Raw genomic sequence first — 55,842 nt, 5'->3', positions numbered from 1 at the left:
GGTGATGGACCCGCTCGCCCCGCATCAATCGCGAGACGATGGAAATCCATTCCCGTCCATAGGCATAGCGGTCGTCGTGTTCGCCGAAGGCGATGCCCGCCTTCTCGAATTCGACCTTGTTCCAGGCATTGACCAGATTGAGGCCGAAACGGCCGCCGCTGATGTGTTCGATCTGCAGCGCCATCTTGGCCAGGAAAACCGGATGATGGATGTAGGGCTTGATCGCCGCGATCAGGTCGATCCGCCGGGTCAGGGCCGCGAGGGCGGCCGCCCCGGTCCAGGCTTCCAGCTGATCGTTCTCGGGCAGATGCGGATTGACCGTGTGCTGGGCGATCAGCACGGAGTCGAAACCCAGGGCCTCCGCCTCGAGCACCACGGCCTTGTTGTGCTGCCAGGACGCATCGAACGGCTCGGCCGGATCCTGCAACGCCGCGCGCGGCCCGTGAACCGGCGCCCAGACCCCAAAGCGGATTTCACCTGTGGACACGGCACTTTCCCTTCGGCGAAACAAATTTACTGTGAAATCAGGGATAGGCAGGATTTAACACGGAGTCAACGGATTCAGATTAATTAACGCAAATTTTATTAGTTATAAATTTCTAAATACATGTTTTTATAGTTGATTATGGCTGCGCCAAGCCGGCGCCGTAACATCGGATGTTCACGCGGGAGCTACCGGCGGGGCTGGATCGGGTCTGACGTCAGGCGGCGGCGCCGGCGTCGCCGTAGAGGGCGTGGGCGCGGGTCTCGAAGGCGGCGACCATGCGCCGCGCGGCGTCCTCGAACACGCCGCCGATGACCTGCTGATAGACCTTGTTCTTGAATTCGAAGTCCACGAGGAAGTCGATGACGCAGCCCGGGCTGCCGTCCGGCGTCGGCAGGAAGCGCCAGTGGTTCTTCAGATAGGCGAAGGGGCCTTCGGTGAAGGTCACGTCGATATTGTCGGGCGGCATCAGCGAGACGGCGGAGGTGAAACGCTCGCGGAAGGCTTTATAGCCGATCATCAGGTCAGCGATGATCAGCGTGTCGCCCCGCGCCCTGATCCGGGCGCCGACGCACCAGGGCAGGAATTCGGGGTAGCGACCGATATCGGCGACCAGATCGAAGAGTTGCGCCGCGCTATAGGGGAGCGTCTTGACTTCGGTATAACGCGGCATCCATCCGTCTCGGTCACGCCCGCGCGGCGACCCTGGCCTCCCGCGCGGCTTTCAGCTTCAGAAAATCCTCGCCCGCGTGGTGGGAGGAGCGCGTCAGCGGCGAGGCGGAAACCATCAGGAATCCCTTCGCCCGCGCCATGCTGGCGTAATCGGCGAATTCCTCGGGCGTGACGAAGCGGTCCACGGCGGCGTGCTTCGGTGTCGGCTGAAGATACTGGCCGATGGTGATGAAGTCGACATCCGCGGAACGCAGATCGTCCATGACCTGATAGACCTCGGCCTTGGTCTCGCCGAGGCCGACCATGATGCCCGACTTGGTGAACACCGTCGGGTCCAGTTCCTTCACCTGATTGAGCAGGCGGAGCGAATGGAAGTAACGCGCGCCCGGCCGGATGGTCGGATAAAGCCGCGGCACGGTCTCGAGATTGTGGTTGTAGACGTCGGGCTTCGCCTTCACCACCGCCTCGACGGCCCCGTCCTTCCGCATGAAATCGGGGGTCAGGATTTCGATGGTGGTGCGCGGCGCCGTCTCGCGCAGGCGGGTGATCACCTTGACGAACTGGTCGGCGCCGCCATCGGCGAGGTCGTCCCGGTCGACCGAGGTGATGACCACATGCTCGAGGCCCATCTCGCCGACCGCGATGGCGACATTGTCGGGCTCGTCAGGATCGGGATGCGCGGGCATCCCGGTCTTGATGTTGCAGAAGGCGCAGGCCCGGGTGCAGGTATCGCCCAGGATCATCACCGTCGCGTGCTTCTTCTTCCAGCATTCCCCGATATTGGGGCAGGCCGCCTCCTCGCACACCGTGTTGAGGCGGAGGTCGCGCATCAGCCGGCGCGTTTCCGCATATTCCGGGCTGGTCGGGGCCTTGACGCGCAGCCAGTCGGGTTTCGGCGTGCGGATGCGCGCCGTCACCTGATCGCTCACGTCCTTGATGGCCGGAAGATCGTTCATCGTCATGCCCTAGATGTGAATGGCCCGACCGTAAGCGTCAAGCACCGCTTCATGCATCATTTCGGAGAGGGTGGGATGCGGGAATACCGTGTGCATCAGCTCCTCTTCCGTGGTTTCCAGCCCCATGGCGACGACGAAGCCCTGGATCAGTTCCGTGACCTCGGCCCCGACCATGTGGGCGCCCAGCAATTGTCCGGTCTTGGCATCGAATATGGTCTTCACCAGACCCTGATCCTCGCCAAGGGCAATCGCCTTGCCGTTGCCGGTGAAGGGGAAGCGGCCGACCTTGACCTCGTAGCCGGCCTCCTTGGCCTTCTTTTCGGTCAGGCCGACGGAAGCGACCTGCGGGTTGCAATAGGTGCAGCCCGGGATCTGTTCCTTCTTCATCGGGTGCGGATGCTTGCCGGCGATGGCTTCGACGCAAATCACACCCTCGTGCTCCGCCTTATGGGCCAGCATGGGCGGGCCGGCGACGTCGCCGATGGCGTACAGCCCGGGCACATTGGTCCGGCCGAAGCCGTCGATCTTGATGCAGCCCTTCTCGGTCGTAACACCCAGCGCCTCGAGCCCCAGGTCCTCGATATTGCCGACGACGCCGACGGCCGAGATCACCCGATCGACGGTGAGTTCGGACTTGACGCCCTTGGCATCCTCGATGGTCGCGGTGACGCTGTCGGCGGCTTTCTTCAGGCCCAGCACCTTGGCCGAGGTGATGATCTTCATCCCCTGCTTTTCCAGGCGCTTCTTCACATGGGCGGCGATTTCCTCGTCTTCCACGGGCAGGATCTGCGACATCACCTCGACCACGGTGACGTCGACGCCGAGGGTCCGGTAGAAGCTGGCGAATTCAATGCCGATGGCACCCGAGCCGACGACGAGCAGCGACTTCGGCGTGAACTCCGGCACCATCGCTTCAAAGTAAGTCCAGACCAGCTTGCCGTCCGGCTCGAGGCCGGGCAGCGCGCGCGGCCGGGCGCCGGTCGCCAGGATGACGTGCTTGGCCGCATAATCGCCAACCTTGGCGCCATCCTTGGTGACGGTGACCGAGGTCGCGCCGGTCAGTTTGGCGACGCCGTCGATGACGGTGACCTTGTTCTTCTTCATCAGGAAGGCGACGCCGCCGTTCAGGCGCTTGGAGACGCCGCGCGAACGCTCGACGATCTTCTTGATGTCGAAGCTGGCCCCGGTGACCGACAGCCCGTAGTCGCCGGGGTGCTGCATGTAGTGGTAAATCTCCGCCGAGCGCAGCAACGCCTTCGTGGGGATGCAGCCCCAGTTCAGGCAGATGCCGCCCAGGTGCTTCTTCTCGACGACGGCGGTCTTGAAGCCCAGCTGCGCCGCGCGGATCGCCGCGACATAGCCGCCCGGGCCGCCGCCGACGATGATGACATCGAAATTCTCAGCCATCTTCGTCTCCTCACAGCATCATGGTCATCGGGTCTTCGATCAGACCCTTGAAGGCGGCGAGGAATTCGGCGCCCACCGCGCCGTCGACCACCCGGTGGTCGCAGGACAGGGTGACGGTCATGACGGTCGCGACCGCGAGGGCCCCGCCCTTCACCACCGGCCGCTTCTCGCCCGCGCCGATGGCGAGGATGGCGCCATGGGGCGGGTTGATCACGGCGGCGAATTCCTTGATCCCGAACATGCCGAGGTTGGAGATCGAGAAGGTGCCACCCTGATATTCCGCCGGCTTCAGCTTGCGCGACCGCGCCCGCTCGGCGAGGTCCTTGGTCTCGGCGGCGATGGCGGCGAGGCCCTTCGCCTCCGCGTTGAAGACGATGGGGGTGATCAGGCCGCCGTCGATGGCGACCGCCACCGCGACATCGGCGTGCTTGTGGCGCAGGATCGCGTCGTCGGTCCAGGTCGCATTGGCCGCCGGCACTTTCTTCAGCGCGAGGGCCGAGGCCCGCAGGATGAAGTCATTCACCGAAATCTTGGCCGGCGACTTGGCGTTCAGCTGGCTGCGCAGGGCCAGCAGCTCGTCCAGCTCGCAGTCAATGGTCAGGTAGAAATGCGGGATGGTCGACTTCGCCTCGGTCAGGCGCTTCGCCACCGTCTTGCGCATACCGTCGTTCGGGACCGAGGTGAAGGAGCCCTCGGGGAACGGGAAGACGGCGGGCTTCGGCGCCGGGGCCGGCGCCGCGACCGGGGCGGCAGCGGCGACAGCGGCCGGTGCCGGTTTGGGCGCCATGGCGGCGGCTTCGACATCCGCCTTCACGATGCGGCCATGGGGGCCGGAGCCCCTCACGGCGGCAAGGTCGACACCCGAATCCTTGGCGATGCGCTTGGCCAGCGGGCTGGCGAAGACGCGGGCACCGGCGGGTGCCGGGGCCGATGCGGCCGCGGGTGCCGGGGCGGCAGCCGCGACAGGCGCGGCGGCGACAGGCGCAGGTGCGGCGGCGGGCGCGGCCTTCGGCGCGGCGGCGGCCGAGGCATCCTCGCCCTCGCCGGCAACGAGGGCGATCACGGTGTTGACCGCGACATTATCCGTGCCTTCCGGCACCAGGATTTTCGCGACGGTACCTTCGTCGACGGCTTCCACTTCCATGGTCGCCTTGTCGGTCTCGATCTCGGCGATGACGTCGCCGGATTTGATGGTGTCGCCTTCCTTCACCAGCCATTTGGCCAGCTTGCCCTCGGTCATCGTGGGCGAGAGGGCGGGCATCAGGATTTCGATGGCCATGTCTGCTCTCCCTCTCAGACGCGGTAGAGGACGGCTTTCGCCGCCGCCACGATGTCGCCCGCATGGGGCAGCGCCAGTTTCTCGAGGTTCGCGGCATAGGGCATGGGCACATCCTTGCCAGCGACCCGGGCAACCGGGGCGTCGAGCCAGTCGAAGGCGTTTTCCATGATCAGGGCGGCGATTTCCGAGCCGATGCCGCAGGCGGCCCAGCCCTCTTCCACCGTGACGGCGCGGTTGGTCTTCTGGACCGAGCGCACCACGGTCTCGACGTCGATCGGACGGACCGAGCGCAGGTCGATCACCTCGGCGTCGATCCCCTCGCCCGCCAGGATCTCGGCGGCGGCCAGCGCGTGCATGACGCTGATCGAGAAGGCGATCAGGGTGACATCCTTGCCCGGCCGGGCGATGCGCGCCTTGCCGATGGGCAGCACGTAATCGGCCGTCGGCACCTCGAAGCTCTTGCCGTAGAGGATTTCATTCTCGAGGAAGACGATCGGGTTGGGATCGCGGATCGCCGCCTTTAAAAGGCCCTTGGCATCGGCCGCCGAATAGGGCGCGACCACCTTCATGCCCGGGCAATGGGCGTACCACGAGGCATAGCACTGGCTGTGCTGGGCGCCGACGCGGGAGGCGGCGCCATTGGGGCCGCGGAACACGATGGGCGAGGATTGCTGGCCGCCCGACATGTAGAGCGTCTTGGCCGCCGAATTGATGATGTGGTCGATCGCCTGCATGGCGAAGTTGAAGGTCATGAATTCGACGATCGGCTTCAGCCCGGCGAAGGCCGCGCCGACGCCGAGACCGGCGAAGCCATATTCGGTGATCGGCGTGTCGATCACCCGCTCCGGCCCGAATTCATCGAGCAGGCCCTGCGTCACCTTATAGGCGCCCTGGTACTGCGCCACTTCCTCGCCCATCACGAAGACGGAAGCGTCGGTGCGCATTTCCTCGGCCATGGCGTCGCGCAGGGCCTCGCGCACGGTCATGGTCACGGTCGGACCCGCCGGCAGGTCGCTGACCGGCGCGGCGGCCGGCGCGGCATAGACCCGGGGCGCTTCCGCGACCGGCGCAGGGGCCGGTGCGGCGGGCGCGGCGACCGGTGCCGGGGCCGGGCTGGCCGAAGCCCCCTCGCCCGCGATCTGGGCGATCACCGTGTTGACGGCGACATTGTCGGTGCCTTCGGCGATCAGGATCTTCTCGATCTTGCCCTCGTCGACCGCCTCGACTTCCATCGTCGCCTTGTCGGTTTCGATTTCGGCGATCACGTCGCCGGATTTTACCGTGTCGCCCTCTTTCACCAGCCATTTGGCCAGCTTGCCTTCGGTCATGGTCGGCGAAAGCGCGGGCATCAGAATGTCGATTGCCATGATGTTTTTTCCGTCTTGCCCGGCCTTAGAGGAGGATGTCGGTCATGAGTTCGCTCGGATCGGGCTCCGGGCTCGTCTGCGCGAAGTCCGCCGCCTCGGCGACGATCTTCTTCACCTCGGCGTCGATCGCCTTCAGGCCCGCCTCGTCGACGAGACCGGCAGTGAGCAGCTGCTCGCGGGCGTGGTCGATGGGGTCATGTTCCGTCCGCATCTTCTGCACCTCTTCCTTGGTGCGGTATTTCGCGGGGTCGGACATGGAATGGCCGCGGTAACGGTAGGTCTTCATTTCGAGAAGATAGGGACCGTTACCCTCGCGCGCCCATTTCACGGCTTCGCGGCCGGCTTCGCGCACGGCGATCACATCCATGCCGTCGACTTCCCGGCCCGGGATGTTGAAGCTGTCGCCCCGGCGGTGCAGCTTGGTCTGGGCCGAGGCGCGGGCGACGGCGGTGCCCATGGCGTACTGGTTGTTCTCGATCACATAGATGACCGGCAGGCGCCACAGCTCGGCCATGTTGAAGCTCTCGTAGACCTGGCCCTGGTTGGCCGCGCCGTCGCCGAAATAGGCGAGGCAGACATTGTCGGTCTTGCGGTACTTCATGGCGAAGGCGACGCCGGTGCCGAGCGGCACCTGGGCGCCGACGATGCCGTGGCCGCCGTAGAACTGCTTTTCCTTCGAGAACATGTGCATGGAGCCGCCCTTGCCCCGGGAATAGCCCCCGCTGCGCCCGGTCAGCTCGGCCATGACACCCTTGGCGTCCATGCCGGCGGCCAGCATGTGGCCGTGATCGCGATAGCCGGTGATGACGGCGTCGCCTTCCTTCAGCGCCGCCTGCATCCCGACGACGACCGCTTCCTGACCGATATAGAGGTGGCAGAAGCCGCCGATCAGGCCCATGCCATACATCTGGCCCGCCTTCTCCTCGAAGCGGCGGATCAGCAGCATTTCGCGGTAATAGTCGATCAATTCAGGCCCCGGACCCGCCACGATCGGCTCGTCCGCCTGCTTCTTCTGCCCTGCCTTGGCCATGGAATCCTCCGTGAAGTCGTGCCTTACGCAACCGTTGGGCGCGACAATAACCACGTTCACATCCCGGGCAACTTCGCAAATGGTGAAAGAGGGCGTTTTTGAATGATGTGCTGCGACGCAATCGGGACAATCATGCGCAATCGCATGAATTGGTTGCCAACACGCGAGCAAAAATGCCTTCGGGACCATAAAACGGCCTGAGACGTAGAAATTTCGATGCGAAACCGCCCCGCCGACGCAGCGAAAAAGAGGCTCGGGCGACGGTCAGGAAAAGCAGATACCGGAAGCAGTACCGGCGACCCGGCGGCCCTGTTACTGGGCGGGGGTCAGAATGACGACGTCATTCTCATGCGCGAAGCCGAGGATGACGCGGGCGCGTTCCTCGATCATGTCGCGGTCGAGGCTCTCGGGGCGCAGCAGGGTCACCCGCCGCTCCAGCGCCTCGCGCTCGGCGCTGACCTGGGCGAGTTCGGCCTTGGTCTGCTCGATCTCGTGGGTCAGGCGCAGCCAGGAAACGAGGCCATAATCGCCCTGCGCCAGGTGATAGCCGAAATAGGCCGCCACGCAGATGGCGACCGTCGGCACCACGGCCTGGCGGGAATGGCGGCGTATTTCCTGGGCAAGAGACATGGCGGCGATTGAATCACGCGGACCCTGGGCGATCAAGCGATTCCGGGGTCAGGAAAAACGGTTGGACTTCGGAAAGCCGCGTGGCGCAAGCCGTCCGGCGCTGCCCCTCGGTCCGATCCAGTCGGCCAGCGCCGTTTCGGTCCGCGTCCCCGTGCCATAGGGCCAGCTCAGGCCCGCGGCAAGGGCGAAGACGGTCACATCCGACAGGCCGCCATCCTTGTATTTCTGCAGGGTAACGCCCCGGCCGCGCGCCAGCTCCGGCACGTCCGCCAGCGGATAGACCAGCAGCTTGCGGTTCTCGCCGACGACGGCGACGTGATCGCCCTCGATGCGGCGGCAGAAGGCGGCTTCCGCGCCCTCGCCCAGGGTCATGATCTGCTTGCCGGCCTTGGTCTGGGCGACCACATCGTCCTCGGCGACGATGAAACCCTTGCCATCGCTCGCCGCGAGCAGGAGTTTCGAGCCGGGCTTATGGACGAACATGGCGACGATGTCCTGATCGTTGCCGAGGTCGACCATCAGCCGGACCGGCTCGCCATGGCCGCGCCCACCCGGCAGGCGGTCACAGCCGAGGGTGAAGAAACGGCCATTGGTGGCGAAGACGATCAGACGGTCCGTGGTTTCGGCCTTGATCAGGTAACGGCCGTGGTCGCCTTCCTTGAAGCGGACGTCGGCGTCGGTATCGACATGGCCCTTCAGCGCCCGCAGCCAGCCCTTGGCCGAGCAGACGACGGTGATCGGCTCGCGCTCGATGAAGGCAGTCGAGGGCAGGTCGATGACCGCGGGGGCATCGGCGAAACTCGTGCGGCGCTTGCCCAGCGGCGTGGCCGGGCCGAATTCCCTGGCGATTTCGGCGACGCCCTGCGCCACCGCCTTGCGCTGGCGCGCGGGTTCCGCCACCAGCCGCTCCAGCCCGGCGCGTTCCTTGAGGAGGGCCTCGTTTTCCTTGCGGATCTCGAATTCCTCGAGCTTGCGCAGGGAGCGCAGGCGCATGTTCAGGATCGCCTCGGCCTGCACGTCGGTCAGCTCGAACCGCGCCATCAGCGCGGGCTTCGGATGATCTTCCTCGCGGATGATGCGGATCACCTCGTCGAGGTTCAGATAGGCGATCAGATAGCCGCCGAGGATTTCCAGCCGATGCGCGATCTCGGACAGGCGCCGGTTGGCCCGCCGCACCACCACCTCGATCCGGTGATCGACGAAGGCCTGCAGAACTTCGCGCAGGCCCATGACCCGCGGCATTTGCCCCTTGTCGAGAACATTCATGTTCAGCTGGGCGCGGGTTTCAAGGTCGGAGAGCTTGAACAGCCCCTCCATCAGCATTTCGGGCGCGACCGTTCGATTGCGCGGCACAAGGACGATGCGGACGACATCGGTCGATTCGTCGCGCACATCCTCGAGCAGCGGCAGTTTCTTCTGCTCGATCAGCTCGGCGATCTTCTCGATCAGGCGCGACTTCTGCACCTGATAGGGAATCTCGGTCACGATCACGGCCCAGGTGCCCCGGCCGAGGTCTTCCTGATGCCAGCGGGCGCGCAGGCGGAAAGCGCCCTTGCCCGTCGCATAGGCTTCGCGGATCGAGGCAGCGCCTTCGACCAGGATGCCGCCCGTGGGGAAATCGGGGCCGGGCACCAGCGCGACCAGTTCGTCGATGCCCGCATCGGGCTTGTCGATCAGCAGGGTGATGGCGGCGCAGAGTTCGGCGACATTATGAGGCGGGATCGCCGTCGCCATGCCGACCGCGATGCCCTGCGCGCCATTGGCGAGCAGGTTGGGAAAAGCCGCCGGCAGGACCACCGGCTCCTTTTCCTCGCCGTCATAGGTTGGGCGGAAGTCGACCGTGTCGTCGTCGATATCAAGGAGCAGCAGCTCCGCCACCCGGGTCAGCCGGGCCTCGGTATAGCGCATGGCCGCGGCATTATCGCCGTCGACATTGCCGAAATTGCCCTGACCGTCGATCAGCGGGTAGCGGACGGCGAAATCCTGCGCGAGGCGCACGAGCGCGTCATAGATCGACTGGTCGCCATGGGGATGGAACTTGCCCATCACGTCGCCGACCACGCGGGCGGATTTCTTGTAGCCCGACTTGGGGTCCAGCTTCAGCTGGCGCATGGCATAGAGCAGGCGCCGGTGCACCGGTTTCAGGCCGTCGCGCACATCCGGCAGCGAACGCGCCATGATGGTCGACAGGGCATAGGCGAGATAACGCTCGCCAAGGGCGCTCGACAGCGAAACGTCGCGAATCTCGCCCGAATCCAGGGTCACATCGGTCATGATGGCCGGACCCTAGCAGATCGCCGCCCCCGATCCCAAGAGGGAGAGCAGCCGCTGTCGCGCCGAGGGCAGGCTTCGACCTTGAGGCGCGAGGATGTGGCGCTCGATGAAATGGCCGGTCAGGGCGAAACCATCGGCGAGATCCCTCGCCTCCGCCGGGCCGCCCGCCGGGGTCAGGAAGGCCGGCAGACGCAGCAGCCGGTCCTCATAGGGCGCGGCCGCTCCGGCGGTGACCGCCCGCCCGCTGCGCGGCGAGACGAAAGCGAGGCTTTCCGTCACCCCGGTGACGGCGCAGGCCGACAGATCCAGCCCGAAACCGAGGTCCTTCAGGATTTCCAGCTCCAGCCGGACCATCAGCGCGGCCCATGGACCGTCCGCCGCCAGCACCGCCATCAGGACGGCGAAACCCTCGAACAGGGCGGCATGAGGCTCGCGCTCCGGCAGGCAGAGGTCGGTCAGGGCGCAGATCGCCGCCAGCCCGGCCAGCCGCCGGGGCGAATCGAGCACGGCGCCCGCATGGGCCGCGCCGGGCTCGAGCGCATAGGCGCCAAGATGGTCGGCCAGCCGGGCGCGCCAGACCGCCTGCACCTCGTTGCCCGGCTGCAGCATGGGGGCCAGGCGCCGCCCCGCCCCGCCCCGGACGAGGCCGGGATGGCGGCCGTGGTCCCGGGTCAGGAGCGAAACGACGGCGTCCCGCTCGCCCAGCGGGCGCATGGAGAGCACGAAACCCCGGTCACGCCAGTCCATTCACCGCTCCCCACCCCCTACGAAAGGCACGACAAATATATTGCAACCGGGCTTTTGCCCCCGATACCACCGTGGTATCACCATCGGAAATTTGGGGAAACGCCGGGCCGCGAGATGCCCGCCATCCCCGACGAGGAACGTGCCCTGGGTCGCGAAGGTTGGCACATCATGCCCGAGCCGAAGTTGAAACCCTCGATCGAACAGCGCTTCAACCTGTTCGACCGGGAGGAATGGCGGGCACATCGTGCCGATACGCCGATGACCCTGTCCCACGATGATCTCCTGCAATTGCGCGGCGCGGACGAGATGATCTCGCTCGACGAGGTGGCGGATATCTATCTGCCCCTGTCGCGGCTGCTCAATCTCCATGTCTCCCACCGGATGGAGCTGTACCGCTCCACCTTCCGCTTCCTCGGCGCCTCGCTCAGCAAGGTGCCCTATATCATCGGCCTCGCCGGGTCGGTTTCGGTCGGCAAGAGCACGTCGGCGCGCATCCTGCGTTCCCTGCTCGCGCGCTGGCCGTCGCACCCCAATGTCGCGCTGATCTCGACCGACGGTTTCCTGCACCCCAATGCGGTCCTGCAGTCGCGCGGGTTGATGGAACGCAAGGGCTTTCCCGAAAGCTATGACGTCCGCACCCTGCTGAACTTCCTCGCCGACGTCAAAGCCGGCAAGCGCAACGTGAAGGCGCCGGTCTACAGCCATATCGTCTACGACATCGTGCCCGGCGAGTTCCAGAACATCGACCAGCCCGACATCCTGATCGTCGAAGGGCTGAACGTGCTTCAGGTCAACACGACGCCGGGCCTCGAGGACGTGATCTTCGCCTCCGACTTCTTCGATTATTCGATCTATGTCGATGCCGAGACCGAGATGATCCGCGACTGGTACATCGCCCGCTTCCTCAATTTCCGCCAGACCGCCTTCCGCAATCCGGACTCCTATTTTTCGCGCTATGCCGACCTGTCGGACGAGGAAGCCCGGGCGACCGCCCTGTCGATCTGGACCCGGATCAACGAGCGCAATCTCGTCGAGAATGTCCGCCCGGCCCGTTTCCGCGCCGACCTGATCCTGACCAAGGGCCAGGACCACAAGGTCGAATCCGTCGCCCTGCGCAAACTGTAACGCCGCTTCGTCGCCCCGGAAATCCTTACGCCGGGGCGACGAAGCCGTTCAGATGGCGCTGAAGCCGTTGTCGACATAGATGTGGGTGCCGTTGACGAAGCTCGAGTCGTCGCAGGCGAGGAACAGGGCCGCCCGGGCCACTTCCTCGGGCTCGGCGATGCGGCCCTGCTGGGCGGCGATGGCCGCTTCCGAGACGTCGACGCCGAGGGCCTGCAATGCCGCGACCTCGCGCAGCCCGTGGGGCGTGCGGACGAAGCCGGGGCAGACCGCGTTGCAGCGGATGTTCCTGTCGCGGAATTCGACTGCGATCGCCCGGGCGAACATGTGGCAGGCGCCCTTCGTCGTGTCGTAGAGCACTTCCATCGGCGTGCCGAGAATGGCCGAAATCGACGAGGTGCAGACGATGGCGCCGCCGCCCGCCGCGATCATCCCGGGCAGGACCGCTTTCGTCATCAGGAACATCGAGCGGACATTGACCGCGTGCAGCCATTCCCAATCGGCCAGCGTCGTCTCGAGGAAGGGTTTGATGACGATGGAGCCGGCGTGGTTGAACAGCACCGTCACCGGGCCGAAATGCGCCGTCGCCGCCGCGACGGCGGCATTCACCTGAGCCTCGTCCGAGACGTCGGCGGCGAAGACCGCCGCTTCGCCCCCGGCGGCGCGGATGCGCGCGGCGGTTTCCTGCGAGGCTTCTTCGTTGCGGTCGATGATGGCGACTTTCGCCCCTTCCGCCGCGAAGAGCTCGGAGGCCGCGCCCCCCATGCCGGTGGCACCCCCCGAAATGATCGCGACCTTGCCCGCCAGACGTCCCGCCATGCCCGTTACTCCTTACATTGGCCATTCGAGACGGCGATGATGACCCGTTCGGGGCGCCATCGTCCAGAGCCGCGGGGCTGGTCAGGCCGGCGAAAGGCGTTACACTGGTCGCCGCATGTTCGAGACCTTCCTGACCGCCTTCACCACCTTCTTCGCCACCATCGGCCCCGCCGACGTGGTGGTGCTCTTCGCTGCCCTGACGGCACGGCACACGCCCGTCGAGCGGCGGCGCATGGCACTGAAGGGCAGCGTGTTCGCCGGGGCGATCCTGCTCGTCTTCGGCCTCGCGGGGGAGCCCTTGCTCCGCATGTTCGGGATTTCGCTGCCGGCGCTGCGCGTCGCGGGCGGCATTCTCCTCCTGCTCATTTCGCTCGACATGGTGTTCGTGCGGGAATCCGGCGGCAGCACCGCGACCGACGAGGAAAAGGACGAGGCGATGACCCGGCCCGACATTTCTGTCGTGCCACTGGCGACGCCGCTGCTCGCCGGCCCTGGCGCCATCGGCTCGGCCATCCTGCTCGTCTCGTCCAACAGCCATGATGTCGGCCGCGAGTTCATGGTCTTCGCCGGCCTCTTCGCCGTGCTGCTGCTCGGCTATCTCATGATGCTGGCGGCGACCGGCGTGCAGCGGGCGCTGGGCGTCACCGGCGTCCATGTCATCAGCCGCATCTTCGGCGTGCTGCTCGCCGCCCTCGCCGTGCAATTCGTCTTCGACGGCCTGAAGGGCAGCGGGCTGTTCGGCTGATCCCGGCGCCTCAGGCGCCGATCAGGCTCAACTCCTGGATGATCCGGTCGCTCCACCGGGCGACGTCGTTCTCGCGCACCACCCTGTTCATCCCATTCATGCGCCGCCGCGCCTCGTCCACCGACATGTCGAGGGCGCGGTCGAGGGCGCGATCCATCGAGCGGTGGGAATTGGGATTGATCAGCAAGGCATCGTCCAGTTCGACCGCGCAGCCGGCGAATTCCGACAGGACAAGGACGCCGGTACGGCCGAAATTGGCGGCGACATATTCCTTGGCGACCAGGTTCAGGCCATCGCGCAGCGGCGTCGTCAGGCAGACATCGGCGATCCGGTAATGCGCCATCAGCTGATCGAAGGGAATGGCCTGGGAATAGAGCACCACGGGCGTCCATTCCAGGCGGGAGAAGCGGCCGTTGATGCGCCCGACCAGGCCCTCGATCTCGCGCTGGGTCTTCTCGTAGACCGTCATGGTCGAGGCCGCCCGGACCGAGGTCAGCAGCAGCTTTACCTCGCCGATCAGCTCGGGCCGCCGCTCGAGCAGGCGCTCGAAGGCCAGCAGGCTTTCGGCCATGCCCTTGGTGTAATCGGTGCGCCCGACGGCGACCAGCAACCGCCGCCCCCCCATCTCGCGGATCAGGCGGCTTTGCAGGGCTTCGCTCTCCGGCGTCTCCAGCAGGCGCTGGATGGTGTTCGGGTCGGTTCCCACCGGCGTCGTGCCGAGGCGGACGAGACGCCCCCGGTGGCACAGCGAAACGGGCACTTCGGGTTCCGACAGCGCCTTGCCGCAGGGCGACAGACCGTCGGACACGGCTTCGGTCGCGACAATCCCGGCCCCGCACAGGGCCTGCGCGACCTCGGCGAAATTCTTCGTGTAGCGCGGAATATGGAAACCCACCTGATCGCAGGCGAGCAGGCTTGCCATGATCTCCTCGCGCCAGGGCAGGATGTTGAAGATGTCGGCGGCTGGAAACGGCGTGTGGTGAAAGAAGGCGATGCGCAGATCGGGCTTCAGCTGACGCAGGTAATGCGGCACGAGCCAGAGATTGTAATCGTGAATCCACGCAAGGCCATCGTCCGCCAGCACCTCTGCCGTGGCTTCGGCAAAGAGGCGGTTGACCTCGCGAAAGGTCTCCCAGTCGACATTGTCATATTGGAACGCCTGCGGAAACGAATGAAGGATCGGCCACAGCGCCTCCTTCGAGGTGACGTGATAGAAGCTCTCTACCTGCTCGGCGGTCAGGGGAAGGCGCGAGACGGTGAAGCCGCCATTGTCGTCGTCGACATGCACCACACGCTCGAAATCGGCGCCGGCTTCGGGATCGCAGGTCTTCCAGGCGACCCAGGCGCCCCGCCCCGGGTCGATGCGCCGGAACAGGCTTTTCAGCGTCGGCACGATGCCGTTCGGACTGCTGTTGGCACGGAACTCGATGCGGCCGTCGACCTCGATCTCCTCGAAAGGCTGACGATGATAGACGATGGCCATGGCGGATTTACTCATGTCGCCCCTCCTGCCCGGAACTCGAAATGTTTCAGGGCTTCCGCGATACCGGCAGCCCCCTCGCCCCTGCTGCGGTAAACGTTCGGCATGTCGGAGACGGCAAGGGCCAGCGCCGGTTCGGCATTGCCGACGGCAACGCCCTTGAATCCCGTCTCGAACAGGGACAGGTCGTTCATCGTATCGCCCGCGACCAGCACGCGCTTCCGGTCGATGCCCAGATGATCGACCAGCCGGGTCAGCGTCGGCCCCTTGGCGATGCCGCGCGGCAGCACATCGAAGAAACGGCCGGCCGACAGCAGGCCGTCGAGGCCCGCCGCCTCGACCCGTGCGCCGAGGTCGGGCGCCAGCAGCGCCGGTTCGCAATCGTAACTCACGCGGTGGCGGAACCGCGTCGGTTGCAGGCGCAGGCCCGGCTCGTCCCTCAGCATCTCGACCACGCGGGGACCGGCATCCTGCCAGCGCGCGGCAATGTCCTCTTCGAGCGCCGCCATCGGCTCTAAAGTCATGCCGTCATAGACCGAGGTGCCGACGTCGCCGACGATATAGCGCGGCCGCGGCATGGGCGGCCGGCTGACGAGATCGGCGATGAAAGCGATATCGCGACCGGTCACAAAGACCAGCAGCACGTCGTCGCGCTCCGACAGCGACCGATAGAGGCTTTCCCGGGAGGCCGCGTCACCGCCAAGGAAAGTGCCATCGAGATCGGTCGCCAGCACGCAGTCCCAGCCGGTCATGCCGACAGGAGACCGCAGCCGGCGAGACGGATCAGGACAGGGGTGCGCCGCGTCGCGGCCACAGTGTGGAGAGGTGGCGCATCGCGCGCCGAGAGGGAGACATGCCGTCCTGCCCGATGGGCGGTAAGAGCCAGGGCGGTGCCCCGAGCACCGGCGCCGATGAAGGCGATCCGGTCGAATGCCGCAGGTTCTACGGCCGGTGATCCGGCGGAGCCGAATTCCTGCATGGATGTCCTCCATTCCCGGGCGTTCGCTGACGCCCAAACTTCCCCTTGATCCGCTCAGAATTGAGCAAATGTCCAATGCATGAACCGTGCCAAAAAGCTCCAGAAATGTCAATATCCGCGACGGATATTTCAGTAAATCAGCCTAATTTTTCGAGTTGTCGATGATGATATATTGGTAGCCATCTGACGCAGATGAACGCATTATCGCCCTTAGCATCAATGAATAAAAATATTGCATCGGAAAATACTGATCGAGTGATCTTGTATATTCACGCAAAAGCGGCCAGATTATCGGGGGTCTGAAAAATAACGCGCCGCACAATTTCGTCGGCCCGCGCCAAAAAGGCGGCGATGCAGCGTCGTCGGCGCGCATTTCATCTTCGCCTTCAAGAAGGGCGGCGGGTAGCGCAGGTGAATAGCGGGCCTTCAGCAGGCCGTGAAACGCGCACTCAGTTCCGGAATTTCAATCCAGTTTTCGTGCAGCACTCAAGGTCAGCGGTCTGTGGAGGCCGGATTGGCGATGCGGACGGCGTTTTCGGCGGTCAGGGCTTCGGGCCTCAGGTCACCGACCATCAGGCCGGCCATGATCTCGTCGATGGCGGCGCCGCCGAGGATGGCTTCCACCCCGGCACAGATCGGCATCGGAATGCCGAGGCGGCGCGACAGGGCGCCGACCGAGGCGGCGTTGACCGCGCCCTCGACCACCGGGCCATCGTCGGAGCGTTGGGGCGCCCTGCCCTCGCCCAGAGCCTTGCCGAAGGAGAAATTGCGCGACTGTTCGCTGGAACAGGTCAGCACCAGGTCGCCGACCCCGGCCAGACCGCCCAGAGTCTCGGGGCGGGCACCGAGGGCGACGCCGAGCCGGGTCAGTTCGGCGAGGCCCCGGGTGATCAGGGCCGCCCGGGCATTACTGCCGAGGCCGCGGCCGGCGGCGATGCCGCAGGCGATGGCGATGACATTCTTCACCGCGCCGCCGATCTCGACACCGACGACATCGTCCGAGAGATAGGGCCGGAACGTGCTCGAGGCGAAGGTGACGGCGATGCGGGCCGCCAGATGTTCAGGTCCGAAGGCGCCGCCGCCTGCCGTCGCCACGGTGACCGCCGTCGGCAGGTCGAGGGCGACCTCGGCCGCGAAGGTGGGGCCCGAGAGCACGGCGAGCGGATGGCCGGGCAATTCCGCCGCGACCACATCGCTCATCAGGGCGCCGCTGTCGCCTTCCACACCCTTGGCGCAGACGACGACGGGAACACCCGACCCCAGGAGGGGCGCGCAGCGCCGGGCCATGGCCCGCAGATGCTGCGACGGCGTGACCAGCAGCACGAGATCGGCGCCCCCGACGACGGCGCCGAGATCGCCGCTGACGGTCAGCGCCGCCGGCAGGTCGACCGGCACGGTCAGGAAGGGATTGCGCCGGCTCGCCGCCACGGCCGCGACCACATGGTCTTCACGCGCCCAGAGCGACGCGGCGCGCCCGGCCCGCAGGGCGGTCAGCGCCAGCGCCGTACCCCAGGCCCCGGCCCCGACGACGGCGACGCGACCGAAGGGGACAGAGGCCGGCGAAAGAGCCGATGTGGCCATGGCCGCGATCCGGGCTGGACGGATTTAGAACGGGATTTCGTCGTCGAGGTCCGGCCCCGGATTGCGACCGCCGCCACCACCGCCGCCGCCGCCCGAGCGGCCACCGCCGCCGAAGCCACCACCACCCGAACGGCCACCGCCACCGCCACCGTAGCCACCGAAATCGCCACCGCCGCCGCCGCCGAAGTCGTCGCCGCCACCGCCGCCTTCACCGCGGCCATCGAGGATGGTCAATTCGCCGCGGAAGCGCTGCAGCACGATTTCCGTCGAATAGCGTTCCTGGCCCTGCTGGTCGGTCCACTTGCGGGTCTGCAGCGAGCCTTCGATGTAAACCTTGCTGCCCTTGCGCAGATACTGCTGGGCGATGCGCGCCAGATTCTCGTTGAAGATCACCACGCGATGCCACTCGGTGCGCTCCTTGCGCTCGCCGGACATCTTGTCCTTCCAGGTCTCGGAGGTGGCGATCGAGAGATTCACGACCGGATTGCCATCCTGCAGATTGCGGGATTCCGGGTCGCGCCCCAGGTTGCCGACCAGAATGACCTTGTTGACACTGCCCGCCATGGCTTTCCCCTTAAGTGCTTGCGGCGCCGCCGTACTGGAACATAATAAGAACGAATACCGCGACTCAAGTGGCATCTTGCGGACTTTGTTCCCATAATCAAGCTAGGATGGACAGTGTCGCTCCTCCACCCCATATCCTCTCTTCCCGCCGGCGCCGTACCGCGTAGCTGAGGCCCCATGTCGTCCAAGTTCATCTGCGTCCGCGGCGCCCGCGAACACAATCTCAAGAATGTCGACGTCGACATTCCCCGCGACCAGCTGGTGGTGATCACTGGCCTGTCCGGCTCCGGCAAATCCTCCCTCGCCTTCGACACGATCTATGCCGAGGGCCAGCGCCGCTATGTCGAGAGTCTGTCGGCCTATGCCCGGCAGTTCCTCGAGTTGATGCAGAAGCCGGATGTCGACCATATCGAGGGGCTGTCCCCGGCGATCTCGATCGAGCAGAAGACGACGTCGCGCAATCCGCGCTCGACCGTCGGCACGGTCACCGAGATTTACGACTACCTGCGCCTGCTGTTCGCCCGTATCGGCGTGCCCTATTCCCCGGCGACCGGCCTGCCGATCGAAAGCCAGACCGTCAGCCAGATGGTCGACCGCATCCTGGCCCTGCCCGAGGGCACCCGGCTCTACGTCATCGCGCCCTTCGTGCGCGGCCGCAAGGGCGAGTACCGCAAGGAACTGGCCGACCTGCAGAAGCGCGGCTTCCAGCGGGTGAAAATCGACGGCACCCTGTATGAAATCGCCGATGCCCCGACGCTGAACAAGAAGGTGAAGCACGATATCGACGTGGTCGTCGACCGCGTCGTGGTGCGGCCCGACATCGCGTCGCGCCTCGCCGACAGCCTGGAGACCGCACTCGACCTCGCCGACGGCCTCGCCGTGGCGGAAGACGCGGGGAGCGGCGAGCGCACCCTGTTCTCGCAGAAATTCGCCTGCCCGGTGTCGGGCTTCACCATCGACGAGATCGAGCCGCGGCTGTTCTCCTTCAACAATCCGTTCGGCGCCTGCCCGGCCTGCGACGGCCTCGGCAACAAGCTCTATTTCGATCCGGCCCTGATCGTGCCGGACGAGACGGTGAGCCTCGCCAAAGGCGCCATCGCCCCCTGGGCCAAGACGATTTCCGCCTTCTTCACCCAGACCATCGAAAGCCTCGCCGCCGCCTACAAGTTCGATGTGAACAAGCCCTGGCGCGACCTGCCGCAGAAGGTGCGCGACCTCCTCCTCAACGGCTCGGGCAAGGAGGCGATCACCATGACCTATCAGGACGGCACCCGTCGTTTCCAGACGACGAAGCCGTTCGAGGGCGTGATTCCCAACCTGCAGCGGCGCTGGAAGGAAACCGAGAGCGACTGGATGCGCGAGGAGCTCTCGGCCTATCAGTCCGCCTCGGAATGCGAGGTCTGTCACGGTCACCGCCTGAAGCCCGAAGCCCTCGCCGTGAAGATCGGCGGCCTGCACGTCGGCCAGGTGACCGAGAAGTCGATCGCCGAGGCGGCGCAATGGTTCCTCGACCTCTCGGACCGCATCACGCCGAAACAGGCCGAGATCGCCGCCCGCATCCTCAAGGAAATCAACGAGCGGCTGGGCTTCCTCGTCAACGTCGGGCTCGACTATCTCACCCTCGCCCGGGCCTCCGGCACCCTCTCGGGCGGGGAGAGCCAGCGCATCCGCCTCGCCTCGCAGATCGGCTCGGGCCTCACCGGGGTGCTCTATGTCCTCGACGAGCCGTCGATCGGCCTGCACCAGCGCGACAACGACCGCCTGATCGAGACGCTGAAACGCCTGCGCAATCTCGGTAACACGGTGATCGTGGTCGAGCATGACGAGGACGCGATCCGCACCGCCGACCATGTCATCGACATGGGCCCGGCCGCCGGTGTCCATGGCGGCCAGATCATCGCGCAAGGCACGCCGGCCCAGATCATGACCAACCCGGACAGCCTGACCGGGCAATATCTGTCCGGCGCCCGCAGCGTGCCCATCCCTGCCCTGCGCCGGCCCTTCGACAGGAAGCGCGTGCTGTCCGTCGTCGGCGCGCGGGCCAACAATCTTAAGAATGTGACCGCGCACATCCCGCTCGGCACCTTCACCTGCGTCACAGGCGTTTCGGGCGGCGGCAAGTCCACCCTCGTCATCGAGACCCTGTTCAAGGCCCTGAGCCGGCGCCTGAACGGCAGCCGCGAGCTGGCCGGCGCCCATGACGACATCCTCGGCGTCGATCATCTCGACAAGGTGATCGACATCGACCAGTCGCCCATCGGGCGGACGCCCCGCTCCAACCCCGCGACCTATACGGGCGCCTTCACGCCGATCCGCGACTGGTTCGCCGGCCTGCCGGAGGCGGAAGCCCGGGGTTACAAGGCCGGGCGCTTCTCCTTCAACGTGAAGGGCGGGCGCTGCGAGGCGTGCCAGGGCGATGGCATGATCAAGATCGAGATGCACTTCCTGCCCGACGTCTATGTCCAATGCGACGTCTGCAAGGGCAGGCGCTACAACCGCGAAACCCTGGATGTCACCTTCAAGGACAAGTCGATCGCCGATGTCCTCGACATGACGATCGACGAGGCGGCGGATTTCTTCAAGGCGGTGCCGGCGGTCCGTGACAAGATGGAGACCCTGAAGCGTGTCGGCCTTGGTTACATCAAGGTCGGCCAGCAGGCGACGACCCTGTCGGGCGGCGAGGCGCAGCGCGTGAAACTGGCCAAGGAGCTGTCGAAACGCCCGACCGGCCGCACCCTCTACATCCTCGACGAGCCGACCACCGGCCTGCATTTCGAGGATGTGCGCAAGCTGATGGAGGTGCTGCACGCCCTCGTCGAGACCGGCAATACCGTCCTCGTCATCGAGCATAATCTCGAAGTGATCAAGACGGCGGACTGGATCATCGACATGGGGCCGGAAGGCGGCAACGGCGGCGGTGAAGTGGTGGCCGAGGGCACGCCCGAGGATGTCGCGGCCTCGCCGCGCAGCCACACCGGGCGTTATCTCTCCGCCCTGCTCGCCGGCAAGCCGGGGCCGAAGGCTAAGAGCGCGAAGCGGTCTGCAGCGCGGCGTTAGCGCCGGCAAAGGCGCGCTCCTGCTCCAGGCGGAGCAAATCGTCCGCCATCAGGGCGATCACCCGGCAGAAGGCGTGCAGCATGGCGCGGCCCTTGGCCGCGTCGCGCGCGGCGGCCCAGCGCGCCGCGACGTCGGTCATGTGGATCATCAGCTCGACGGTCGCCGACAGTTCAAGTTCCGTGACATGGGGCAGCAGTTCGCGCAGGAAATGGTGCACCATGCCGGCGTTCTCGGTCACCTGCTCGACATTGAGGGCACGCATTCGCCGGTCGGTCAGGATTTCCGTCCAGACATCGCGCATGTCCGGATCGTTGTGGAAGATCTGGTAGTAGTTCTCGACCGCCTGCTGCGCCTGCCGCACGAAATCATCGACCGTGGCTACTTCGCGCAGGGCGAAGGCCAGAACCTCGCGGTTGGCGGCATGATAGAAGCGGACGAGACCGAGGCGCAGGGCATCGTCGTCGGCAAAGGCCTCGCGGGCCTCGTCGAGGCTGACGTCGGAAAGGCGCGCCGCGCTCTCGAGCGTGACCGCGCCCAGCGAATGGCCACGTGCCAGGCCTTCGGCCGCCTGCAACAAGTGATCGGCAAGATCGGGTCTGTGTGCCAAGATGTTCCCGCTTCCCGGTTTGCCCTGACCGCATCATGGCGCATCAGGGTGAACGGTTCGTTAATAAGCGGAAATCGCCATGCTTGACCTGCGCCCCGGTTGCGAATGCTGCGACAAGGACCTCCCCGCCGACAGCCGGGATGCCCTGATATGCTCGTTCGAATGCACGTTTTGTCGCGACTGCGCCGAGACTGTCCTCGGCGGCATCTGCCCCAATTGCTCGGGCGAACTGGTGCGGCGCCCGGTGCGGCCGGCCGCCGCCCTCGCCCGCTCCCCGGCCTCGACGGTCCGTGTCTTCAAGGCCGAGGGCTGCGGCCGGAAGACCGCCTGATCAGATCGCGGCGCGCAGGGCCGCCGGTTCGGGCCAGGGGGTGAAAATCTCCACGCCCGTTTCGGTGACGCCCACCGAATGCTCGAACTGGGCCGAGAGGGAGCGGTCCCGGGTGACCGCGGTCCAGCCGTCGGACAGGATTTTCACGTCGGGCCGGCCGGCGTTCAGCATCGGCTCGATGGTGAAGATCATGCCGGGCTCGAGCACGATGCCCTCGCCCGGCCGGCCGTAGTGCAGGACGTTGGGCGCGTCGTGAAACACCTGCCCGACGCCATGGCCGCAGAAATCCTCGACGATGGAGAAACGCTCGCGCCTTGCGATCCGCTCGATCGCATGGCCGACGTCGCCGAGCGTCGCGCCCGGCTTCACCGCCGCGATCCCGGCGAGCAGGGATTCGAGCGTCGTGTCGACGAGGCGGCGCGCCTTCACCCCCATGTCGCCCGCCGCATACATCCGGCTGGCATCGCCGAACCAGCCGTCCAGCACGGGCGTTACGTCGATGTTCAGGATGTCGCCCTCGACCAGGATCTTGTCGTCGGAGGGGATGCCATGGGTGACGACGTGATTGACCGAGATGCAGCTGGCGTGCTGATAGCCGTGGTAGCCGATGGTGCCCGGAATGCCGCCGTGATCGCGCATATAGGTTTCGCACAGCTTGTCGAGGGCGGCGGTCGATACCCCCGGCTTCACATAGGGCGCGATGAAATCGAGGGTGGCGGCAGCCAGCCGGCCGGCCTTGCGCATCCCTTCGAAGCCTTCCCCGTCATGCAGCGGGATCTTGCGGCCGCCCTCGGTCTGGGCGGAATAGCGGATGGTCATGCGGCCTGTCCCTGCAGGGCGTCCCGGCCATTGTCGAACAGGCCAGAGACGAGATCGTCGACGAATTCGGGGATCGGCCCGCGGCCGATCAGATGGGGGCGCAGGGCGGCGACCGGCGCGTCGAACACGCGAAAGCGCAGCGCCGCCGCTTCGGCCGCGGAGGCATGGCCCCCGGCCAGCGACAGGAAGGCGCGGTCGAGCACATCTTCCTGACGGGCGATTTCTGCCCGCAGATCGTCCGGCACCGGCGCGCCGTCGACCAGCGCCCCGAAATCGTTCAGCAGCAGGAACCGCGCCCGCAGGGGCCGCGCCCGCGACCAGTCGACGAGGGTCATGGCGGCGTCCCGCGCCCGCCCCTCGAACAGGGGCGGCACCAGGGCCGCGGTGAAATCGCCATGCACCTCGGCCCAGGCGGCGGCGAGCACGGCCGCCTTGGACGGAAAGCGGTGATAGAGCGAGCCGGTGGGCGCGCCCACCCGGCGGGCGATGGCCGGAATCGAGGCCGCCGAAGGACCGGCTTCAGCGACGAGGGCGATGGCCGCGCTGACGAAGCAGTCGGCGGAGAATTGAGCTAATCTGACCATGATGGCATTTAGAATAGAGATTCTAGAACGCCCTGTCCAGAGGCTCCGCGCCGGGCCTGTCAGCCCGGCAGTACCCCGCCCGGGGCCAGAAGCGGCGCGGACAGCATGGCCCGCCAGTTTCCCGGCGTGACACGGTCGATATAGGCTGCCTGCATGTCAGGGGTCAGCACTTCGACCAGATAGCGATCCTCCAGCCAGAGCTCCACGACATCGAAGATGCCGCCACGCGTGGCCAGCTGGACGCGCCAGCCGGCCTTGCCGGCGATGGCCTCGATCTCGGTGACGGACCGGGGCGAAGCGATGGCGACATGGTCCCCCACGGCGCCCGCGACAGGCGCCGCGGTCCCGATGGCGACGCCAGCATCGGACGGCACCAGCGTCCGGTCGTGCGGATAGATTTCCAGCGTGGTCGCCCGCCCGTCGCCGGCAAAGACGACATGGGCACCGGGCACCGGCGGAAAGGGCATGGCCTCGCCCTGCCAGATGTCGGCCAGCACGGCGGCGACCTTGGCCGGATCGCGGGCGGGAATGGAGGCGTGGAACAACATGGCGCGGTTCACTTTCCGGAAATGTCGGTGGCGGATGGCGGCGATATCGGCAGATCGCCCCGGGCCGTGGCGTCAAGCAGACAGCGGATGGCCCAGCTGACTGTCTCGCCCGAGGCGCGTCCGTCGAGGCCCCAATGGTCGCGCAGGGTCGCCCAGGCCGTTGCGCTGTAAAGCAACTGGACGATGGCGCGCAGACGATTGGCTGCTTCGGGCGGCAGGCCTTCGGTTCGGGCGGCAAGAATGTCGCGATAGGCATCCTGCCGTTCGGCGTTCACCCGCAGGCGGAATTTTCGCCCGGCTTCGGAAAACACCAGGGCGGCCATCATGCCGGCCCGTTCGTCGAAACGGGCATAGACCTCGGGCGGCAGGCGCAGCAATTCGGCTTCGCTGGTCGGAAAGCCGGCGATGCCCGCCTGCCCGTTCACCCAGCGCCAGAAGGCTTCCAGCAACTCGCCCTTGGTCGGGAAGTGGCGGTAAACCGTCCGCTCCTGCACGCCGGCCTTGGCCGCGATGGCGGCATAGGACAGGGCATCCAGTCCCTCCGCCTCGACGAGGAGGCCGGTGGCTTCGAGGATGGCATCCCGCGTCGCCGCCTGCTGGCGGCGGCGGAGCGGGGAGTCATAGGTTTTCGTCGGCACATTCATGTCAGTATAAATGACATGAATGTGCCGATACTGTCAACAACCCGTCGGCGCCCTCAGGTTCCGGTGGCGAGGTCGCGCAGGTAGAGCGCGACGAGATGCTTGAACTCGCCGATCATGGCCTGACCGATGCTCGCATCCTCGAGGCTGACGGAGCGGACCAACCCTTCCGACATATGGACCATGGTTTCGGCCGCCAGCATCAGCCGCTCGCTGGACAGATGCGGAAACAGCGGCTTAAGCGCGCCGACGATGATCACCGCCGAACGTCGGGCGGCCGCATGGTTCAGCTTCTGCAGGTCGCGGTCGGCGAGCAGGCCGAACCAGACGTCGCGAAAGGCGGGATCGGCCAGCGTGACCTGGATCGACTGGTCGATGGCCAGCCAGAGTTTCTGCCGGGCATCCTCGATCGTCCGGATGTTGCGCAGGGTCGTTTCCATCAGCCGGCAGTTCTTTTCCATGTAGCGCTCGGCCAGCGCCCGCAGGATCGCCCCCCGGTCGGCGAAGAACTGATAGATCGAGCCGATGGGCACTTCGGCCGCGCTGGCGATCTCGCTCATCTTCAGGGCGTCGACGCCCTTTTCACGGATCAATCCCTCGGCCGCCGACAGGATGGTCTCGACCCTTTTTCGCCCGCGCGCCTGCACCGGGCGTCGGCGCGGCGCCCCCGCGTCCGGCAGGGTCTCGGCATCTTTCGTCGCGGATGCCGTCGTGCTTCTCGTTCGTGCCATGATGTGCCTGCCTCGTGCCTGCGCGCTTCTGTCTCATTGAGACGGCCGGGCGCAGGGCCTACTCCCCCTTTTAGCAAGAAGGGCGGGCGACGTGCAGGTTGTTGAGGGCATCGGGGGCAGATTCAGGCGCCAGCGACTGGCGTTCATGGCCCTGTTCGCCCTGCTGCTGCAGGTTTTCGCGCCCTTGTCGCCCATGCCGGCGATGCGAATCACCACGGCCGAGAGCCTGGTGCTGGCGCTGTCGGACCTGTGCCGCCCGGGCGAGGCCCCGTCCGACAAGGGCGACAATGGCTCCGGCCATGGCCTGCCGTGCCAGATCTGCCTGACCCTTGCCGTCACCGGCCATTTCCTCGCGCCGTCGGTCCCGCCCCTCGTCCTGCCCGCCGTGACGGGCGTTGCGGCCTGGCAGACGTCCCCGCTCGAGGCGCGAGTCTTCGCTCATGCCGTCGGTGTCCAGCCGCGCGGACCGCCAAACCTGATCTGACCCCAGCCACCGGCCGCAAGGCCCCTGCCTGTCCAGATCCGGAATTGGAAATCATGACTCACGCCCTGTCCTGCGGCTGCGCCGCGGCGGCGCTGCTTGCCGCGCTGTCTCCCCTGCCCGCCCTCGCCGAAGAGGCGACCGCCCTGCCCACGGTCACCGTGACCGCCTCGCCCGAGCCCTTCGCCACCGGCCTTGGCGCCGAGGATCTCGCCGACACGGCGACCGCCCGTCCCGATGCCGCCAGTCTCCTGCTGAAGTTGCCGGGCATTTCGCTCGCGACCGGCGGCGCCATCTCCAGCCTGCCGGCGATCCACGGCCTCGCCGACGACCGGGTGCGCGTGACGGTCGACGGCATGACCGTGACCTCGGCCTGCCCCAATCACATGAACCCGCCCCTGTCCTATATCGACCCCGGCCGCGTCGGCAGCATCGACGTCTATGCCGGCCTGTCCCCGGTCAGCCTCGGCGGTGACAGTATCGGCGGAAGCATCGTCGTCGAGCCGCTCGCGCCCCGTTTCGCGGCCGAGGCGGAACAGGTGCTGACCGCTGCCCGCCTGACCACCGCCTATCGCAGCAATGGCGACGGATTGTCGGTCTCGGGCGATACCACGGTGGCGACGTCCGATTTCAGCATGGCCTATGCCGGCTCGTGGTCGCGCACCCTCGACTACGAGGGGGGCGGCAACAACCGCACCGTCTATGCGACGGAATCCGAGAATTACGATCACAATCTGACCCTGGCGCTGCGCCGGGGCGGCGATCAGCTCACCCTGCGGGGCGGCCTGCAATACACGCCCTACGAGGCCTTCCCGAACCAGCGCATGGATCTGACCGATAACGAGAGCCAGTACCTGAACGGCCGTTACGAAGGCACCTTCGCCTGGGGCAACGTCGATGCCCGCGCCTACTGGCGCCATGTCGAGCACGAAATGGACATGCTCGAGGACAAGGGCGGCGCCATGCCCATGAACACGCGGGCGACCGACCTTGGCTACAACCTGACCGCCGAAGTGCCGGTGGGTGAGGCCGACACGCTGAAATTCGGCACCGAACTGCATGACCTTACCCTGGACGACTGGTGGCCGCCGGTCGCGGGTTCCATGATGATGGGGCCGGACACCTACGAGAATATCAACGGCGGCAGCCGCACCCGCATCGGTAGTTTCATCGAATGGAATGCCCGCTGGACTTCGGCATGGAGCAGCCAGATCGGCCTGCGCAACGATATCGTCCTGATGGATACGGGCGAGGTCCGGCCCTATGCCTGGACCGGCATGATGCAGGCCGCCGACATCGCCGCCGCCAAGGCCTTCAACGCCCGTGACCGTTCGCGCACCGATGTCAATTTCGACCTGACCGCCGTCGCCTCCTACGAGGCCGGCCCGGGCGCGACCTACAGCTTTGGCTATGCCCGCAAGACCCGCTCCCCCAGTCTGTACGAGCGCTATTCCTGGGGCGAGGGCAACATGGCGGCGGCCATGAACAACTGGTTCGGCGATGCCAATGGCTATATCGGCAATATCGACCTCGACCCCGAGGTCGCCCATACGCTCTCGGCCACCGGCGACTGGCAGGGCGGCGGTGTCTGGCGCCTCAAGGTCACGCCCTATGTCTCTTACGTCGAGGATTTCATCGACGCGGACGATACCGGCCGGCGTTTCGGGCCGGGCAACCAGTTCGTCATCCTGAAGTTCGCCAATCACGATGCCCTGCTCTATGGCGTCGATGTCTCGGGCAGCCTCGCCCTCGCGCGGGGGGCGTCCTTCGGCGACCTCGACCTCTCCGCGGCGGCGGGCTTCGTCCGGGGCGAGAACCGCGACACGGACGACGATCTCTATCGCATCGCCCCGCTCCATGTCCGCCTTGGCCTCGAACACCGGCTGGACGACTGGAGCAACGGCATCGAACTCGTCGCCTCGGCCACCAAGACCGATGTGAACGATGTCCGCCGCGAACAGGAAACCTCGGGCTACGCCCTCGTCAACCTGAAGACCGCCTATCAGTGGCCGGGTGTCCGGCTCGACGCCGGGATCGACAATCTCTTCGACCAGCGCTGGTACGATCCGCTGGCCGGCGTCGATTTCGCCACTTTCAAGCGCGAGGGCGGCACCATCGGCGCGCTCGAAGGCGAAGGCCGTTCCTTCAACATCGGCCTGACCTTCACCTATTGATGCCTGTCCGCTGACACCTTGGGGGCCGTCGTGAAATTGTCTCACGACGGCCCTTGCCTTCCCGCTCAGAAACATGACACTCCGTCACAATCATAACGGGGAGGGACGGAAATGCAGGTCTCCGAATATCTGGCGCAGGACGGCATCGGCCTCGGCCAGCTGGTCAACAAGGGCGAGGTCAAGCCGACCGAATTGCTCGAAATTGCCATCGGCCTCATCGAAAAGCACAACCCGGCCCTGAACGGCGTGGTGCAGAAGGCCTATGACATGGCCCGCAAGGCCGCCGGGGACGGCCTGCCCAAGGGCCCCTTCGCCGGCGTGCCCTTCCTGCTCAAGGACATCAACGCGCTCTGCGTCGGCCTTTCCACCCGTCAGGCCTCGCGCCTGTTCGCCGATGTCGCGGACGATCACGACAGCGAACTGACCACCCGCTACAAGAAGGCGGGCTTCAACATCCTGGCCAAGACCAACGCACCCGAATTCGGCATCCTGCCGACGACGGAATCGCTGTTCTACGGCCCCGCCCGCAACCCCTGGAACACGGATCATTCCACCGGCGGCTCGTCCGGCGGCTCCGCCGCCATGGTCGCTTCGGGCTGCGTCCCCCTCGCCCATGCCAATGACGGCGGCGGCTCGATCCGCATTCCCGCCTCGGCCTGCGGTCTCGTCGGCTTGAAGCCGACGCGGGCGCGCAACCCGCTCGGCCCGGACCTCGGCGATGCCCTCGGCGGCCTTGTCTGCGACCATGTGGTCAGCCGCTCGATGCGTGACACCGCTTATGCGCTCGACGCCACGGCGGGGCCCGATATCGGCGATCCCTATTGGGCGCCGCCGCCGGCCCGGCCCTTCGCCGAGGCGCTGGAAGGCGTGAAGCGGCCCTTGCGCATCGCCGTCGCCAGGACCGACTTCATGGGCAATCCGCTGCACCCGGAATGCGTCGCCGCCATCGACAAGACGGCGAAGACCCTCGAGGGCATGGGCCATCACCTCGACGAGGGGATGCCCGCCGCGCCCGCCGACATGGTCACCCATGCCTTCATGACCCTGTGGACCGCCGGCATGGCCGCGCTTGCCCAGGGCGCCGCGCTGATGGGCGGCAAGATGGCGGGACCGGACACGCTGGAGCCCATGACCCTCGCCCTCGTCGAAGCGGCCAGCAAGACCACGGCCGCCGACTATGTCATCGCCCAGGTCATGCTGCAGCGGATCAGCCGTTTCATCGCCCAGTTCTTCGAGGGTATCGACGTCCTGCTGACCACCACCCTGACCCGGCCGCCGGAGAAGATCGGCTTCTTCGACGTGACCTCGCCCGATTACGTCGGCACCCTGACCAAGGCGGGCGACTATGTGAACACGCCGGTGTTCAACTTCACCGGCCAGCCGGCGATCAGCCTGCCCCTGCACCAGAGCGCGGATGGCCTGCCGGTCGGCGTGCAGATCGTCGGCCGCTTCGGCGCCGAGGACACGCTGATCGGCCTCGGCGCCGATCTCGAACGCGCCTTGCCCTGGGCCGGTCGCAAGCCGCCCATCTGGGGCTGACGGGAGGCCCGGACAAGGCTATAGGAAGGGGCATCATGACCGATAGATTGCCCCTTCCCGTTCACGTCGTCGGCGGCGGCCTCGCCGGCAGCGAAGCCGCCTGGCAGATCGTCAGCCGCGGCGTCCCCGTCATCCTGCACGAGATGCGCCCGGTAAAGCCGACCGACGCCCATGCGACCGACGGCTTCGCCGAGCTTGTCTGCTCCAATTCCTTCCGCTCGGACGATCCGGTCTCGAACGCGGTCGGCCTCCTGCATGAGGAGATGCGCCGCGCCGGCAGCCTGATCCTGCGCGCCGCCGATGCCCACAAGGTGCCGGCGGGCGGCGCCCTCGCCGTCGACCGCGAAGGCTTCTCGGCCGCCGTCACCGCCGCCCTGACCGCCTCCCCCCTCGTCACTGTCCTGCGCGAGGAAGTGCCCGAGCTGCCGCCCGCCGACTGGGGCAACACGATCCTTGCCACCGGGCCGCTGACCTCGCCCGCGCTCGCCGAGGCGATCCGCGCCTTCACCGGCGAAGAATCCCTGTCCTTCTTCGACGCGATCGCCCCCATCGTGCACAAGGATTCGATCGACATGTCGCGCGCCTGGTATCAGTCGCGTTACGACAAGGGCGACGGCGCCGATTACATCAACTGCGCCATGGACCGCGAGCAGTATTACGCCTTCATCGAGGCGCTGCTGGCGGGCGAGAAGACCGATTTCAAGGAATGGGAAAAGAACACGCCCTATTTCGAGGGCTGCCTGCCGATCGAAGTGATGGCGGAACGCGGGCCGGACACCCTGTCCTTCGGTCCGATGAAGCCGGTCGGCCTGACCGATCCGCATAACAACCGGCGCCCCTTCGCCGTCGTTCAGCTGCGCCAGGACAATGCCCTCGGTACGCTCTACAACATGGTCGGTTTCCAGACCAAGCTGAAGCACGGCGAACAGACCCGCATCTTCCGCAGCATTCCCGGTCTCGAGAATGCCTCTTTCGCCCGGCTCGGCGGCTTGCACCGCAACACCTTCATCAACAGCCCGCGCCTGCTCGACGGCAACTTGCGTCTGAAGGCACGGCCGGACCTGCGCTTCGCCGGCCAGGTCACCGGGGTTGAAGGCTATGTCGAAAGCGCGGCCATGGGCCTGATCGCCGGCCGCTTCGCCGCGGCGCAGGCGCTCGGCGAATTGCCCGCCCCGCCCCCGCCGACCACGGCGCTGGGCGCCCTGCTGAACCATGTCACCGGCGGCGCGGACGAAAAGACCTTCCAGCCGATGAACGTCAACTTCGGCCTGTTCCCGCCCATGGAAACCCGGACGAAGAAGGGCGACCGCAAGGCCGCCATGTCCGCCCGGGCGCTGAGCGACCTCGCCGCCTGGCTGGGCGTGGTGCCAGCGGCGGCCTAGCGGCCAGCACACCTCGTCACAAGGCTCCGGCCTGCGCCGGATCGACGACGATAAACATAAGGCGTCATCCCGGCGAAGGCCGGGATGACGCGCCGGACAAGGCTCATTTCAGGATATCGGGCCACAGATCGCGCCAATCCGGATTTTCTGTCTCGATCAGGCGGATTTTCCAGGCGCGACGCCACGATTTAAGGCGCTTCTCACGCTCGATCGCCAGCTGCATGGTCTCGTGGCGCTCAAACCAGACCAGCTTGTCGACGTTTTAGGTACTGGTGAAGCCGGGAGCCGCATGGGTGCGGTGCTCATGGATGCGGCGAACCAGATCATTCGTCGTGCCGACATAAAGCACACCGTCCTTGCGCGTCGCGAGCATATAGACCCTGCCGGCCCATCAGCGCCCCCTCGTCACAAGGCTCCGGCCTGCGCCGGAGCGACGACTTTAAATGAAAGCGTCATCCCGGCGAAGGCCGGGATCTCGCGCCGGAAAAGGCGCCCGGAGGCCATTGTCCGGCCCGCCACCCGCATGGGGGGCTGCCCCAGTCTTTTCATAACCGTGATTATTCGCAGGGTGGCGGGCGTCTAAGGCGCCGTGACAAAGAAAAACAATCAGGGAGGAGAGGTCGAGCCATGACCGCACGAGCCGCCGGACAGCGCGAGGCGACGACGCCTCACGGCATCATCGTCCGCAAGATACCCTTCGCCTTCGACGAAGGGATCGAGCCGATCTGGAACCCGGCACAGCCGGAATGGAGCCATATGGTCAACGGGGCATCCCTGACCATGCCCTATCTCGAGCCTTTCCTGATCCGCACCATGCGCGAGGCCATGGCCCTCGTCGACGATCCGGGCCTGAAGGAAGACGCGCGCGGCTTCATCGGTCAGGAAGGCCAGCACTTCCAGAACCATCGCCGCTACAACGAGATGCTCAAGGCCCGGGGCTATGCCGATCTGGCCGCGGTCGAGGACGAGATGGAGGCCGACTACATACGCTTCCAGAAGAAGTCCCTGCGCTGGCGTCTCGCCTATTCCGCCGGCTTCGAGACCATGACCGTCGGCTTGACCGAATGGCTGATCGGCAACCGGCGCGCCTTCTTCGCCGATGCCGATCCTTCGGTGACCTCGCTCGTCCTGTGGCACATGGTCGAGGAGACCGAGCACAAGACGGCGGCCTTCGATCTTTATCAGGCCGTCTTCGGCGACTATTGGCCCCGCGTCTGGGGCGTGTTCTGCGGCAGCCTTCATGTCATCAAATACAGCCGCAAGGCCTATATCCTGATGCTGGAGAGGGACGGCCGCTGGCGCAATCCGCGCAGCCGGCTGCGAGTCTGGCGCCGGGCGGCGGACATGCTGTGGAATGTCGGCAAGGTGCTCGTCGGCTCCATGCTGCCGGGCCATCACCCCAGCCGCGTCACCGATCCGGACTGGGTCCGGCAATGGGCCGATGCCTATGCCGGCCTGCCCGAGAACCACATTCCGCTGCTCGACACGCGCGACCCGGAAATCCCCGCGCGCTTCGCCTGAACAATGACAAGGAGAAAAGAATTGGCGACGTCACCAGAGCTTTCGAGGCTGCAAAGGGTTCTGATCGGACATGGCGCGCTGCTGCTGTTCACGGCGGGTGTCATCGGCTTCGGCTTTCTGTTCTTCCTGATGGGCAAGATCGCCCTGTGGCCGATCCCCGGCGAGATCGACTACAAGATGCCCGGCACCTATGACGCCTGGCGCATGGCCCATATGGAAGGCATCGCCAACGGCCTCCTGCTGTGGCTGACGGCGGTGGTGCTGCCGCTGCTGCCCTTCGCCTTCAAGGCCCGCAAGCGCATCGCCTATGGCATGATCGTGATCGCCTGGACCATCGTCATTGCCTCGGCCATCGACCCGCTGTTCCCCAACAGCCGGGGCCTGCAGTTCGGCGGCCCGATGACCAACCAGATCGCCTTCTTCCTGTTCTATGTCGGCGTGCTCGGCGCCATGATCGTGCCCGCCCTCATCGCCTATCGCTGCCTGCGGCCCGCGAAAGACGAGGCGGCCGCATTGGAGACGGCGCGCGAGCGCGTGGCGTAAAGCACAAAAAAGCCCGCCCCGGTCGACCGGGGCGGGCTGCTTTCGGATCGGGAGGCTTAGGCCTTCAGGATCGACCGGCCGGCGTAGCGGGCGATGTTGCCCAGCTCTTCCTCGATGCGGATCAGCTGGTTGTATTTCGCCGTGCGGTCCGAACGGGCGAGCGAGCCGGTCTTGATCTGGCCGCAGTTGGTGGCGACGGCGAGGTCGGCGATGGTCGAATCCTCGGTCTCGCCCGAGCGGTGCGACATCACCGCCTTGTAGCCGGCGCGATGCGCCATATCGACCGCTTCCAGCGTCTCGGACAGGGTGCCGATCTGGTTCACCTTGACGAGGATCGCATTGGCGGTGCCCGCCTTGATGCCGTCCGCGAGGCGCTTCGGGTTGGTGACGAAGAGATCGTCGCCGACGAGCTGGACCTTCTTGCCGATGGTCTCGGTCAGCAGATTCCAGCCGGCCCAGTCGTCCTCGGCCATGCCGTCCTCGATCGAGACGATGGGATAGGCTTCGACGAGGCCCTTCCAGTAATCGACCAGGGCGGCCGATTCCAGCACCTTGCCCTCGCCTTCGAGGTGGTATTTGCCGCCCTTGAAGAATTCGGTCGAGGCGGCGTCGAGCGCCAGGGTAACGTCCACGCCCGGCTTGTAACCGGCCTTCTCGATCGCCTTCATGATGAAGTCGAGGGCGGCGACGGTGCCGTTCAGGTTGGGGGCGAAGCCGCCCTCGTCGCCGACGTTGGTCGAGAAACCAGCGGTCTTCAGCTCGGCCTTCAGGCGGTGGAAGATTTCGGCGCCCATACGCACGGCGTCGGCCACGGTCTCGGCGGCCACCGGCTGGATCATGAATTCCTGGATGTCGATCGGATTGTCGGCATGGGCGCCGCCATTGACGATGTTCATCATCGGCACCGGCAGCACGCGGGCGGTCGGGCCGCCGATATAGCGGTACAGCGGCACGCCCTGCTCTTCCGCCGCCGCCTTGGCGATCGCCATGGAAACGCCGAGGATCGCATTGGCGCCGAGGCGGGCCTTGTTCGGGGTGCCGTCCAGCTCGATCATCTGCGCGTCGAGCGACAGCTGGTCTTCCGCGTCCTGACCGGCGAGGGCATCGAAAATCTCGCCGTTCACGGCTTCGACCGCCTGCTGCACGCCCTTGCCCATGTAACGGCTGCCGCCGTCGCGCTTCTCGTTCGCCTCATGGGCGCCCGTCGAGGCGCCCGAGGGCACGGCGGCGCGGCCGAAGGCGCCGGATTCGAGCACCACGTCCACTTCGACGGTCGGGTTGCCGCGGCTGTCCAGAATCTCGCGGGCGTGGATATCGACAATGCCGGTCATCTTGATGGTCCTCGAAATCAGGCTTGCTGTTTTGCGTTATAGGCCTTGGTCAGGCGGTCCAGGTCGACGAGACCGGCCAGGATGCCCTCGATCTTGTCGAGCGGCACCATGTTGGGGCCGTCGGAAGGCGCGCTGTCCGGATTCTCGTGGGTTTCCATGAAGACGCCGGCGACGCCGACCGCGATGGCGGCCCGGGCCAGCGTCGGCACGAAGCGGCGGTCGCCGCCCGAGGTGGTGCCCTGCCCGCCCGGCTGCTGCACCGAATGGGTAGCGTCGAAGATCACCGGGTGCCCGGTCTCGGCCATGATCGGCAGCGAGCGCATGTCGGAGACCAGCGTGTTGTAGCCGAAGGAGGCGCCCCGCTCGCACAGCATCGTGTTCGGATTGCCGGTCGATTCGATCTTGGCGGCGACATTCTTCATGTCCCACGGCGCCAGGAACTGGCCCTTCTTCACGTTGACCGCCTTGCCCGTCTCGCCCGCGGCGATCAGGAGATCGGTCTGCCGGCAGAGGAAGGCCGGGATCTGCAGCACGTCGACCACTTCCGCGACCGGCGCGCATTGGTCGGGCAGATGGACGTCGGTGATCACGGGAAGGCCGAAGCTTTCCTTCACCTCGGCGAAGATCGACAGCGCGGTATCGAGGCCGATGCCACGGTTCGACTTGACCGAAGTGCGGTTGGCCTTGTCGAAGCTCGACTTGTAGATCAGCCCGATGCCGAGGCGACCGGTGATCTCCTTCAGCGCCGCCGCCATCTCGAGGGCGTGCTCGCGCCCTTCCATGGCGCAGGGCCCGGCGATCAGGGTGAAAGGCAGATCGTTGCCGATGGTGAGGTTGCCAACGGCAACATGGCGCGGCGCGGTCATCTGCCTTCTCCTGAGTTGTCAGACCAGACGGGACTGGTCGAGTGCGGCCTTGATGAAGCTGGCGAACAGCGGATGCGGATCGAAGGGCTTCGATTTCAGCTCGGGATGGAACTGCACGCCGACGAACCAGGGATGATCCGGGATCTCGACGATCTCGGGCAACTGGCCATTGGGCGACAGGCCCGAGAACAGCAGTCCGTGCTGTTCGAGCTTCGGCACGTAGTTGATGTTCACTTCGTAGCGGTGACGGTGGCGCTCGCTGATCTGCGTCGTGCCGTAAATCTCCGCCGCGTGCGAGCCGGGCTTCAGCACCGCGTCATAGGCGCCGAGGCGCATGGTGCCGCCGAGGTCGCCCTCCGCCGTGCGGGTTTCCTTCTCGTTGCCGCGCACCCATTCGGTCATCAGGCCGACCACCGCCTCGTCGCAGGGACCGAATTCGGTCGACGAGGCATGGCTGAAGCCGGCGAGATTGCGCGCCGCCTCGATCACCGCGATCTGCATCCCGAAGCAGATGCCGAAATAGGGCACCTTGTGATTGCGGGCGAAATTGGCCGCCGCGATCTTGCCCTCGACCCCGCGATAGCCGAAGCCGCCGGGCACCAGGATACCGTCCACCTCCTCGAGATGGGCGACCGCGTCTTCCTTCTCGAAGGTCTCGGACTCGATCCACTCGAGATTGACCTTCACGTTGTTGGCGATGCCCCCGTGATAGAGGGCTTCGGCCAGCGACTTGTAGGCGTCCTTGAGCCCCGTGTATTTGCCGACGATGGCGATGGTCACCTCGCCCTCGGGCTGGGTCCAGCGGCGGTGAATTTCCTGCCAGCGGGCCAGCGACGGCGCCGGCGCGGTCAGGCCGAAGGCGTCGAGGATGCGGTCGTCGAACTTCTCGGCGTGATAGGAGATTGGCACTTCGTAGATCGAACCGACGTCGAGCGCCTGGATGACGTTCTCGGGCCGGACGTTGCAGAACAGCGCGATCTTCCTGCGCTCGCTCTCCGGCACTTCCCGGTCGCAGCGGCACAGGATGATGTTCGGCTGAATGCCGATCGAGCGCAGCTCCTTCACCGAATGCTGGGTCGGCTTGGTCTTCAGCTCGCCCGCGGACGGGATGTAGGGCACCAGGGTCAGGTGCACATAGACCGCGTGCTGCGGCGGCAGATCGTTGCCGAGCTGACGGATCGCCTCAAGGAACGGCAGGCTCTCGATGTCGCCGACCGTGCCGCCAACCTCGACCAGGACGAAATCCGTGTCGTCCGTGTCGGCGAGGACGAATTCCTTGATCGCGTCGGTGACATGGGGAATCACCTGGACGGTGCCGCCCAGATAATCGCCGCGCCGCTCCTTGGTCAGGATGGTCTGATAGATGCGCCCGGTGGTCACATTGTCGGACCGCCGGGAGGGAACGCCGGTGAAGCGCTCATAATGGCCGAGATCGAGGTCGGTTTCCGCCCCGTCGTCGGTCACATAGACCTCGCCATGCTGATAGGGGCTCATGGTCCCCGGATCGACATTGAGGTAGGGGTCGAGTTTCCTCAAGCGAACGGAAAAACCCCTGGACTGCAGCAGGGCACCGAGTGCCGCCGAGGCCAGACCTTTGCCGAGCGAGGAAACCACGCCGCCGGTGATGAAGATGAACCGCGCCATGGGCGTACAGCATACCAAATGGCGCCGTCGCTACTCAACGACGGCGCGTTGCACCAAGGGTTTCCGTCAGTTAGCCGGGGCCGGGGGAACGGCGTCCGGGGTCGCTGCGGGTGCGGGGGCCGAATCGCCCGCCGCCGGGGCCGGCGCGGCAGGCGCCGCCGGCACGTCGCTGGGCACCAGGGTCGGTGCCTGCTGCTGCTGGATCTGATCGACGATCGAAGAGCCGCTGCTGTGACCCGACGCCATCAGGCTGAGGCCGAGCGAGGTCAGCATGAAGAGGCCAGCCAGGATCGCCGTCGCCCGCGTCAGGAAGTTGGCCGCGCCCCGGGCCGACATGAAGCCGCCGCCGCTGCCGCCGATGCCGAGCGCGCCGCCCTCGGACTTCTGGACGAGAACGACGCCGATCAGGGCGACGGCCAAAATGAGGTGCAGGACAAGCAGATAGGCCATGTCGGTTCCGATAGGATGAAGGTCGGACGGCAAAGCGCCCGTCGTTGAGCCGGTCTCTTACACGTTTGCGACGGTCAATGCCAGTTCCGCGGCGCCGCGCTCCCCTGCGCGGCGCTCATGGCGTGACCGGCGATCAGCGCGCCGCGTCGATGATCGGCAGGAAATCGCCGGCTTTCAGGCTGGCGCCGCCCACCAGCGCGCCATCGACATCCGCCAGTTTCAGGATGACATCGGCATTCGACGGCTTCACCGAGCCGCCGTAGAGCAGGCGGATGCCGCCCGCGACCGCGGCGCCAAGGCGGGCGGCCAGTGCCTTCCGCATGAAACCATGGACCTCGACGATTTCCTCGTTGGTCGGGGTGCGGCCGGTGCCGATGGCCCAGACCGGCTCGTAGGCGACGACCGTGTTGGCGGCGGTCGCCGCATCCGGCACCGAGCCCGAGAGCTGACGGCCGATGACGTCGAGGGTGCGGCCGTCGTCCCGCTCCGCCTCGGTCTCGCCGACGCAGATGATGGCGATCAGCCCGGCGCGCCAGGCCGCCTGCGCCTTGGCATGAACCGTCGCATCGCTTTCGGCGTGATCGGTGCGGCGCTCGCTATGGCCGACGATGACGCAGGTCGCGCCGATATCCTTCAGGCTCTCGGCCGAAATGTCGCCGGTATGGGCGCCGCTCGCCTTGGCATGGCAATCCTGCCCGCCGATCTTCAGGACCGAGCCGGCAACCTGCGCGACCGCGGGCGCGACCAGCGTGGCGGGCGGACAGATCGCGACGTCGATGGCGTCGGCAACCGCGCCCGCCTTGCCGGCGATGGCTTCAAGCTCGGTCAGCGAGGCGATCAGCCCGTTCATCTTCCAGTTGCCGGCAACGAAGGGACGACGGGCCATGGCGATATTCCTGCGCGAGAGTTTCGGGACCGCGTCCCTCTAGCAAAGTGTGGCGGATTGGAAAAGCCGTTACTGGTTGCCCCTGTACCGGCGATACCAGGAAACGAAGGCCGCGACGCCTTCCGCGACCGGGGTCGCGGGCTTGTAGCCGGTCAGGGCGAGCAGCAGATCGGCGGCGGCGAACGTGTCGGTGACGTCGCCCTTCTGCATCGGCAGCATGTTGCGAATGGCCGGTTTGCCCACCGCCGTCTCGATCGCCTCGACGAAATCCATCAGCGGCACCGGCTGGCCGCCACCGACGTTGACGACCCGGAACGGCGCCACCGGACTGAGGGAATCGTCGTCGCTGACCACGGTCCCGTCGGCGGGCGGGATGCAGGGCACGAGGCGGACCATGGCCTCGACCAGATCGCCGACATAAGTGAAGTCGCGCGACATGCGGCCTTCACCGTAAATGTCGATGGGACGGTCGTTCAGAATGCCGTCGACGAATTTGAACAGCGCCATGTCCGGCCGGCCCCAGGGGCCGTAGACGGTGAAGAAGCGCAGGGCCGTCGTCGGGATCTGCCACAGATGGGCATAGGAATGCGCCATCAGCTCCGTCGCCTTCTTGGTCGCGGCGTAGAGCGTCAGCGGATGATCGGTCAGATGGGTCTCGCGGAACGGCATCTCGCGGTTGCCGCCATAGGCGGAACTGGTCGAGGCCATGATGAAATGGCGCGGCTTCAGCTCGCGCGCCGCTTCCATCACGTTGAAGGTGCCGACCAGGTTGCTGTCGACATAGGCCCGCGGGTTCTCGAGGCTGTAGCGCACCCCCGCCTGGGCGGCGAAATGGAAGATCACGTCTGGCGCGGCTTCGCGGGCATAGTCGAGCAGGCGCCCGCCCTCCTCCAGCATCATCGTCTCGAAGCGATAGCGGGGCGATTCGGCGAGGACCGCGTTCCGCGCTTCCTTCAGGCGCAGGTCGTAATAGGGCGTCATGCCGTCGAGGCCGAAGACGTCGTGCCCATCGGCCAGCAGACGCTGGGCCAGATGGAAGCCGATGAAGCCCGCCGTACCCGTGATCAGAAAGCGCATGACCGATTCCCCGCCCGAAGCTGCGACAGGCAGCCGCCAAAACTTGCGACCGTCAAGCCCCGCCCCTATCATGCGCCGCCCGCAGGTCAGGCGGGCCGCCTGAAGGAACACGGTTTATCATGCTCCAGTCCCTACGAAAGGGCGCGTCGACCTGGGTCGTCCGCGTCTTCCTCGGCATTCTCATGGTCAGTTTCGGCATCGGCATCTGGCAGGGCAACAGCCTGTTCCAGAGCGGGCGGGACACGACCGTGGCCGAAGTGGGCGAGACGGAGATCCCCGCCCAGGCGTTCCAGATCGCCTTCGACCGCGAAGTGCGCCAGCTGCAGAGCCAGTTCGGCGGCAGCTTCACCCGGGATCAGGCGCTGGCCTTCAATGTCCAGGGCGCCGTGCTCTCCCAGCTGCTCTCGGACGCGACCGTATCGGAAGCCGCGCGCCAGTTCGACCTGCGCGCGCCGAAAAGCCTGATCGCCCGGGAAATCGCCGCGATCCCGGCGTTCCAGGATATTTCCGGCAAGTTCGACGCCAGCCGATTCGCCCAGGTGCTGTATCAGGCCGGCATGAACGAGGCGATGCTGACCGATCAGGTCGGGCGCGAAATGCTGCGCGCCCAGCTGTTCGGTCCCGCCATTGGCGGATCCCGCACCCCGACAGCGGTCGCCGAGACCCTGTACCGCTATCGCAACGAGCGCCGTTCCATCGACTATTTCGCAGTGACGCCGAAGGCGGCGGGTGAAATCCCGGCGCCCGACGCGGCGGCGGCCGAAGCCTATTATCAGGCCAATCCCGCCCGCTTCACCGCGCCCGAATATCGGGGCGTCACCATCCTGTCGATCGAGCCGGCCGATGTCGCCAAGACGATGGAGCCGACCGAACAGGCGATCGCCGAGGCCTATGAGGAACGCCTCGCCGAATTCGGCACCGAGGAAACCCGCGAAGTCGCCCAGATCGTGCTGCCGACCAAGGAGGAGGCCGATGCCGCCCTCGCCCGGCTAACGAAGGGCGACGTCTTCGCCACCGTCGCCAAGGAGGCTGCCGGCAGCGAGGAAGCTGATACCAAGCTCGGCACCCTGAAGAAGGCCGACCTGCCCGCCCCGCTCGGCGACGCGGTCTTCGCCGCCGCCGACGGCGCCTATGGCGGCCCGGTCGAGACGCCGCTGGGCTGGCATGTCTTCTGGATCGAGAAGGTCAATGCCGGCAAGGTCACCCCCCTCGCCGACGTGCACGACAAGCTGCGCGACGCCCTCGCCCTCGAAGAGGCGATGGGGCAGGTCGCGGGCATCAGCAAATCGCTGCAGGATGCCCTCGCCGGTGGCGCTACCCTCGAGGAAGCGGGCCAGAGCCTGAACCTGCCAGTGATCAAGATCGCCGCCATGGACGCGAAAGGCCTCGATCCGGAAGGCAAGCCAGTGACCTTGCCGGCCGCGGACGGCCTGATGCAGAACCTGTTCCAGGCCGAGACCGGGCGAGACGGCGAGATCATGGACACGGCCGCCGGCGGCTATCTGGTCGCCCGCGTCGACGCGGTGACGCCCGCCGCGCTCAAGGCGCTCGATGCGGTGAAGGCCGAGGTGATTGCCGGCTGGCAGGCCGACGAGCGCAAGAAGCGCCAGCAGGCGCTGGCGGAGAAGCTGGCGGCGGACATCGACAGTGGCAAGCCGGTCGAGGCCCTGGCGGCCAGCGTCGGCACGACGATCGGCACCGTCGGTCCCGGCCTTCGCGCCAACGATCCCATCTTCAACGCCCTGCCGCCCGATCTGGTGAAAAGCCTGTTCGGCAAGGAACAGGGCAAGGCGGCGACCGCAGCGGCCATCAATGGCGAGGACATCGTCGTCGGCGCCGTTCGCGCCATCGAGACGGCGGACCCCGCGGCCGACGCCGATGGCGTGAAGGCCGTCGCCGACAAGCTGAAGCCCGATTTCGCTGGCGATCTTGCCGCCGTCTTCGAATCCGACCTGCGGCGGCGCTATGGCGTCTCCGTCCACGAAACCGTTTTCAACAGCCTGCTCGGCCAGACCACGCCATGACGATCCAGCCCGATTTCGACACCTTCCGCGACGCTTACGAACAGGGCAAGCCGCAGGTCGTCTGGACGACGCTGGTCGCCGACCTGGAAACGCCGGTCTCGGCCATGCTGAAGCTGACGGACGGGGAGCCCTACCGCTTCCTGTTCGAATCGGTCGAGGGCGGCGCCACCCGCGCCCGCTACTCGATCATCGGCCTGAAGCCCGACATCATCTGGCGCGCCCGGGGGAATCAGGCGGAAATCAACCGTATCGCCCGCGCCGACCGCCACAAGTTCCGGCCCTGCCCGGGCGACACGCTGTCGTCGCTGCGTGCCCTGATCGCCGAATCGCGCATCGACCTGCCGCACGAGCTGCCGCCCATGGCGTCCGGCCTCTACGGCTATTTCGGTTACGAGATGGTGCGCCTGGTCGAGACCAAGGTGCCGTCGGCCAATCCCGACAATCTCGGCATTCCCGACGCGCTGTTCATCCGGCCGTCGATCATGGCGATCTTCGATTCGGTGAAGGATGTCGTCACCGTCGTCTCGCCTGCGTGGGTCGAATCCGGGGTCGACGCCCGCGCCGCCTATAATCGCGCGGCCGAGCGTATCGCCGACACGGTTGCCGATTTCGAGCGCGACCTGCCGGTGACCCGTAGCGACGCAGGCGTTCAGCACAAGATCACCCAGCCGCAGTCGAACATGAGCCGGGGCGACTATCACGCGATGGTGGCCAAGGCGAAGGAATATATCGCGGCTGGCGACATCTTCCAGGTGGTGCCCAGCCAGCGTTTCCGCCTGCCCTTCGCGCTGCCGCCCATCGCGCTCTATCGCTCGCTGCGCCGGCTGAATCCGTCGCCCTTCATGTTCTATCTCGACCTTGACGGCTTCTCCATCGTCGGCTCCAGCCCGGAAATCCTCGTCCGCCTGCGCGACGGCCGGGTGACGATCCGCCCCATCGCCGGTACCCGGCCGCGCGGCATCACCGAAGACCAGGACATCGCCCTCGAGAAGGATCTGCTGAACGATCCGAAGGAGCTGGCCGAGCACCTGATGCTGCTCGACCTCGGGCGCAACGACGTCGGGCGCGTCGCCAAGGTCGGCACCGTCAAGGTCACCCAGCGCAACGTGATCGAGCGGTACAGCCATGTGATGCACATCGTCTCGAACGTCGAAGGCGAGATCGACCCGCGCCATGACGCGGTCGACGCCCTGCTGGCCGGTTTCCCGGCGGGCACGGTCTCGGGCGCGCCCAAGGTCCGGGCGATGGAGATCATCGACGAGCTGGAGCCGGAGAAGCGCAATCTCTATGCCGGCGGTGTCGGCTATTTCTCGGCCAATGGCTCGATGGATACCTGCATCGCGCTGCGCACCGCGGTCGTGAAGGATGGCACGCTGGTGGTTCAGGCCGGGGGCGGCGTCGTCCTCGACAGCGATCCGGAAGCCGAATATCAGGAAAGCTGCAACAAGGCGCGGGCGGTCATCCGCGCGGCCGAGGAGGCAATTCGCTTCGCTTCCCGGGACCGGCAGTAGTCCCCGCGGCGGCCCCGGCCGCCGCCGCCGTCGGCAGGTCGAGGCCGGAGCGCCGGGCGATCACGGTCGAGACCGGCACGAAGACGATCCCGCGGGCCTGGGCCTGCGGGATGAACCGCGCGAGGGCCTCGATGGTTGCCTCATGCGGGTGGCCGATGGCGATGGCGGTGCCCTTGTCCCGCGCCCGCCGCTCGGCCAGGACCAGCTGCGCCTCGATGGCGTTGGCGCCGATCTCATTGTCCAGGAAGACATCGCGGGAGGCCGTGGGCAGGCCCGCTTCCTTGGCCTTTTCCTCGCCGACGCTGCCGGCCGCGGTGCGCGAATCGAGGAACAACAGGCCCCTCGCCTTCAGCTCGGCCATGACGACCGCCATGCCCGCGGCATCGGCCGAAAAGCGGCTGCCCATGTGATTGTTGATGCCAACGAACCCGTCGTGCCGGTCGAGCTGCCAGCGCAGCCTTGCCCGGATTTCCGCCGGTGACAGGCCAAGCGTCAGCGCCTTCGGCCCCGGATCGGCATTGCCCTCCGGCTGCATCGGGACATGGACCAGCAGCTCATGGCCGCCCGCCCGCGCCTTGCGGGCGAAATCGGCCATGTTGTCGGCATAGCCCATGATCGAGAAGGTGACCCCGGCATCGAGCGCCAGCAGGCTGTCCAGCTCGCGCTTGGTCACGCCGACATCGTCGATGACGATGGCGATCACCGGCTTCTTGCCCAGTTGGGCCGGCGGCGCCATGGCGAAGCGCTGCCAGGCCGGGCGGCTGTCATAGGCCTGTTCCTCGGCCGCGACCGGCGGCGGCGGCGGCACGGCGGCGATATCGGCCGGCCGCTCCACCGGGCGGGCGGTCACCCTGGGCGCGCTGTCGACGGCATCGGTCGGCGACGACGGACGAACCGGGGCAACGGGCGCCGGATCGCGGGCGGCGATCGGCTGGATCGAGGGCATCCGCTCGTCCATCGCGCGCATCAGCAGGAAACCGACCGCGACGGCGACGACGACGGCCCAGCCGCCGACGATGGCCCGGCGCACGGCACGATTGCCGAGCACGCCGCCCCGGCGCCGGCCGCTGCCTTTCCGCCGGCCTGCCGGCCGCTTTGTCTTGCCCTTGCTGCTCGCCATTGCCTTCGATTCGCTGAAGATCAGCATTGATAGGGCCACGATTGGCGCCGGTCGACAATGCCGTGGGGCCGCCAGACGCTTGCGGCCCTTGACGGGGACGACGGCAGGCGGTTGGATCGCCCTTCCCGCCGCGATGGTTGCGGCGGCCGTACAATGCTGGACAGGCCCGATGATTGCGCTGATCGACAACTACGACAGCTTTACCTACAACCTCTACCACTTTCTGGGCGAGCTGGGGGCGAAGGTCGAGGTCTGGCGCAACGACGCGATCACCGTCGACGAGCTGGAGGCCCAGAAGCCCCGCGCCATCGTGCTCTCGCCCGGGCCCTGCGATCCGGACCGGGCCGGCATCTGCCTCGACGTCGTGCGTCGCCTCGGCCACAAGATCCCGATTCTCGGCGTCTGCCTCGGCCATCAGACCATCGGCCAGGCCTATGGCGGCACGGTCGAGCGCGCGCCCCTGCCCCTGCACGGCAAGATCAGCGCCATCCACCACCGAAACAAGTCGGTGTTCCAGGGCCTGCCCACACCCTTCAGGGCGACTCGCTATCACAGCCTGATCGTCGCCCGGGAGAACATGCCGGAAGACCTCGACGTGACGGCCGAGACCGAGGACGGCCTCGCCATGGGCATCGCCCACCGGGTCCACCCGGTGCATGGCGTGCAGTTCCACCCGGAAAGCATCGCCAGCGAGCACGGCATGGTGCTGCTGGAGAATTTCCTCGGCCTCGCCAATGCCCTGCCCGGCAATCAGCGCAAGATGCGGGCGCCCACGACGACCGCCTTCAAGTCGATCCTCGGCGAGGTCGCGGGGGGCCAGCCGCTGTCGCGCCAGAAGGCCCGCGATGCCTTCGACCTGATGATGTCGGGCGATGCCAGCAACGCCCAGATCGGCGCCTTCCTGATGGCGCTGCGCATCCGGGGCGAGACGGTGGACGAACTCGCGGCGGGCGTCGAGACCATGCGCGCCAAGATGCTGAAGGTCGAGGCGCCGGCCGGCGCCATCGACGTCTGCGGCACCGGCGGCGACGGCGCCGGCACCTGGAACATCTCGAGCGCGACCAGCTTCGTCCTCGCCGGGCTCGGCGTGCCGGTCGCCAAGCACGGCAACCGCGCCCTCTCCTCCCGCTCCGGCTCGGCCGAGGTGCTGGCGGGGCTGGGCGTGAAGCTCGACCTGTCGCCCGCGCAGATTTCGCGCTGCATCTCGAAGGCCGGCATCGGCTTCATGTTCGCGCCCAATCACCACAGCGCCATGCGCTTCGTCGGCCCGGTCCGGACCGAACTCGGCACCCGCACGCTGTTCAACCTGCTTGGCCCCCTGTCCAACCCCGCCGGGGTGAAGCGCCAGCTGCTCGGCGTGTTCTCGCCCGCCTGGGTGCGGCCGATCGCCGAAGTGCTGAAGGTCGTCGGCACCGAGAAGGCCTGGGTCGTCCACGGCAGCGACGGTCTCGACGAAATCACCACGACGGGGCCGACCCATGTCGCCGAACTCGGCACCGACGGCACGATCCGCGAATTCGAGATCACGCCCGAGGCCGCCGGCCTGCCCCGGGTCGATGCATCGGAACTGAAGGGCGGCGATCCGCAGGCGAATACTTTCGCCATGCGGGCGCTGTTCGATGGCGTGAAGAATGCCTATCGCGATGTCGTCTGCCTGAATGCCGCCGCCGGCCTGATGGTCGCCGACAAGGCTTCGAGCCTGAAGGAAGGCGTCGCGCTGGCGCAAGGCTGCATCGACGACGGACGGGCGAAGAAGGCGGTCGAAACCCTGGTGAAGGTCTCGAACAAGCCATGAGCGACACTCTCGCCCGCATCTGCGCCTACAAGCGCGAGGAAGTGGCGGCCGCGAAGGCCAAGTCCAGCCTCGCCGAGCTGGAAGCCCGCGCCCGCGCGGCCAGCGCGCCCCGGGGCTTCGCCCGCGCCCTGACCGCGGCCCATCAGGACAAGCGTTTCGCCCTCATCGCCGAGGTGAAGAAGGCGAGTCCGTCCAAGGGCCTGATCCGCGCCGATTTCGATCCGGCAACGCTCGCCCGCGCTTACGAGGCCGGTGGCGCCGCCTGCCTGTCGGTACTGACCGACACGCCGTCCTTCCAGGGCCAGCACGAATATCTGACGCAGGCGCGGGAGGCGGTATCGCTGCCCGCGTTGCGCAAGGATTTCATGGTCGACCTCTGGCAGGTGCCGGAGGCAAGGGCGCTGGGCGCCGACTGCATCCTCGTCATCATGGCCGCGCTCGACGATGGTCTGGCCCGCGAGCTGGTCGATGCCGCCCATGGCTGGGGCATGGACAGCCTGATCGAGGTGCATGACGCCGAGGAACTGGAGCGGGCGCTGAAACTGCCGTCCCGTCTGATCGGCATCAACAACCGCAATCTCAAGACCCTGAAGGTCGATCTCGCCACCGCCGAGACGCTGGCCCCGCGCGTGCCGCGCGACCGCATCTGCGTCGGCGAAAGCGGTCTGGAGAGTCATGCCGACCTGCAGCGCCTCGCCGCCGTCGGGGTGAAGACGTTCCTCGTCGGCGAATCCCTGATGCGCCAGCAGGATGTGACCGCCGCCACCCGCCGCCTGCTCGGCACCGAGGCGGCGTGAGCGCGCTTTCCCATATCGACGAAAACGGCCGGGCCGCCATGGTCGACGTCTCGGCCAAGGGGGAGACGGCGCGCAGCGCGACCGCCCGCGGCCTCGTCACCATGAAGCCCGAAGTCCTCGCCCTTGTCGCCGCCGGCGGCCTGCCCAAGGGCGACGTGCTGGCGACGGCGCGGATCGCCGGCATCATGGCGGCGAAACGGGTCGACACGCTGATCCCGCTCTGCCACGGCCTGCCCATCTCCTTCGTCGGCATCGACTTCGCGCTGGACGCCGGGGCCGGCACCGTCACGATCACCGCGACGGCGAAGACGACGGCGAAGACAGGGGTCGAGATGGAAGCCCTGACCGCCGCCAGCATCGCCGCCCTGACCATCTACGACATGGCCAAGGCCGCCGATAAGGGCATCGTCATTTCCGACCTTCGCCTGCTCGCCAAATCGGGCGGCAAATCCGGGGACTGGACCGCGCCATGATCCCGGTCGAGGACGCCCTCGCCCGCATCACGGCGGCGCTTTCGCCCCTGCCGGCGGAAATCGTTCCGCTTTCGGGCGCGCTCGGCCGGGTGCTGGCAGCGCCGGTCGCCGCCCGCCGCACCCAGCCGCCGGTGCCGGTTTCCGCCATGGACGGCTGGGCCGTGCGGGCCGAGGACGTGACGGAAACGCCCGTCGCCCTCGACATCGTCGGCGAGGCGCCGGCCGGTCTCGGCTTCAAGGGCAGGGTCGATGTCGGCGAGGCTGTCCGCATCTTCACCGGCGCGCCCATCCCCGAGGGGGCCGACGCCGTCGTCATCCAGGAAAACTCGACCGTCTGCGACCGAAGGGTGACCCTGACCGCGAAGACCTGGCCCGGCCAGTTCATTCGCCCCCTCGGCCTCGACTTCTCGGCCGGCGAGGAATTGCTGCCCGCCGGGCGGACGCTGTCCTTCCGCGATGTCGCCCTGCTGGCCGCGGCCGATGTTCCCGATGTCGCCGTCGTGCGGCGGCCGCGCGTCGCCGTGCTCGCCACCGGCGACGAACTGGTGCCGCCAGGCGCCCACCGCGGCCCGGCCCAGATCGTCGATGCCGCGCGCCCTGCCCTCGTCGCCTTCATCCGCGAGAAGGGCGGCATCGCCCTCGACCTTGGCATCGCCCGGGACCGGGAGGACGATATCCTCGAGAAGGCATCGGGCGCCGTCGACGCCGACCTGCTGGTCACGCTGGGCGGAGCTTCGGTCGGCGACCGCGATCTCGTCGCCCGCGTCCTCGCCGGGGGCGGCGCCGATCTCGACTTCTGGAAGATCGCGATGCGCCCGGGCAAGCCGCTGATGTTCGGCCGCTTCGGCGCGACGCCCCTGCTCGGCCTGCCGGGCAATCCGGTGTCCGCCCTCGTCTGCGCCCTCCTCTTCCTCGGTCCGGCCATCGACCGCCTGTCGGGCCGGCCAAGCCTGCAGGCGTCCTGCATCCCGATGCGCCTCGCCACCCCGATCGGGGCAAACGATCGCCGCCAGGACTACATCCGTGCGACGGTCGAGCCGGGCGCCGATGGCATTCCCGTCGCCCGGCCGGCCCCGGTGCAGGATTCCTCGCAGCTGCGCACCTTCGCGGGCGCGCAGGCCCTGATCGTCCGTCCGCCCCTGGCACCCGCCGTCGAGGCGGGGGGCATCGTCGATGCCCTTCCGCTCGACCTGTAACGAAGGCTGATCATGCGTACCGAGCTCTACCCCGAGATCGACCCCGTGCTGTCGGGCTTCCTCGACACCGGCGATGGCCATTCCCTCTATTGGGAGGTCTCGGGCAATGTGCGCGGCCTGCCTGTCGTCTTCGTCCATGGCGGCCCCGGCGCCGGGGCGAAACCGGTGCACCGGCGTTTCTTCGATCCCGAGACCTATTGCATCGTCGTCTTCGACCAGCGCGGCGCCGGCCGCTCCAAGCCGCTCGGCTCGACCGCGGGCAACACGACGCAGAACCTCGTCGCCGACATGGAGCGCCTGCGCGAGCATCTGCGCATCGACCGCTGGGTGGTCTTCGGTGGCAGCTGGGGCTCGACCCTCGGCCTTGCCTATGCGCAGGCTCATGCGGACCGGGTCGTCGGCCTCATCCTGCGCGGCATCTTCCTGTGCCGGCCGAGCGAAATTCAGTGGTTCCTCTATGGTATGCGGGAAGTTTTCCCCGAGAACTGGCGCGCCTTCGCCGGTTTCCTGCCGGAAGATGAACGCGGCGACCTGCTCGCCCATTACCACCGCCGTCTGGTCGATCCCGACCCGGCCGTGCATATGCCCGCCGCCCGCAGCTGGAGCACCTATGAAGGTTCCTGCTCGACCCTGCTGCCCAGCCCCGCCGTGGTCCAGGGTTTCGCGGATGACGTGACCGCCCTCGGCCTCGCCCGGATCGAGGCGCATTATTTCATCAACGACAGTTTCCTGCGCCCGAACCAGCTGATCGAGGATGTGGAGCGTATCCGACATATTCCGGCGGTGATCGTGCAGGGCCGCTATGACATGGTCTGCCCCATCCGCTCGGCCGACGATCTGCATCAGGCCTGGCCCGAGGCGGTCTATCAGATCGTGCCCGATGCCGGCCATAATGCCTTCGAGCCCGGCGTGCGCGCCGCCCTCGTCGCCGCCTGCGAGAAATTCAAGAAACTGTCGGCTTGACGGGCCGGGGGAACCAAAATAGAACATCTCAGGTGTTCCTTTTATGTTCCCAAGGCGATTCTGACGGGGGGCGAAGACGTGCTGACCAAGAAGCAATATGAATTGCTCGTCTTTATCGACGCCCGTCTGCGGGAAAAGGGTGTGTCACCGTCCTTCGACGAGATGAAGGACGCACTGAACCTGAAATCGAAATCGGGCGTGCACCGCCTGATCACCGCGCTGGAGGAACGGGGCTTCATCCGTCGCCTCGCCCATCGCGCCCGCGCCCTTGAAGTGCTGCGTCTGCCCGATCCGATCAAGGCGCCCCGCGCCCCGCGCATCGCGACGTCGGAAGGCAAGGTGATCACCGGCACCTTCTCGACCCCGCTGCCCGCCGCCCGCACGGACGAGAGTCTGGCCGCCGTCTCGCTGCCGCTGCATGGCAAGATCGCAGCCGGCACGCCGATCGAGGCCCTGTCGGATAATTCGCGCAGCGTGACCGTGCCCGCCACCATGCTGGGCCGGGGCGAGCATTACGCCCTCGAGGTTCAGGGCGATTCCATGATCGAGGCCGGCATCAACGATGGTGACATCGTCATCATCCGCCAGACCGACACGGCGGAGAATGGCACTATCGTCGTCGCGCTGATCGACGATGCCGAGGCGACGCTGAAACGCCTGCGCCGCAAGGGCAATACCATCGCCCTCGAACCCGCCAACGCCGCCTATGAAACGCGCATCTTCGGGCCCGACCGGGTGAAGGTGCAGGGCCGGCTGGTCGGCCTGTTCCGCCGCTATCACTGAGCCGTCGGCGCGCTCCGCGCCCAGTAGGCCGGGGTCCAGGGCCGCAGGCCCCGCCCTGCTTCCACCGACCGGGTTTCGCCGTCCACCGCGACGGTGAGGACACCGCTGCCCGCGAGATCGTTCCCGGTCAGGACGAGGCTGTTCGCCGGGCAATCCAGGGCTTCGTCCTTCAACTGGATGACGACGGCGGTGCAGGCGGGTGCTTCCGTCGCCCTCGATGAAGCCACCGTGACTTCGCCTCCTGTTCCCAGCTTCAGGGTGCAGATGCCCCGGCGGCAGACGTCGCGCGCCGGCAGGATATCGGGCGCCGGCAGGCCCAGGCGCTCGGCCCATTGCTCGACGACGAAACGGGGGCTGGCCGGCGGCAGCGCCAGAAGCCGGCCGCCGACCGGCGCCGCCACCGCCCGCCCCTCGCCATGAATGAGAAGAAGCGGGGTCTGCATCGTCCCCGCCAGCCACAGCGCGAACCCGGCCGCGATCAGGGGCAGGCCCGACAGGCGAAAGCCGCCGCGCCACAGGCAGAGGCAGAGACCACCGAGGACAAAGAGCAGCAAAGCCCCCTGCCCCATGGCCGGCACCGCCATCGCCGCGCCCGGCAGGGGCTCGATGGCGATGGCAAGGTCGTCGACCAGCCTTATGCCGAAACCGAGCACGGCGAGCGCCGGAGCCTCCAGCCCGAGGGGCGCGAGCACGGCGGTCGCGACCGCGGCGGGCATGATGACGAAGCCGGTCACCGGAATCGCCAACAGATTGGCGGCGAGGCCATAGACCGATAAACGGCCGAAATGGGCGATGGCGAAGGGTGCGGTCGCCAGCGTCGCGATAACGCTGGAAGCAAGGATACCGCCGAGCGCCAGCAGACCCCGGCGCAGCCAGCCGCCACCCGCGCGCCAACTCGCGACCCGCGTCCGCGCCGCCTCGTAAGCCGCGACAAGGGCGGTGACCGAGGCGAAGGACATGCCGAAGCCGGGCGCGGTCAGGCTCTCCGGCTCGATCAGCAGGACGATGGCGGCGGCGATGGCGACGAGGCGCAGGGTGATGGCCAGGCGGTCGACCAGCACGGCGAAGAGGACGATCCCGGTCATGATGAAGGAGCGCTGCGCCGGCACATCCATGCCCGCGACCACCATATAGGCCCCGGCGCTGAGGATGGCCGCCGCCGCCGCCCATTTCTTCACGGGAAAGCGCAGCGACAGGAAGGGCACCGCCGCCAGCAGCAGGCGCAGGCTGAACAGGATGACCCCGGCGGCAAGACCGATATGAAGGCCCGAGATCGAGAGGATGTGAGAAATGCCCGCCGCCCGCCAGCGCGCCTCCACCGCCTCGGGCACGGCGCCGCGCAGGCCCAGCATCAGGGCGGCGGCGATGCCCCCCTCCGGCGCCGGCATCGCCAGCACCAGCCCGTCCGCCGCCCGCTGGCGCCAGGCGTCGAGGCCGCCGGCCGACCCGGCGAGGAGCTGCGGCGCCGCCGTGGCATAGCCGACGGCACCGATGCCGTCGAACCACAGATTGCGGCCGTAATCCGGGGCACCGGGCATCACCGGACCGGGCGGGGGCAACAGAATGCCGGTGAAGCGGATGCGGGCGCCGGGGGGAAACGGCGCCGCCAACATGTCGGGATCGAAGGTGACCCGGATGCGCCGGGGCAGCGGCGCATGTCCATCGCCGCCCAGGATATCGCCCAGCACCGCCCGCGGCCGCTCTCCCGGCCGGGCCTCCATTTCATGGACCCGGGCCTCGAGTTCGAGGGGGGCGAGACGCTGGGCGAGGACCGATGTGCCGACGCGTTCGGCACGCCATTTGGCCGCGCCGAAACCGAGGCTCAGCGCCAACAGGGCCAGAAGCACGACCGCCAGCCCCTTGTGCCGGCGAAGCCCCACATAGGCGGCGCCAAAGACCAGCGCCGGCAATGCCGAAGCCAGCGGTGAAGGCTCCACCGGCAGGGCGAAATAAAGCGCGATGCCCGCGCCGATGCCGACCGGCAGCCACAGGAACCAGCGGTCGCGCATCCCGACCAGGGGATCGAGCAGGGCGACAGCGGGATTGAGCGCGAATTTCAAGAGGCCGGCCCTGCGGAATGCGACTATCGACGCATGGTATCAAGCCCTTAACGGGGTGTGATCAGGCAATTCGCCATGGTAAGAAGCGGGAGTCGAAATTCAGCTTCAGTCGGTCATGTCCTCCATCATCACGCGCTTCGCCCCCTCGCCCACCGGTTACCTGCATATCGGCGGGGCGCGGACGGCCCTGTTCAACTGGCTGTTCGCCCGCCACTTCGGCGGCACCTTCCGCCTGCGCATCGAAGATACCGACCGGCAACGCTCGACCGATGATGCGATCGAAAAGATTTTCGAGGGGATGCGCTGGCTCGGCCTCGATTGGGACGGCGATGTCGTGCACCAGTTCGCCCGCGCCCCGCTCCATGCCGCGCAGGCGCAGCGCCTGATCGCCGAGGACAAGGCCTATTACTGCTATTGCACGCCCGAAGAGCTGACCGCGATGCGCGAGGATGCCAAGGCGAAGGGTCTGCCGCCGCGCTACAACGGCTATTGGCGCGATCGCGATCCGGCGGAGGCCCCGGCCGGCGTGAAGCCCACGGTGCGCCTGAAGGCCCCGCGCGAGGGCGAGACGGTGATCGGGGACCTTGTCCAGGGCGAGGTCCGCTTCCCCAATACCGAACTCGACGACATGATCCTGCTGCGCTCGGACGGCACGCCGACCTACATGCTGTCGGTCGTGGTCGATGATCACGACATGAACATCACCCATGTCATTCGCGGCGACGACCACCTGACCAACACCGCGCGTCAGACCCAGCTTTATCTTGCCCTCGGCTGGGATGTGCCGGCCTTCGCCCATATCCCGCTGATCCATGGCCCCGACGGCGCCAAACTGTCCAAGCGGCACGGCGCCCTTGGCGTCGATGCCTATCGCGACCTTGGCTATCTGCCGGAAGCCATGCGCAACTATCTGCTCCGCCTCGGCTGGAGCCATGGCGACGACGAGACCATCTCGACCGAGCAGGCGATCGAATGGTTCGGGCTGGAGAGCGTCGGCCGCTCGCCCGCGCGTTTCGATTTCGCCAAGCTCGACAATCTGAACGGCCATTACCTGCGCGTCGCCGACAACACCCGCCTCGCCGGGCTCGTCGCCGCCGATCTCGCCAAGGCCGGGATCGAGGTCGACGCCACGGGCCTCGATCGAATCGCGAAGGCCATGGACGGTTTGAAGGCGCGTGCCAAGACCCTGGTGCAACTGACTGATTCTGCTCGCTTCCTTGTCTCGAAACGGCCTCTCGCCCTTGATGCCAGGGCGGAGAAGATCCTGTCGGTCGATGGCAAGGACAAGCTCGCCGCGCTTCGCGCCGCCGTCGCCGATCTCGACAGTTTCTCGGCCGCCCAGATCGAGGGCGCGGCCAGGGCGATGGCGGAGGCGGCGGGCGCCAAGCTCGGCGATTTCGCCCAGCCTTTGCGCGCCGCCCTCAGCGGCTCCAATGTCTCGCCGCCTATTTTCGAGGTGGCGGAAATCCTCGGCCGGGTCGAAAGCCTCGGCCGGATCGACGATGCCCTGGGGCGTTAGGAGTCATGCGCCCGCCGATGACTTGAAAAGATGCATCTCGGCCACGTCAGCCCTATTCGTGCCGAAAAGCTTCGCAGTATAATAGGGCCGAATTCAACCGAAGGGTTCGGGACCGCTCCCCCCAACGCCGGTCCCGCTCTCGTCAATCCCCAGTCAGAACGCGCTAGACGGAGTGCAGCGAATGGCCGAACGGACCTCAGTAACCCTGAATGATGGTGGCACTACGATCGCGTTGCCCTTGATGGAGGGGACGGTCGGCCCCAAGGTCATCGACATCCGCAAGCTCTACGCGGAAACCGGTCACTTTACCTATGACCCGGGCTTTACCTCGACCGCGTCCTGCGAATCCAAGATCACCTATATCGACGGCGACGAAGGCGTGCTGCTCTATCGCGGCTATTCGATCGACGAACTGGCGGACAAGAGCGACTTTCCCGAAGTCTGCTATCTGCTGCTGAACGGCGAACTGCCGACGGGCGCGCAGAAGGAAAAGTTCCTGCGCTCCATCACCTATCACACGATGGTGCATGAGCAGCTGTCGATGTTCTTCCGCGGCTTCCGCCGCGATGCGCATCCGATGGCGGTGATCTGCGGCGTGGTCGGCGCGCTCTCGGCCTTCTACCACGACTCGACCGACATCAACGACCCGCACCAGCGGCTGGTCGCCAGCCACCGCCTGATCGCCAAAATGCCGACGATCATCGCCATGGCCTATAAGTATTCGATCGGCCAGCCCTTCATGTATCCGCGGAACGATCTCGATTATTGCGAGAACTTCCTCTACATGACCTTCGGCGTGCCCTGCGAGCCTTACAAGGTCTCGCCCATTCTCGCCAACGCGCTCGACAAGATCTTCATCCTGCACGCGGATCACGAGCAGAATGCCTCGACCTCGACCGTGCGTCTCGCCGGCTCGTCGGGTGCCAATCCCTTCGCCTGTATCGCCGCCGGCATCGCCTGCCTGTGGGGGCCCGCCCATGGCGGCGCCAATGAAGCCGCGCTGAACATGCTGCAGCAGATCGGCACGCCGGACCGCATCCCCGAGTATATCGCCAAGGCGAAGGACAAGAACGATCCGTTCCGCCTGATGGGCTTCGGTCACCGGGTCTACAAGAACTATGACCCGCGCGCCAAGGTGATGCAGCAGACCGCCCGCGAAGTGCTGGACGAACTCGGCGTGCACAACGATCCGCTGTTCCAGGTCGCGATGGAGCTGGAAAAGATCGCCCTCAGCGATCCCTATTTCGTTGAGAAGAAGCTCTATCCGAACGTCGACTTCTACTCGGGCATCATCCTGAAGGCGATGGGCTTCCCCACCACCATGTTCACCCCGCTGTTCGCCCTGGCGCGTACCGTGGGCTGGATCGCCCAGTGGTCGGAAATGATCGCCGATCCGTCCCAGAAGATCGGTCGTCCGCGTCAGCTCTACACGGGTGCCACCCGGCGCAACTACACGCCGGTCGGCGAGCGCGGCTGACGAATATGGACCAGAAGGTGTCCGGCGAAACTCCGCGGCGCTCCGGCGCCCGCGGACGCTCGCCGGGCGCCGGCCTCGTTCCGCCGGGCTCGGCGCCGCGCTGGGTCCGGCTGGAGCGGCCGGCCAACGACAATATCGCCCCCTTGCGCAAGCGTATCGCGCGGGGCGTCATGCTGGCGCTGCCCTGGGTGGCCGCCGGCTTCGCGGTCTGGGAAATTATCAGGCTGTTCTGACGGCCGGCCTTTGGGCCGCCTCGATCTCGACGATGGCCCGGGCCGCCCGGGTCGAGGGCGCCGGGCCGCCCCGGCCAAGCGCGGTCATCACCCGCTGCATCGCTTCGATCTGCAGCGCACGCGCCTTCTCGTCGGTCATCAACGTCTCGATGGACGCCGCGAGATTGTCCGCCGTGCACTGATCCTGCAGGAATTCGGGCACCACCGCCCGGTCCTCCATGATGTTGATCAGATTGGCGAAACGCAGCTTCGCCATGATGCGGAACACCATGGCCGACAGCGGGCTGGTCCGATAGGCGATGGCCATCGGCGTCTCGGTCAGCGCGAGTTCGAGCGCGACCGTGCCCGAAGCGGCGAGCGCGGCGCGGCCGATGGCCATGGCCGGCAGCTTGTCCGCCGCCGCCTCGAGGATATGGGGCGTGACGGGCCAGTCCGCCGTCATCTCCCGCACCAGCCGGCTGACGTTGGGCACCGTCGGCACGAGTACGGCAAGTTCCGGCAGTCTCGCCTTCAGCAAGGCCAGCGTCTCGCCGAACACGGGCG

General features: G+C 66.8%; 53 protein-coding genes (2 of these 53 only partly in view). 21 read left to right on the top strand and 32 right to left on the bottom strand.

Features of this window, described 5'->3' with window-relative positions; genetic code table 11:
• The 10 genes from DKG74_RS02710 to recO form a co-directional block, all read right to left on the bottom strand.
• A protein-coding gene (locus DKG74_RS02710; RefSeq protein WP_109902307.1) for an LLM class flavin-dependent oxidoreductase crosses the window boundary here: on the bottom strand, positions 1-487 show its beginning. Its footprint begins 614 nt before the window's first position; 487 of the gene's 1,101 nt are visible here — the first part of the coding sequence; its start codon is at positions 485-487; its stop codon lies beyond the left edge, outside the window.
• A 214-nt stretch (positions 488-701) separates the two neighbouring features.
• On the bottom strand, positions 702-1,157 hold the full coding sequence (locus DKG74_RS02705; RefSeq protein WP_109902305.1) for a type II toxin-antitoxin system RatA family toxin: 456 nt from the start codon (positions 1,155-1,157) through the stop codon (positions 702-704).
• A gap of 13 nt (positions 1,158-1,170) precedes the next feature.
• On the bottom strand, positions 1,171-2,112 hold the full coding sequence (gene lipA, locus DKG74_RS02700; protein ID WP_109902657.1) for a lipoyl synthase: 942 nt from the start codon (positions 2,110-2,112) through the stop codon (positions 1,171-1,173).
• Positions 2,113-2,121: 9 nt separating this feature from the next.
• Positions 2,122-3,519 (bottom strand): dihydrolipoyl dehydrogenase, encoded by a 1,398-nt coding sequence (gene lpdA / locus DKG74_RS02695; RefSeq protein WP_109902303.1) that lies wholly within the window; start codon positions 3,517-3,519, stop codon positions 2,122-2,124.
• A 10-nt stretch (positions 3,520-3,529) separates the two neighbouring features.
• Positions 3,530-4,798, bottom strand: a complete 1,269-nt coding sequence (locus DKG74_RS02690) for a pyruvate dehydrogenase complex dihydrolipoamide acetyltransferase (RefSeq protein WP_109902301.1) — start codon at positions 4,796-4,798, stop codon at positions 3,530-3,532.
• A 14-nt stretch (positions 4,799-4,812) separates the two neighbouring features.
• On the bottom strand, positions 4,813-6,165 hold the full coding sequence (locus DKG74_RS02685; RefSeq protein ID WP_109902299.1) for a pyruvate dehydrogenase complex E1 component subunit beta: 1,353 nt from the start codon (positions 6,163-6,165) through the stop codon (positions 4,813-4,815).
• 25 nt (positions 6,166-6,190) lie between these two features.
• Positions 6,191-7,195, bottom strand: coding sequence for a pyruvate dehydrogenase (acetyl-transferring) E1 component subunit alpha (gene pdhA / locus DKG74_RS02680; protein ID WP_109902297.1), 1,005 nt, complete (start codon positions 7,193-7,195; stop codon positions 6,191-6,193).
• 312 nt (positions 7,196-7,507) lie between these two features.
• A complete protein-coding gene (locus DKG74_RS02675; protein WP_109902655.1) occupies positions 7,508-7,825 on the bottom strand; it encodes an FtsB family cell division protein in 318 nt (105 codons plus the stop codon).
• Between the two features lie 48 nt (positions 7,826-7,873).
• Positions 7,874-10,099 carry a DNA topoisomerase IV subunit A gene (gene parC / locus DKG74_RS02670; protein ID WP_109902295.1) on the bottom strand — a complete coding sequence of 742 codons (2,226 nt, stop codon included), beginning with the start codon at positions 10,097-10,099 and terminating at the stop codon, positions 7,874-7,876.
• A gap of 12 nt (positions 10,100-10,111) precedes the next feature.
• Positions 10,112-10,846 (bottom strand): DNA repair protein RecO, encoded by a 735-nt coding sequence (gene recO, locus DKG74_RS02665; protein WP_109902293.1) that lies wholly within the window; start codon positions 10,844-10,846, stop codon positions 10,112-10,114.
• Positions 10,847-11,014: 168 nt separating this feature from the next.
• Here recO and coaA point away from each other — a divergent pair, with 168 nt between their 5' ends.
• Positions 11,015-11,971 (top strand): type I pantothenate kinase, encoded by a 957-nt coding sequence (gene coaA / locus DKG74_RS02660; RefSeq protein ID WP_109902653.1) that lies wholly within the window; start codon positions 11,015-11,017, stop codon positions 11,969-11,971.
• A gap of 48 nt (positions 11,972-12,019) precedes the next feature.
• On the opposite strand, the gene DKG74_RS02655 is transcribed toward coaA, so the two are convergent.
• Positions 12,020-12,787, bottom strand: coding sequence for an SDR family NAD(P)-dependent oxidoreductase (locus DKG74_RS02655; protein ID WP_109902291.1), 768 nt, complete (start codon positions 12,785-12,787; stop codon positions 12,020-12,022).
• A 115-nt stretch (positions 12,788-12,902) separates the two neighbouring features.
• Between DKG74_RS02655 and DKG74_RS02650 the strand changes: the two genes are divergently transcribed.
• Entirely contained in the window at positions 12,903-13,532 is a 630-nt protein-coding gene (locus DKG74_RS02650; RefSeq protein ID WP_109902289.1) for a MarC family protein, read from the top strand.
• A 10-nt stretch (positions 13,533-13,542) separates the two neighbouring features.
• On the opposite strand, the gene ggpS is transcribed toward DKG74_RS02650, so the two are convergent.
• The 4 genes from ggpS to ssb all read right to left on the bottom strand — a co-directional run bounded on the left by ggpS (position 13,543) and on the right by ssb (position 18,136).
• Positions 13,543-15,030, bottom strand: a complete 1,488-nt coding sequence (gene ggpS / locus DKG74_RS02645) for a glucosylglycerol-phosphate synthase (protein ID WP_109902287.1) — start codon at positions 15,028-15,030, stop codon at positions 13,543-13,545.
• A complete protein-coding gene (locus tag DKG74_RS02640) occupies positions 15,027-15,764 on the bottom strand; it encodes an HAD family hydrolase (protein ID WP_109902285.1) in 738 nt (245 codons plus the stop codon). The genes ggpS and DKG74_RS02640 overlap by 4 nt, the downstream gene beginning before the upstream one ends.
• A 719-nt stretch (positions 15,765-16,483) precedes the next feature.
• Positions 16,484-17,572, bottom strand: coding sequence for an NAD(P)H-dependent glycerol-3-phosphate dehydrogenase (locus DKG74_RS02630; RefSeq protein WP_109902281.1), 1,089 nt, complete (start codon positions 17,570-17,572; stop codon positions 16,484-16,486).
• A gap of 24 nt (positions 17,573-17,596) precedes the next feature.
• Positions 17,597-18,136 (bottom strand): single-stranded DNA-binding protein, encoded by a 540-nt coding sequence (ssb, locus tag DKG74_RS02625; RefSeq protein WP_109902279.1) that lies wholly within the window; start codon positions 18,134-18,136, stop codon positions 17,597-17,599.
• Between the two features lie 177 nt (positions 18,137-18,313).
• Here ssb and uvrA point away from each other — a divergent pair, with 177 nt between their 5' ends.
• Complete coding sequence (gene uvrA, locus DKG74_RS02620) at positions 18,314-21,193, top strand: excinuclease ABC subunit UvrA (RefSeq protein ID WP_109902277.1); 2,880 nt, start codon at positions 18,314-18,316, stop codon at positions 21,191-21,193.
• Here uvrA and DKG74_RS02615 read toward each other — a convergent pair.
• Complete coding sequence (locus DKG74_RS02615) at positions 21,159-21,800, bottom strand: hypothetical protein (RefSeq protein ID WP_133251476.1); 642 nt, start codon at positions 21,798-21,800, stop codon at positions 21,159-21,161. The two genes, uvrA and DKG74_RS02615, sit on opposite strands and share 35 nt — an antisense overlap.
• A gap of 79 nt (positions 21,801-21,879) precedes the next feature.
• Here DKG74_RS02615 and DKG74_RS02610 point away from each other — a divergent pair, with 79 nt between their 5' ends.
• Positions 21,880-22,131, top strand: coding sequence for a DUF1272 domain-containing protein (locus tag DKG74_RS02610; RefSeq protein ID WP_109902273.1), 252 nt, complete (start codon positions 21,880-21,882; stop codon positions 22,129-22,131).
• On the opposite strand, the gene map is transcribed toward DKG74_RS02610, so the two are convergent.
• Genes map through DKG74_RS02585 form a run of 5 tightly spaced genes read right to left on the bottom strand, consistent with a single transcriptional unit; the run spans position 22,132 to position 25,454 of the window.
• On the bottom strand, positions 22,132-22,950 hold the full coding sequence (map, locus tag DKG74_RS02605) for a type I methionyl aminopeptidase (protein WP_109902271.1): 819 nt from the start codon (positions 22,948-22,950) through the stop codon (positions 22,132-22,134).
• A complete protein-coding gene (locus DKG74_RS02600) occupies positions 22,947-23,534 on the bottom strand; it encodes a TetR/AcrR family transcriptional regulator (RefSeq protein WP_109902269.1) in 588 nt (195 codons plus the stop codon). Before DKG74_RS02600 ends, map begins: the two co-directional genes overlap by 4 nt.
• 59 nt (positions 23,535-23,593) lie before the next feature.
• The gene (locus DKG74_RS02595) at positions 23,594-24,082 is read right to left on the bottom strand and encodes a hypothetical protein (RefSeq protein ID WP_109902267.1); all 489 of its coding nucleotides are present in this window, start codon (positions 24,080-24,082) and stop codon (positions 23,594-23,596) included.
• An 8-nt stretch (positions 24,083-24,090) separates the two neighbouring features.
• Complete coding sequence (locus tag DKG74_RS02590) at positions 24,091-24,720, bottom strand: TetR/AcrR family transcriptional regulator (protein ID WP_165837491.1); 630 nt, start codon at positions 24,718-24,720, stop codon at positions 24,091-24,093.
• 59 nt (positions 24,721-24,779) lie between these two features.
• A complete protein-coding gene (locus DKG74_RS02585) occupies positions 24,780-25,454 on the bottom strand; it encodes a TetR/AcrR family transcriptional regulator (RefSeq protein WP_109902263.1) in 675 nt (224 codons plus the stop codon).
• 145 nt (positions 25,455-25,599) lie between these two features.
• Between DKG74_RS02585 and DKG74_RS02580 the strand changes: the two genes are divergently transcribed.
• The 4 genes from DKG74_RS02580 to trmFO all read left to right on the top strand — a co-directional run bounded on the left by DKG74_RS02580 (position 25,600) and on the right by trmFO (position 31,030).
• Complete coding sequence (locus tag DKG74_RS02580) at positions 25,600-25,938, top strand: DUF2946 family protein (RefSeq protein ID WP_109902261.1); 339 nt, start codon at positions 25,600-25,602, stop codon at positions 25,936-25,938.
• Positions 25,939-25,991: 53 nt separating this feature from the next.
• Complete coding sequence (locus DKG74_RS02575) at positions 25,992-28,109, top strand: TonB-dependent receptor (RefSeq protein WP_133251475.1); 2,118 nt, start codon at positions 25,992-25,994, stop codon at positions 28,107-28,109.
• Positions 28,110-28,220: 111 nt separating this feature from the next.
• Positions 28,221-29,648 (top strand): amidase, encoded by a 1,428-nt coding sequence (locus DKG74_RS02570; RefSeq protein WP_109902257.1) that lies wholly within the window; start codon positions 28,221-28,223, stop codon positions 29,646-29,648.
• A gap of 35 nt (positions 29,649-29,683) precedes the next feature.
• Positions 29,684-31,030, top strand: coding sequence for a methylenetetrahydrofolate--tRNA-(uracil(54)-C(5))-methyltransferase (FADH(2)-oxidizing) TrmFO (trmFO, locus tag DKG74_RS02565; RefSeq protein WP_109902255.1), 1,347 nt, complete (start codon positions 29,684-29,686; stop codon positions 31,028-31,030).
• Between the two features lie 103 nt (positions 31,031-31,133).
• Here the strand turns inward: trmFO and DKG74_RS22540 are convergent, their stop codons facing one another.
• Both DKG74_RS22540 and DKG74_RS22475 read right to left on the bottom strand, forming a co-directional pair.
• Entirely contained in the window at positions 31,134-31,253 is a 120-nt protein-coding gene (locus DKG74_RS22540) for a GIY-YIG nuclease family protein (RefSeq protein WP_481111766.1), read from the bottom strand.
• Between the two features lie 39 nt (positions 31,254-31,292).
• On the bottom strand, positions 31,293-31,403 hold the full coding sequence (locus DKG74_RS22475; RefSeq protein WP_243403998.1) for a GIY-YIG nuclease family protein: 111 nt from the start codon (positions 31,401-31,403) through the stop codon (positions 31,293-31,295).
• Positions 31,404-31,657: 254 nt separating this feature from the next.
• Between DKG74_RS22475 and DKG74_RS02555 the strand changes: the two genes are divergently transcribed.
• Both DKG74_RS02555 and DKG74_RS02550 read left to right on the top strand, forming a co-directional pair.
• Positions 31,658-32,551, top strand: coding sequence for a metal-dependent hydrolase (locus DKG74_RS02555; protein ID WP_109902253.1), 894 nt, complete (start codon positions 31,658-31,660; stop codon positions 32,549-32,551).
• A gap of 21 nt (positions 32,552-32,572) precedes the next feature.
• The gene (locus tag DKG74_RS02550) at positions 32,573-33,094 is read left to right on the top strand and encodes a styrene oxide isomerase (RefSeq protein WP_109902251.1); all 522 of its coding nucleotides are present in this window, start codon (positions 32,573-32,575) and stop codon (positions 33,092-33,094) included.
• Positions 33,095-33,150: 56 nt separating this feature from the next.
• Here the strand turns inward: DKG74_RS02550 and eno are convergent, their stop codons facing one another.
• The 6 genes from eno to DKG74_RS02520 all read right to left on the bottom strand — a co-directional run bounded on the left by eno (position 33,151) and on the right by DKG74_RS02520 (position 39,348).
• Positions 33,151-34,425 (bottom strand): phosphopyruvate hydratase, encoded by a 1,275-nt coding sequence (eno, locus tag DKG74_RS02545; protein ID WP_109902249.1) that lies wholly within the window; start codon positions 34,423-34,425, stop codon positions 33,151-33,153.
• Between the two features lie 17 nt (positions 34,426-34,442).
• Positions 34,443-35,291 carry a 3-deoxy-8-phosphooctulonate synthase gene (gene kdsA / locus DKG74_RS02540; protein WP_109902247.1) on the bottom strand — a complete coding sequence of 283 codons (849 nt, stop codon included), beginning with the start codon at positions 35,289-35,291 and terminating at the stop codon, positions 34,443-34,445.
• Positions 35,292-35,309: 18 nt separating this feature from the next.
• Positions 35,310-36,935, bottom strand: coding sequence for a CTP synthase (locus tag DKG74_RS02535; RefSeq protein ID WP_109902245.1), 1,626 nt, complete (start codon positions 36,933-36,935; stop codon positions 35,310-35,312).
• Between the two features lie 66 nt (positions 36,936-37,001).
• Positions 37,002-37,385 carry a preprotein translocase subunit SecG gene (gene secG, locus DKG74_RS02530; protein ID WP_109902243.1) on the bottom strand — a complete coding sequence of 128 codons (384 nt, stop codon included), beginning with the start codon at positions 37,383-37,385 and terminating at the stop codon, positions 37,002-37,004.
• Between the two features lie 133 nt (positions 37,386-37,518).
• Entirely contained in the window at positions 37,519-38,271 is a 753-nt protein-coding gene (gene tpiA / locus DKG74_RS02525) for a triose-phosphate isomerase (RefSeq protein ID WP_109902241.1), read from the bottom strand.
• Between the two features lie 69 nt (positions 38,272-38,340).
• Positions 38,341-39,348: an NAD-dependent epimerase/dehydratase family protein gene (locus tag DKG74_RS02520; RefSeq protein ID WP_109902239.1), complete on the bottom strand. Its 1,008-nt coding sequence runs from the start codon at positions 39,346-39,348 to the stop codon at positions 38,341-38,343.
• A gap of 119 nt (positions 39,349-39,467) precedes the next feature.
• Here DKG74_RS02520 and DKG74_RS02515 point away from each other — a divergent pair, with 119 nt between their 5' ends.
• Both DKG74_RS02515 and trpE read left to right on the top strand, forming a co-directional pair.
• Positions 39,468-41,372 (top strand): peptidylprolyl isomerase, encoded by a 1,905-nt coding sequence (locus DKG74_RS02515; RefSeq protein WP_109902237.1) that lies wholly within the window; start codon positions 39,468-39,470, stop codon positions 41,370-41,372.
• Positions 41,369-42,883, top strand: a complete 1,515-nt coding sequence (gene trpE / locus DKG74_RS02510) for an anthranilate synthase component I (protein WP_109902235.1) — start codon at positions 41,369-41,371, stop codon at positions 42,881-42,883. Before DKG74_RS02515 ends, trpE begins: the two co-directional genes overlap by 4 nt.
• Here trpE and DKG74_RS02505 read toward each other — a convergent pair.
• On the bottom strand, positions 42,831-44,003 hold the full coding sequence (locus DKG74_RS02505; RefSeq protein ID WP_165837490.1) for a divergent polysaccharide deacetylase family protein: 1,173 nt from the start codon (positions 44,001-44,003) through the stop codon (positions 42,831-42,833). The two genes, trpE and DKG74_RS02505, sit on opposite strands and share 53 nt — an antisense overlap.
• On the opposite strand from DKG74_RS02505, the gene DKG74_RS02500 reads away from it, so the two are divergent.
• The 6 genes from DKG74_RS02500 (at position 43,900) to lexA (ending at position 50,010) form a co-directional block, all read left to right on the top strand.
• Positions 43,900-45,798 carry a bifunctional anthranilate synthase component II/anthranilate phosphoribosyltransferase gene (locus DKG74_RS02500; RefSeq protein WP_341475838.1) on the top strand — a complete coding sequence of 633 codons (1,899 nt, stop codon included), beginning with the start codon at positions 43,900-43,902 and terminating at the stop codon, positions 45,796-45,798. The genes DKG74_RS02505 and DKG74_RS02500 overlap by 104 nt on opposite strands.
• On the top strand, positions 45,795-46,595 hold the full coding sequence (gene trpC / locus DKG74_RS02495) for an indole-3-glycerol phosphate synthase TrpC (RefSeq protein ID WP_109902229.1): 801 nt from the start codon (positions 45,795-45,797) through the stop codon (positions 46,593-46,595). Before DKG74_RS02500 ends, trpC begins: the two co-directional genes overlap by 4 nt.
• On the top strand, positions 46,592-47,068 hold the full coding sequence (gene moaC / locus DKG74_RS02490) for a cyclic pyranopterin monophosphate synthase MoaC (RefSeq protein WP_109902227.1): 477 nt from the start codon (positions 46,592-46,594) through the stop codon (positions 47,066-47,068). Before trpC ends, moaC begins: the two co-directional genes overlap by 4 nt.
• The gene (locus DKG74_RS02485; protein ID WP_109902225.1) at positions 47,065-48,264 is read left to right on the top strand and encodes a molybdopterin molybdotransferase MoeA; all 1,200 of its coding nucleotides are present in this window, start codon (positions 47,065-47,067) and stop codon (positions 48,262-48,264) included. Before moaC ends, DKG74_RS02485 begins: the two co-directional genes overlap by 4 nt.
• A gap of 12 nt (positions 48,265-48,276) precedes the next feature.
• Positions 48,277-49,227 carry a prolyl aminopeptidase gene (pip, locus tag DKG74_RS02480; RefSeq protein ID WP_423841689.1) on the top strand — a complete coding sequence of 317 codons (951 nt, stop codon included), beginning with the start codon at positions 48,277-48,279 and terminating at the stop codon, positions 49,225-49,227.
• Positions 49,228-49,305: 78 nt separating this feature from the next.
• Positions 49,306-50,010, top strand: coding sequence for a transcriptional repressor LexA (gene lexA, locus DKG74_RS02475; RefSeq protein ID WP_109902221.1), 705 nt, complete (start codon positions 49,306-49,308; stop codon positions 50,008-50,010).
• Here the strand turns inward: lexA and DKG74_RS02470 are convergent.
• The gene (locus DKG74_RS02470) at positions 50,004-52,070 is read right to left on the bottom strand and encodes a ComEC/Rec2 family competence protein (protein ID WP_109902219.1); all 2,067 of its coding nucleotides are present in this window, start codon (positions 52,068-52,070) and stop codon (positions 50,004-50,006) included. The genes lexA and DKG74_RS02470 overlap by 7 nt on opposite strands.
• A gap of 115 nt (positions 52,071-52,185) precedes the next feature.
• Here DKG74_RS02470 and gltX point away from each other — a divergent pair, with 115 nt between their 5' ends.
• The 3 genes from gltX (at position 52,186) to DKG74_RS02455 (ending at position 55,299) form a co-directional block, all read left to right on the top strand.
• On the top strand, positions 52,186-53,589 hold the full coding sequence (gene gltX, locus DKG74_RS02465; RefSeq protein WP_109902217.1) for a glutamate--tRNA ligase: 1,404 nt from the start codon (positions 52,186-52,188) through the stop codon (positions 53,587-53,589).
• A 181-nt stretch (positions 53,590-53,770) separates the two neighbouring features.
• On the top strand, positions 53,771-55,066 hold the full coding sequence (gene gltA, locus DKG74_RS02460) for a citrate synthase (protein ID WP_109902215.1): 1,296 nt from the start codon (positions 53,771-53,773) through the stop codon (positions 55,064-55,066).
• Between the two features lie 17 nt (positions 55,067-55,083).
• Positions 55,084-55,299 carry a hypothetical protein gene (locus DKG74_RS02455; protein ID WP_133251473.1) on the top strand — a complete coding sequence of 72 codons (216 nt, stop codon included), beginning with the start codon at positions 55,084-55,086 and terminating at the stop codon, positions 55,297-55,299.
• Here the strand turns inward: DKG74_RS02455 and lpxB are convergent.
• Positions 55,286-55,842, bottom strand: partial view of a lipid-A-disaccharide synthase gene (gene lpxB, locus DKG74_RS02450; RefSeq protein WP_243403997.1) — the final stretch only. 658 nt of this gene lie beyond the right edge of the window; 557 of the gene's 1,215 nt are visible here — the last part of the coding sequence; its start codon lies off the right edge, out of view — the gene reads right to left on this strand; the stop codon is at positions 55,286-55,288. The two genes, DKG74_RS02455 and lpxB, sit on opposite strands and share 14 nt — an antisense overlap.

It is taken from the genome of Zavarzinia aquatilis (genome assembly GCF_003173035.1).
GTDB lineage: Bacteria > Pseudomonadota > Alphaproteobacteria > Zavarziniales > Zavarziniaceae > Zavarzinia > Zavarzinia aquatilis.
This window is presented reverse-complemented; position numbering and strand designations above follow the sequence as displayed.

What these genes read in the sequence shown, in the direction of transcription:
- trmFO (WP_109902255.1), top strand. Translation starts at nt 29,684, where the DNA reads ATGACCGATAGATTGCCCCTTCCCGTTCACGTCGTCGGCGGCGGCCTC.
- DKG74_RS22475 (WP_243403998.1), bottom strand. Translation starts at nt 31,403, where the DNA reads ATGCTCGCGACGCGCAAGGACGGTGTGCTTTATGTCGGCACGACGAAT.
- gltX (WP_109902217.1), top strand. Translation starts at nt 52,186, where the DNA reads ATGTCCTCCATCATCACGCGCTTCGCCCCCTCGCCCACCGGTTACCTG.
- DKG74_RS02485 (WP_109902225.1), top strand. Translation starts at nt 47,065, where the DNA reads ATGATCCCGGTCGAGGACGCCCTCGCCCGCATCACGGCGGCGCTTTCG.
- lipA (WP_109902657.1), bottom strand. Translation starts at nt 2,112, where the DNA reads ATGAACGATCTTCCGGCCATCAAGGACGTGAGCGATCAGGTGACGGCG.
- ssb (WP_109902279.1), bottom strand. Translation starts at nt 18,136, where the DNA reads ATGGCGGGCAGTGTCAACAAGGTCATTCTGGTCGGCAACCTGGGGCGC.
- DKG74_RS02585 (WP_109902263.1), bottom strand. Translation starts at nt 25,454, where the DNA reads ATGGCACGAACGAGAAGCACGACGGCATCCGCGACGAAAGATGCCGAG.
- DKG74_RS02610 (WP_109902273.1), top strand. Translation starts at nt 21,880, where the DNA reads ATGCTTGACCTGCGCCCCGGTTGCGAATGCTGCGACAAGGACCTCCCC.
- DKG74_RS02685 (WP_109902299.1), bottom strand. Translation starts at nt 6,165, where the DNA reads ATGGCAATCGACATTCTGATGCCCGCGCTTTCGCCGACCATGACCGAA.
- trpC (WP_109902229.1), top strand. Translation starts at nt 45,795, where the DNA reads ATGAGCGACACTCTCGCCCGCATCTGCGCCTACAAGCGCGAGGAAGTG.
- eno (WP_109902249.1), bottom strand. Translation starts at nt 34,425, where the DNA reads ATGACCGGCATTGTCGATATCCACGCCCGCGAGATTCTGGACAGCCGC.
- DKG74_RS02570 (WP_109902257.1), top strand. Translation starts at nt 28,221, where the DNA reads ATGCAGGTCTCCGAATATCTGGCGCAGGACGGCATCGGCCTCGGCCAG.
- DKG74_RS02580 (WP_109902261.1), top strand. Translation starts at nt 25,600, where the DNA reads ATGGCCCTGTTCGCCCTGCTGCTGCAGGTTTTCGCGCCCTTGTCGCCC.
- DKG74_RS02655 (WP_109902291.1), bottom strand. Translation starts at nt 12,787, where the DNA reads ATGGCGGGACGTCTGGCGGGCAAGGTCGCGATCATTTCGGGGGGTGCC.
- DKG74_RS02505 (WP_165837490.1), bottom strand. Translation starts at nt 44,003, where the DNA reads ATGGCGAGCAGCAAGGGCAAGACAAAGCGGCCGGCAGGCCGGCGGAAA.
- pip (WP_423841689.1), top strand. Translation starts at nt 48,277, where the DNA reads ATGCGTACCGAGCTCTACCCCGAGATCGACCCCGTGCTGTCGGGCTTC.
- DKG74_RS02650 (WP_109902289.1), top strand. Translation starts at nt 12,903, where the DNA reads ATGTTCGAGACCTTCCTGACCGCCTTCACCACCTTCTTCGCCACCATC.
- DKG74_RS02595 (WP_109902267.1), bottom strand. Translation starts at nt 24,082, where the DNA reads ATGTTGTTCCACGCCTCCATTCCCGCCCGCGATCCGGCCAAGGTCGCC.
- DKG74_RS02675 (WP_109902655.1), bottom strand. Translation starts at nt 7,825, where the DNA reads ATGTCTCTTGCCCAGGAAATACGCCGCCATTCCCGCCAGGCCGTGGTG.
- map (WP_109902271.1), bottom strand. Translation starts at nt 22,950, where the DNA reads ATGACCATCCGCTATTCCGCCCAGACCGAGGGCGGCCGCAAGATCCCG.
- pdhA (WP_109902297.1), bottom strand. Translation starts at nt 7,195, where the DNA reads ATGGCCAAGGCAGGGCAGAAGAAGCAGGCGGACGAGCCGATCGTGGCG.
- DKG74_RS02690 (WP_109902301.1), bottom strand. Translation starts at nt 4,798, where the DNA reads ATGGCCATCGAAATCCTGATGCCCGCCCTCTCGCCCACGATGACCGAG.
- tpiA (WP_109902241.1), bottom strand. Translation starts at nt 38,271, where the DNA reads ATGGCCCGTCGTCCCTTCGTTGCCGGCAACTGGAAGATGAACGGGCTG.
- coaA (WP_109902653.1), top strand. Translation starts at nt 11,015, where the DNA reads ATGCCCGAGCCGAAGTTGAAACCCTCGATCGAACAGCGCTTCAACCTG.
- secG (WP_109902243.1), bottom strand. Translation starts at nt 37,385, where the DNA reads ATGGCCTATCTGCTTGTCCTGCACCTCATTTTGGCCGTCGCCCTGATC.
- uvrA (WP_109902277.1), top strand. Translation starts at nt 18,314, where the DNA reads ATGTCGTCCAAGTTCATCTGCGTCCGCGGCGCCCGCGAACACAATCTC.
- kdsA (WP_109902247.1), bottom strand. Translation starts at nt 35,291, where the DNA reads ATGACCGCGCCGCGCCATGTTGCCGTTGGCAACCTCACCATCGGCAAC.
- DKG74_RS02600 (WP_109902269.1), bottom strand. Translation starts at nt 23,534, where the DNA reads ATGGTCAGATTAGCTCAATTCTCCGCCGACTGCTTCGTCAGCGCGGCC.
- DKG74_RS02500 (WP_341475838.1), top strand. Translation starts at nt 43,900, where the DNA reads ATGGCCCGGCGCACGGCACGATTGCCGAGCACGCCGCCCCGGCGCCGG.
- recO (WP_109902293.1), bottom strand. Translation starts at nt 10,846, where the DNA reads ATGGACTGGCGTGACCGGGGTTTCGTGCTCTCCATGCGCCCGCTGGGC.
- DKG74_RS02555 (WP_109902253.1), top strand. Translation starts at nt 31,658, where the DNA reads ATGACCGCACGAGCCGCCGGACAGCGCGAGGCGACGACGCCTCACGGC.
- DKG74_RS02515 (WP_109902237.1), top strand. Translation starts at nt 39,468, where the DNA reads ATGCTCCAGTCCCTACGAAAGGGCGCGTCGACCTGGGTCGTCCGCGTC.
- DKG74_RS22540 (WP_481111766.1), bottom strand. Translation starts at nt 31,253, where the DNA reads ATGCAGCTGGCGATCGAGCGTGAGAAGCGCCTTAAATCGTGGCGTCGC.
- trpE (WP_109902235.1), top strand. Translation starts at nt 41,369, where the DNA reads ATGACGATCCAGCCCGATTTCGACACCTTCCGCGACGCTTACGAACAG.
- DKG74_RS02535 (WP_109902245.1), bottom strand. Translation starts at nt 36,935, where the DNA reads ATGGCGCGGTTCATCTTCATCACCGGCGGCGTGGTTTCCTCGCTCGGC.
- ggpS (WP_109902287.1), bottom strand. Translation starts at nt 15,030, where the DNA reads ATGAGTAAATCCGCCATGGCCATCGTCTATCATCGTCAGCCTTTCGAG.
- DKG74_RS02575 (WP_133251475.1), top strand. Translation starts at nt 25,992, where the DNA reads ATGACTCACGCCCTGTCCTGCGGCTGCGCCGCGGCGGCGCTGCTTGCC.
- DKG74_RS02705 (WP_109902305.1), bottom strand. Translation starts at nt 1,157, where the DNA reads ATGCCGCGTTATACCGAAGTCAAGACGCTCCCCTATAGCGCGGCGCAA.
- gltA (WP_109902215.1), top strand. Translation starts at nt 53,771, where the DNA reads ATGGCCGAACGGACCTCAGTAACCCTGAATGATGGTGGCACTACGATC.
- parC (WP_109902295.1), bottom strand. Translation starts at nt 10,099, where the DNA reads ATGACCGATGTGACCCTGGATTCGGGCGAGATTCGCGACGTTTCGCTG.
- lpdA (WP_109902303.1), bottom strand. Translation starts at nt 3,519, where the DNA reads ATGGCTGAGAATTTCGATGTCATCATCGTCGGCGGCGGCCCGGGCGGC.
- DKG74_RS02630 (WP_109902281.1), bottom strand. Translation starts at nt 17,572, where the DNA reads ATGGCCACATCGGCTCTTTCGCCGGCCTCTGTCCCCTTCGGTCGCGTC.
- DKG74_RS02520 (WP_109902239.1), bottom strand. Translation starts at nt 39,348, where the DNA reads ATGCGCTTTCTGATCACGGGTACGGCGGGCTTCATCGGCTTCCATCTG.
- DKG74_RS02640 (WP_109902285.1), bottom strand. Translation starts at nt 15,764, where the DNA reads ATGACCGGCTGGGACTGCGTGCTGGCGACCGATCTCGATGGCACTTTC.